This is a genomic window from Chryseobacterium mucoviscidosis (assembly GCF_002177115.1).
In the GTDB taxonomy this organism is placed as follows: domain Bacteria; phylum Bacteroidota; class Bacteroidia; order Flavobacteriales; family Weeksellaceae; genus Chryseobacterium; species Chryseobacterium mucoviscidosis.
This window is the reverse complement of record NZ_MVAG01000122.1, coordinates 403,700-461,370: the sequence shown is the minus strand read 5'-3', so window position 1 is coordinate 461,370 and position 57,671 is coordinate 403,700. Positions and strand designations below refer to the sequence as shown.

The following is a 57,671-nucleotide window of genomic DNA, read 5'->3' as shown; positions in this document are numbered from 1 at the left end:
ATTTATTTTAGAAGGAGAGGAAGAAGTAGGTTCGGTAAGTTTAGGAGATTGGGTAAATGAAAACAAAGAAAAACTTTCTTGTGACTGCATTCTGATTTCAGATACCCATATTTACAGCAACGAGCAGCCTACGGTAACAACAGGTTTAAGAGGGTTAAGCTATGTGGAAGTAGAGGTGGAAGGTCCGAACAGAGACCTGCATTCCGGGCTTTACGGAGGAGCAGTTCCAAATCCGATCCACGTCCTGTCAAGAATGATTGCAAAACTAATTGACGAAGACGGTCACATAACAATCGATGGATTCTACGATAATGTGGAAACCGTTTCAGATTCAGACAGAGCAGATATGAATAAGCTGAAAGATAATCCTGAAGAATTCAAAAAATCCATCGGCTTAAATGGTGTGGAAGGAGAAAAAGGATATACAACACTCGAAAGAACATCTATCCGTCCAACATTAGACTGCAACGGAATTTGGGGAGGTTATACAGGAGAAGGAGCAAAAACCGTAATTCCTTCAAAAGCTTTTGCCAAGATCTCAATGCGTCTGGTTCCTTATCAGACTCCGGAAGAAATCACCGAAAAATTCACAAAATATTTTGAAAAAATCGCTCCGGAAAATGTAAAAGTAAAAGTTACTCCGCATCATGGAGGAATGCCTTATGTTTTACCAACTGATACCAAAGAGTTTTTGGCGGCAAAACAGGCAATGGAATCAGCCTTCGGAAAAGAGGTTCTTCCTTACAGAGGAGGAGGAAGCATCCCGATTACCGCTATGTTTGAGCAGGTTTTGGGAGCAAAATCCGTTTTAATGGGCTTCGGATTAGACTCTGATGCCATCCATTCTCCAAACGAACATTACGGATTATTCAATTTTTATAAAGGAATTGAAAGTATTCCGTTATTTTTCGAGAATTATTCCAAGTAAATTTTAACAATCAATAAATGAGTCCCTTAGATTTTTTTCTAAGGGATTTTTTTATATATTTAACATGCTAATAAATTAATTGAAATCTAATGAAAAAAATTCTACTTTTTATTTCCGGAATACTTTCTATAGGCAGTATTTACGGACAGGTTATTGACAGCCAGAATTTTAACAGCCTAACACCCGGAAATGTCGGGACAAACTTTACAGGAGCTTCTGCAGGGCAGGGAGGCTATTATCTGTTAAACGGTGTTGCTTCAGATTACCAGATCGCTACTATTGATGCTGCTCATGCAAATTCATTAAAAATTACAGCGGGTTCAGGATATGTAGCGACAAGCGATCCCAATAACCATTCTGTGGTTAAACTGGTAGGAGTTAATGCTACAGCAGGAAATGATATTATCAAAGCGACCTGTAATTTTTATACAGGATCTGCAAACGGTACAGGATCTGTGTACATTACCCTTTTTGATGACGCAACAACTCCCGGAGTAATCGTAAGTCTTATTTACAATGTAGCTACCAAAACTATAACAGCAGGAGGTACATTAACCAATGCCGGAACAAGAGGTTTCTTTGGTATTAAAACTTTAGGAGGAACCTACCCTGCGAACACGTGGGTTAATGTAGGAATGGCGTATAATATGACAACCGGAGTAATGAATTGGTATACTCCACAGGAAAGCTACACTTTCTCTACTCCTCCTTCAGGATATGCCTTAATTCCCGCTTTGGATGTGGGGCAATACCGTACTTATAATATTAATGCTTCAGGAAATTCTGTAGCTTATAACTGGGCAATTGATAATTTTAATTTATCTTATTCCAACAATACAATTCTTGCTACTAAAGAAGAAGTTTCGAATACAAAAGAAATTATTGATATTTATCCTAATCCTGCAAAAGATATTGTAACGATTGAAGGTAAAAATAAAATACTTTCAGTATACGTTTATGATCTTTCCGGAAAAAGAATCGATCTTCCTTTAAGCGGAAATAAAGTGAATGTTTCTGGCTTGGCAATGGGAAATTATGTATTGGGAATTAAAACAGATCAAGGTTTAATTACTAAAAAACTGATTAAAGAATAGAAAAGAAATTGTTTATATTAAAAACGGTTGCATTATCATAAATGCAGCCGTTTTAGTTAAAATAATACATTAAAAATGTGGTATCAATGTTATATTTTAAATATAATTGTTTTATTTTCAAAATATTATTAATATATTTATAAAACTAAATTTTAATGATATGAGAAAAATTTTACTACTCGGCTCAATTCTGAGCCTAGTCTCGATGAATGCGCAGACCAACGTTTACAGCTATGGTTTTGATACCGCTTTCACAAACTGGACAACCTCTAATCAGAGCAGTCCGGTAACCACTTCGGTCTGGACAAAAGCAACCTACGCGACCCCTCTTACAAATCCTCTGTTCGGGAGCGGCAATACCACCACTGTTCCTGTAGGACAGGCAGGAGGTGCAAATTCTTTTGCGTTGGTAAATTACACAAGTACATCAGGAGCGGGGACAATCAGCAACTGGTTATTTACAAATGCCATAGACGTAAAAGATGGAGATATTGTGAGCTTTTATTCCAGAAAGGGAACAGACGGGACGATAGATTATCCCGATCGTCTGGAGCTGAGATACGCATTGGCAGCCGGTGCGGTTCTTCCTACAACAGGAGCTTCCGCTGTCGGATCTTTTACCAACTTAGGTGTATCTGTGAATCCAAATCTGGCTTCAGGTTTTGTTTATCCTAAAACATGGACAAAATACAGCTTTACCGTTACGGGAGTAGGTGCAAATCCGGTTCCGGTAAGATTTGCTTTTAGATATTACGTTACAGACGGAGGACCAAGCGGAAGCAATTCGGATCTTATAGGAATCGATACTTTTTCTATTGACAGACCTACATTATCTACCAATGATGTTGCCTTAAATGAAAAAAGCATATCTGTATATCCAAACCCTACAACAGATTACATATCCATCAAATCAGCAGATAAATTCAGCAATATTGAAGTTTTTGACATTGCAGGTAAAAAAGTTGAGGTAAAAGTGGAAGGAGATAAGATAAATGTAAAACATCTTAATTCCGGATCATATATAATAAACATGGAGTCGAAAGGAAATAAAATTTCCCAGAAATTCATCAAAAAATAAATTAATTCTATATTGTTTTCAAAGCGCTTCTACTCGGAGCGCTTTTTTATTTGATTTAATAAACTGACAAATGTTAGGCAATAAAAATTACTTTATTTAAAGCATTTTTGCTATTTTTAAGAACTTAAATTCGCAATAATATGATCAAAGATAAAGTAGCATACATCACAGGTGGAACAAAGGGAATTGGTTTCGGAATTGCCAGAATTTTACTTGAAAACGGAGTTTCAGTTGCATTTTCGGGAAGAAAAAAAGAAGATGTAGAAAAAGCTGAACAGGAATTAAAGCTGATTTCTGAAAATGTTCTGGGAATTGTATCGGATGTAAAAGTTCTTGAAAACGAAGAAAAAGCGGTACAACAGACAAAAGAAAAATTTGGCAGACTCGATTTTGTGATTGCAAATGCCGGTTTGGGAATTTTTAAGCCTGTTGATGAACTTTCTGCTGAAGAGTGGAATGATATGATTGAAACAAATCTGACAGGTGTTTTCTACACATTAAAAGCTTCCGTGGAAGAACTGAAAAAAACAGAAGGATATTACATCACCGTTTCAAGTCTGGCGGGAGCAAATTTCTTCGAAAACGGTACGGGCTACAATGCCTCAAAATTTGGCGTAGTAGGTTTCACGCAGGCTGCAATGATTGATTTGAGAAAGTATAACATCAAATCTACGGTAATTATGCCGGGTTCTGTAGCCACGCATTTCAACGGAAATATTCCTTCGGAAAAAGACGCATGGAAGATCCAGCCCGAAGATATGGGGAATCTGGTTTTGGATATTTTAAAAATGAACCCGAGAGTTTTACCGAGTAAGATCGAATTTCGGGCAACAAAACCCACTAAATAATGACTTTAATGCATTGAATAGTAAAATAATAAGTACTATGCATGCATAATATATTTTTTATTTATATTAGCGAAACATAATTTAACTGAAATTTAAAGTTTCTTTAAATTTTATTGAAGCATAAAAATAGTACACATGGAACCGAAAAGTTTCATCTGACCATTAAAACAATAAGAACAACATATGAAAATATTAGTTTGTATAAGTAGTGTTCCGGATACTACTTCCAAAATTAACTTTACAGCGGATAAATCTGCATTCGACAAAAATGGAATTCAGTGGGTAATTAATCCTCTTGACGAATTTGCGTTAACAAAAGCAATAAAATTACAGGAATCTCAAGGTGCTACAGTTACAGTAATTAATGTAGGAGATGTTTCTACAGAGCCTGTTGTAAGAAAAGCTTTGGCAATTGGGGCAAACGATGCCGTAAGAGTAAATCTTGATCCTAAAGACAGTTTCTCTACAGCTAAAGAAATTGCAGCAGTTGCACAAAACGGCGGATACGACTTAATCCTTTGCGGTAAAGAATCGATCGATTATAACGGAGGTTCTGTTCCGGGAATGGTTGCTCAGTTATTGAACCAGCCTTTTGTAAATGCTTCTGTAGGTTTAGAAGTAAACGGAAGCGAAGCTACTGCAGTAAGAGAAATTGAAGGAGGTAAAGAAACCATTTCTGTAAAATTACCGGCTGTAATCGCGGGTCAGAAAGGATTGGTAGACGAAAAAGATCTTATCATTCCTAACATGAGAGGAATTATGTCTGCAAGAACAAAACCTTTGCAGGTAGTGGAACCTACTTCTTCTGAGGTGAAAGTTCAGGGAGTTTCTTATGACAGCGTTCCGCCAAGAGCTGCTGTAAAACTGGTTTCTCCGGATAATTTGGATGAATTGGTAAGATTACTTCACGAAGAAGCGAAAGTTATCTAATATTGAGGCTAAGACTGAGTTTTAAATTTAAATTCTAAATCTTAGCCTAAACCTAAACCTTTAATTTTTTAAAATTCAAAAAATGGCAGTATTCGTATACGCAGAAAATATAAACGGAGTTTACAAAAAAGCGGCTTTTGAAGCAGTTTCTTATGCTAAAACTGTTGCAGATCAGGCAGGAGATACCGTAACGGCAATCTCTGTAAACCCTACAGATTCTTCAGATCTATTATATAAATATGGAGCATCAAACGTAATCAACATTAAAGACGAAGGTCTTAAAAGTTTCTCCGCTAAAGCTTACGCTCAGGCGGTAAGTGAAGTGGCAAACGGAAACATCATCGTTTTCCCTCATACAACAGATGCTTCTTCCATTGCTCCGATGTTGGCAGTAATGAACGGACATTCTTTAGTTACGAATGTACTGGAAGCTCCTGAAAGCCTTTCTCCGTTTCAGGTGAAAAGAAGAGCTTTTTCAGGAAAAGGATTTATGCATGCAAAAGCAGAAGGGAACGGAGTTATTGTAACAGTATCCCAAAACGCTTTCGGAGTGAAGGAAAATGCAGTTTCAGGTTCAGAAGAAGTAAAAAATCTGTCTGTTGCAAATGAAGATACTAAAGTAATCTCTCACGAGCAGAGTTCAGGAAAATTAGACCTAAAAGAAGCGGAAGTAGTTGTTTCAGCAGGAAGAGGAATGAAAGGTCCTGAAAACTGGGGAATGGTAGAAGATCTTGCAAACGTTTTGGGTGCAGCTACAGCTTGTTCCAAGCCGGTTTCAGACATCGGATGGAGACCTCACTCAGAACACGTAGGACAGACCGGTAAAGCAATCTCTCCCAATCTTTATATTGCCATCGGTATTTCCGGAGCAATTCAGCATTTGGCGGGAGTGAACTCTTCTAAAACAATCGTTGCAATCAACAGTGATCCTGAAGCACCGTTCTTCAAATCAGCAGATTATGGAGTAGTAGGAGACGCTTTCCAGATTATCCCTGCATTAACAGAAAAAATTAAAGCTCTTAAAGGATAAAAAAAAGTGAATTGATAATCGTCAATTATTTCAGATATAAATTTTTAATGGATATCTCGAAAAATTCACTTACGAAGTAAAATTGGCAATGTCGTTAATTCACAATTCGCATATAAAAGCCCATTTCGGGCTTTTATTTTTGTCTAAAAAGTAAAAAAAACTTTGAAAAATTAATCTATATTTGTAGCTATGGATTATAAACAGTTAATTATACGCGGGATATCGTACAGCCAGACACAATCCGGGGCGTACGCACTACTATTGGAACATGAAGAAACACATATTAAATTACCTGTTGTTATAGGGAATTTTGAGGCACAATCCATTTCTTTGGGGCTTGAGAAAGACATTCATCCCCCTCGTCCTCTTACACACGATTTATTTACAAAATTTATACATTCTGCAAATTACGAACTTGTATCCGTTATCATCTATCAGATTGTAGACGGCGTTTTCTTCTCAAATATCAACTTTAAAAATAAGGCTACTGACGAAGAACTTATCTTAGATGCAAGAACTTCTGATGCGGTAGCGATGGCAGTGCGGTTTGATGCGCCTATTTTTACCACACAACAGGTGCTGAACGAAGCCGGAATTCTACTGGAACTGGAAGATGTATCCAAAGAAGAACAGTCATTTTCCGAAACCGTTCAGGCAGAAGATAACCTGAAATCCATTTCAATGGAAGAATTGCAGAAGTTATTGGATGAAGCAGTGAAAGAAGAAGATTACGATACTGCTCTTGAAATTCAGGAAGAAATCAGGAGGAGAAAGAAAAAAATTGACTAAAAGAGATTATTTATACTGACTTATGAACTTAAAATTACGACTGACCATCTTAAGTTTTCTGCAGTTCTTCGTTTGGGGAGCATGGCTGATTACGATGGCTAATTTTTGGTTCGGTACAAAACATTGGGACGGAGCGCAGTTTGGTGCTGTTTTCGGAACCATGGGGATTGCTTCCATTTTTATGCCGACCATCACCGGAATTATTGCCGACCGTTGGGTAAACGCAGAAAGAATTTTTTCAGCGTTACATATTTTATACGGTATTGTGCTTTTCATTCTGCCTCACTCGGCGGATCCCGGTTCTTTCTTCACGGTAATGCTTGTTGCCATGTGTTTTTATATGCCTACAATTGCATTAGCCAATTCAATATCTTATACTATTCTTAAAAATAGTGAGTTGGATGTGGTAAAAGATTTTCCTCCTATCCGTGTTTGGGGAACTATTGGTTTTATTGTAGCCATGTGGATTACCAATCTTACAGGAAACAAAGCTACGGAAGGACAGTTTTATATTGCAGGAGCGGTTGCTGTTTTCTTAGGAATTTACGCTTTAACGTTACCAAAATGTCCTCCACAAAAATTAATAGACAAAGAAGCACCATTGTCGGAGCAATTAGGCTTAAATGCTTTTAAACTGTTCAAAGATTACAAGACAGCTTTGTTTTTCTTATTTTCCATGCTTTTAGGAGCGGCTTTACAGCTTACTAATGCTTACGGAGACGTATTCCTGAGTGAATTTGAACATTTTCCGAAATATGCAGACTCTTTCGTAGTGAAAAGATCTACCATTATTATGTCCATTTCTCAGGTTTCTGAAACTTTGTTTATTTTGGCGATTCCTTTCTTTTTAAAACGATACGGAATTAAAAAAGTAATGTTGATTTCAATGTTTGCCTGGGTTTTAAGATTCGGTTTCTTTGCTTATGGTATTCCGGAAGGATTTGGCTTAAGTTTAATCATTCTTTCATGCGTGGTTTACGGGATGGCTTTCGATTTCTTCAATATTTCGGGATCGCTTTTTGTGGAAACCACTACCGATAAAAAAATACGTTCCTCGGCTCAGGGATTATTCATGATGATGACGAATGGTTTTGGAGCGGTTTTCGGAAGTTATGCAGCAGGCTGGGCAATTGATAAATTCTTCACCCACAAATTTACTACCGCTTCTTCACTGGCAAATTATCTTGAAACAACGCCTGATAATCAGACTTTTTTAGGAATTCTGCAAAAGAGTTTCAATTCTGCGGTAAATCCGGACGGGACGCTGTCTTCTATTGTAATGGTAAAAGACTGGCATAATATCTGGCTTTCTTTCGCAGCCTATGCGTTGGTTTTAGCTCTTTTATTTGCTGTTCTGTTCAGGCACAAACATACCCCTATTCAGACATCAGATATCAAACATTAATTTTATCGTATTGATAACGAATATATTAAATTGCACTTTCAGAAAAAGTGCAATTTTTTTTGATATTCAGGCAACCCTTTCAAAAATATCTCGTCTTATAAACAGAAACTAATTAATGAAGAATTTAGAAGAGAATTTTAAACTGGCAAAAAAGCAGGATCGGAGAAATAAGAAAACTTTTAAATTAAAATTCTTAAAAGGAACATAGTAGTCATATAAAATATAGCAAGATATTCCAGATAGGTTAAATATTTTCTTTTTTTGGGAGAAAATTTTCTTTCAACCGGATCCGCTTAATATTTTCGTGAAAAAAGATTTCACACCCATATTTAATGATCAGGCAAAAATTAATAACAAATATGGCATTCAGATAGGACTGGAGCTGTTATATATCAATTTTTAATATGAATCTTCATCATAGAAAAACACACTTTTTGAAGTGTGTTTTTTTTTGTATTTTGGCACTTTAAGAAATATGAAAAATATTCAGTTATTAGGATTGATATTGGTGGTTGCAGGAAGTTTTCTGCCACTTGTTCACGTTCCCATCATCGGAAACTGGAACTATTGGAAGCTCGATCATTCTCTGGCAATAATCTGTTGGATTTTGTCGGCAGGAGCCCTGTTTGGTATTGCAAACAATAACGCAAAAGTTTCGAAGATTTTTGGAGTTCTTTTAGTCGTCCTGTTTATTTTTACACTCATCGCTGTAAAACTTCAGGCTTCAGATTACTTCAGCTTTATGCCGTTTAAATCCTGGCAGGATAAACTGGCAGGAATTGTAAAGTTAAAATGGGGCTGGATCTTAGAATTTTTAGGAGCATTCATCATCATTTTAGTTAAAAATAATAAAGTAAAAGCATAATTCACGTATGAATTTTTTTAAAATATTTTCGATCGGAGTATTTTTTCTTGGTGCATCATACGCAAATGCACAGACGAAGGTGGCAGCAAAAAATAAACCTGTTGACAATCCTGCAAAATGCGCCAACATCAAAGAAGGGAAATTCTTTAGAATGAATTATCCTCCCAATCTTTGGTACATGACCGTAAAAGATAATATACAGACCGAATATTATAACGACGGTAAAGATTTTATAAAATTATCCATGGTTTTTGTAGGCGACTGCGATTATAAATTAGTCGTTGTTGAAAAAAGCGAAAAAGAACATCCCATAAAAGTAGGCGATGTTTTAAGCAATAAAGTTCTTGCCACGCAGGATAATTATGTAAAAATCCAGTCAAAATTCGAGAACGATACCTACGATTTTGTATTGGTAAAAGTAAAAGAAAATAAAAAATAAACAGCCGGATCATATAATTCGGCTTCAACTAAACGTAAAAAATAGAATTATAAAAAATGAAAGAAGTATTCATCGTTTCCGCAGTAAGAACTCCGATGGGAAGTTTTTTGGGAAGTTTATCAGCAGTTCCTGCAACTAAACTGGGAGCAGTTGCTGTAAAAGGAGCATTAGACAAAATCGGTCTGGATCCTAAACAGGTTCAGGAAATCTATATGGGGAACGTTTTACAGGCGGGAGAAGGACAGGCTCCGGCGCGTCAGGTTGCTTTGGGAGCGGGACTTTCTAACGAAACGCCTTCTACTACGGTAAATAAAGTTTGTGCATCCGGAATGAAAGCAGTTTCTATGGCTGCACAGGCAATTAAAGCAGGAGATGCAGACGTAATTGTTGCAGGAGGGATGGAAAATATGTCCTCAGTTCCACATTACTATAACGCAAGAAATGCGGCAAAGTTGGGCGATGTAAAAATGCAGGACGGAATGGTTCTGGACGGTCTTACAGATGTTTACAACAAAGTTCACATGGGAGTTTGTGCAGAAAAATGTGCAACAGATTACAGCATTTCAAGAGAAGAGCAGGATAATTTCGCCATAGAATCTTACAAAAGAGCAGCAAAAGCCTGGTCTGAAGGTAAATTCGCTGATGAGGTTGTCCCTGTGGAAATCCCTCAGAGAAAAGGAGATCCAATCGTTTTTGCAGAAGATGAAGAATATAAAACCGTAAATTTCGACAGAATTCCTTCACTTCCTACAGTATTCAAAAAAGAAGAAGGAACAGTAACGGCAGCAAACGCTTCTACATTAAACGACGGAGCTTCTGCTTTAATTCTTGTTTCTAAAGAAAAAATGGAAGAATTGGGACTTAAACCTTTGGCAAAAATCGTTTCTTACGCAGATGCAGCGCAGGCTCCTGAAGACTTCACTACAGCACCTGCAAAAGCTTTACCGATTGCTCTTAAAAAAGCAGGGTTAGAGGTTTCAGATATCGATTTCTTCGAATTCAACGAAGCTTTCTCTGTTGTAGGTTTGGCAAACAACAAAATCTTAGGGCTGGATGCTTCTAAAGTAAATGTGAACGGTGGAGCCGTGGCAATTGGTCACCCTCTTGGAAGTTCAGGATCAAGAATTATCGTGACTCTTATCAACGTTTTAAAGCAGAATAACGGTAAATACGGCGCAGCAGCAATCTGTAACGGAGGTGGCGGTGCTTCTGCAATCGTTATCGAAAATATGCAATAATCATTTATATTGATATATTCAGAATCCGGAAGTTTTACTTTCGGATTTTTTTTTGGAGCTTTTTCCCGCTTTCCGCACTCGCTATTTTGGGATTCGGCGGCGGCAAAAGCCGCCGCCGAATCCCAAAATGAGCTCAGACAAAGCTGCAATCGGGGCTACAACTACACCCATCCATAGAAATTATCGGTAAAAATCATTTGAAAGGTTAAAAAACTTTTAAAAATCAAACTCAATTAAAAAAATACAATGCCTAATTGATGTAGAACGTTTTTTCGTCCGAAAAATAGTCAGACACAATAGGAACCATTTTCAGATAACTTACGCATCCTGAAAAACCATTTTACGTACAGCAACTTTAACCCAATAATAAAATTTCCTTCAAACAAAATAAAAAACTACGAATATTCAGCGGTTTTGCTATTTTTGTGTTTATTAATATTTATTTGAAATGTCTGAAATTGAGAACCTGCAAACTCAAAACATAAAGAATAATCCAAAGATCATGAAAGCTTGGGCGGTTTATGACTGGGCAAACTCCGTTTATTCTTTGGTAATTACTTCTACTATTTTCCCTATTTACTATTCTATTCTTACCACAGCGTACGAAAAGAAAGAATATGTAGCGGAAACAAAATCCTGGATTGATGTCCCTGTAAGACACATGATTAAGATCTTCGGAAAAGAATATCAACCCGATGCCGTGTACGGATATTCCTTAACAATTTCCTTCTTTGTAGTGGTTTTATTATCTCCGTTTTTATCTTCTTTGGCAGATACAATAGGAAACAAAAAATCTTTCCTTCAGTTTTTCTGCTATTTAGGCGCTACCTCCTGCATGGGATTGGCAATGTTTACCGGAATGCACAACGTATTCTTAGGGTTACTCTTCAGCATTACCGCAAGTGTCGGATTTTGGGGAAGTCTGGTATTTTACAACTCCTTTTTACCGGACATTGCAACCAGAGACAAGCAGGATGCACTTTCCGCAAAAGGATACGTTTACGGATACATCGGATCGGTAGTTTTGGTAATAATCTGTTTACTTTTAATCCAGGTTTTTGCAAAAGGCGCTGCACAACAGTTGCTTTTCACAAGAATCAGCTTTTTATTAACCGGAGCTTGGTGGTTCGGTTTTTCTCAGTATACCTTCAAACATTTGCCTCAGTTCGGTGATGTGAAAGAAAAACTTCCGAAAGACTTGGTGCTTTTAAACTATAAAAACATCTTCAAAAGGCACAAAGAACAGGGTGGATTCTTCGAAGTTTTAAAAGACAATTTAAGCTTCTATAAAGATATCGCTAAAGAAAGCTTTCATGAATTGTTTAAAGTAGGAAAAGGTCTTTTCAAAGATAGAAACTTGAAATTTTTCCTTTCCAGCTTCTTTTTTTACAGCGTAGGAATGCAGACCATTTTCCTGATGGCAACCCTGTTTGGGAAAAGTGAGATCAATCTTCCACAGGATAAACTCATCGGAACACTTTTGGTCATTCAGATTGAAGCCATCATCGGAGCCGTAATTTTCTCAAGATTATCAAGAAAAATCGGAAACAAAAACGTAATTACCATTGCAATTATTCTTTGGATCGTTGCCTGCATCTGGGCATATTTCCTAAACAAAGAAAACCCTACAGTAGAATATCAGTTTTATGGTGTAGCTGCTGTTGTAGGTTTGGTAATGGGAGGACTTCAGGCAATGTCCAGATCTACCTATTCCAAACTTTTACCCGAAAACTCAATGGAAAACACAACGTTTTTCAGTTTTTACGATGTTCTGGAAAAAATTGCCATCATTGTCGGAACATTTGTTTTTGCTTTATTTATCGACAAATACGATTCTTTAAGAGCCATTTTTGCTAAAATTGATGTTACGCTGCCTTCTGCTTCAGGAATGAGGTTCGCAGCATTTTCAATGGCATTGTTTTTCTTTGTAGGATTAATTTTAATACGATTTTTGAAGCTCAATACCCAGAAAAAATAATTCAAATTATATTTTTAAAAACTTAAGGCGCTGATAAAGCGTCTTTTTTATTTTATCATCATGAGAAATTATATATTTTATGGTATAATTAAATTTTTCATTACTTTTAACAATTAAAAAATGTGAAAATATTATTATTTATTCACTGTGTTTTGATTTTTTTTGTTTATTTGCAAATCTAATAAGTCGTTAAAATGATTAAGAAATTTCTAACTCTCTGTATTTTGCAGTCTGCGGTTTTTGGCTTCTCCCAAAACATGAGACCTGTAGCCCAAAAAGTCTCGGAATACCATACCCAAAAGAAGAACTTTGAAAAGTTCGATTTATTCACCATCAACAAAAATTCAGAAAAACTTGCCGAATACAAAAGAGTGGCAACCGATATTTCTGTGCTGAATATCGATTCTAAGCAGCTCAAAAAGTTAGTACACGAAAAACCTGAATATCTTGAAATTTCTTTTCCTTTCAATGAGAAGCTAATTACTTTGGAATTGTATAAAAATCAGATATTTACAAACGATTTTAAAGTAACTACCAACAAAGGCGAAATCGTAGATTATACACCCGGAGCGTATTATCAGGGAATTGTAAAAGGAGACAATCAATCCGTGGTCGCGTTCAGCTTTTTTGAAGATGATGTGGTAGGAGTGGCTTCCACCCCCGAACTGGGAAATGTAATTCTCGGAAAAGTTAAAAATTCTACAGACTTTGTAAGCTATTCAGATTCAAAACTTACAGGATTAAATCCTTTTGTCTGCGGTGTGGATGAATTAACGGATAATCATAATCAAAAGATATCTTTCGATCCGGATGCCAAGAAAACAACAGGAAAGGTCATGACGCAAAACTGCGTAAGAATTTATTACGAAGTTTGCTACACACCTTACACAAACAACGGATCAAATACAACCACCACAGCGAATTGGTTAACCGCAATTCATAACAATATCTCAACGCTTTACAGCAATGATGATATCAAAATCGCTTTAAACGAAATTTATGTGTGGACAACGGCAGATCCTTACACCGGAACACCAAATGCAAATCTGGCAAGTTTCAGAACCAACCGACAGACTTTTAACGGTGATCTTGCTCATTTGGTTAATCAGCCCTCTACAACAAGTGTTGCTTACATCAATTCTCTTTGTACAACAAACAGACATGCCTATTCCGGAGCTTCACAAACATATAATAATGTTCCTGTCTATTCCTGGACCATCGAAGCGATGACTCACGAAATGGGGCACAGTTTAGGTTCGCCTCACACTCATGCGTGTGCGTGGAACGGAAATTCAACAGCAATCGACGGATGCGGAACACAGGCTGGTTACCCTGAAGGAACCTGTGCAACAGGACCTATTCCTTCTTCTACAGTGAAAGGAACCATCATGAGTTACTGTCACTTAGTTTCAGGAGTAGGAATTAATTTCGCAAACGGTTTCGGTCCTCAACCGGCAGCTTTGATCAGAAATACAGTGGAATCCAAACCTTGTTTAGGAATGAATTGTACAACGGCATGTTCTACAACGGTGACTTCACTTTCTGTTTCCAACATTACACAGATTTCAGCAAACGCAACATTTACAGATGCCACATCGGCTTCATGGAAATACAGACTGGCGAAATATGACGGAACGGTTGTTTCCAGCGGAACGACTTCCACACAATCCTTAAGCATGGCAAATCTTCAGCCCGCAACCTATTATCTTTTATCAGTAGGAACAGACTGTTCTGCGGGTTACCAGAGAACGCAGATGTTTTTAACAGATGGAGACTGGTGCGACGGAGCGCAGTTTACAGACACAGGAGGAACAACTTCCAACTACGGAGACAGCCAGACTATTGTGAAAACTTTTTACCCAAGTTCAGGAGCTTTAACGATGAATTTTACAGAATTCGGTCTTGAGCAGGATTATGATTTTATGTATATTTATAACGGTCCTTCTACAAGTTCTCCTCTGTTTGCGAATGGAAATGGTTTAACAGGAACTGCTTTACCGGGAACATTTACATCTACCCATCCTTCCGGTGCAATTACGGTAAGATTTGTGTCCGATCCTGCAGTAAATGATATTGGCTGGAAAGCGAATTTCTCCTGTGCGGTTTTGGCGGTGGAAGATGTTAATACAAAAGACAATACGGTTAATATTTATCCGAATCCGGCAAGAAACACCATTACAATTTCTTCGAAAGATGCTTTAAAATCATTCAAGATTTATGATGAAGCAGGAAGATTAATTAAATCTGAATCTTCATTAAAAGGCAATAAACATGATGTGACTATTTCTTCTATGCAGACAGGAAATTACGTAGTGACGGTAGAAACAGAAAAACAGAAAATTACCAAAAAACTGATTAAGCAGTAATTTTAAGCTCCTTCATTTTTTAATAATAAACTGCAGACAGACAGTTTTATACATAATGTAAAAAAGCCTGATTTTTTCAGGCTTTTTTTGTATATTTATAGTAATAGGAATCCTGATTTTAGATTTAATTAAAATTTAAGAATATTTTGCTGTTAAAATTTGTTAGAATTCGGCGCGGGATTTGCTTATATTCACTAGAATAGTATTAAATTTGCAAAAAAATTTATTTAAATAAATGACAAACCCATTATTTTACGCAAAAATTCTTTTGTTCGGAGAATACGGAATCATAGAAGATTCCCAAGGTTTGACATTACCTTATAGTTTCTATAAAGGTACCCTCAAGTTCTCTTCACTGGATTCCGAATTTGAAAAAAAATCCAATGATCATCTTAAAAAATACGCAGATTATCTGCAGAATTTAGAACTTCCTGAAACTTTTGAGCTTAATGTTTCAAAGTTTAAAGAAGAAATTTCTGAAGGATTATTCTTCGACAGCAATATTCCTCAGGGATATGGAGTAGGAAGTTCCGGTGCTTTGGTTGCTGCAATTTTCGAAAGATATTCTGTTTCCAAGCATGAGCCTGAAAATATTTCAAAAGACGAACTGAAAAGTCTTCGAACAGTTTTTGGCTTAATGGAAAGCTATTTCCACGGAAAAAGCTCAGGAATCGATCCTCTTATCTGCTATATGAATCTTCCGATTCTTATTGAAAGCAAAGAAAGTGTAGATAAAGTTGCCATTCCGGAAAGCGAAGCCGGAAAAGGGGCAATATTTTTAATCGACTCCGGAATGACTGGCGAAACAGGACCGATGGTTCAGATTTTCTTTGAAAAAATGAAGACCGAAGGTTTCAGAAAAACCCTGAAAGAAGAATTTATCCGTTACAACAATGCTTGTATCGATGCATTCCTTAAAAAAGACATGAATCCGTTTTTCAGAAATCTGAAAAAGCTTTCTCATTGGGCGTATGAACATTTTCGTCCCATGATTCCGGAAAGTTTATTCAACGTCTGGAAAAAAGGCTTAGATTCCAATGCATATTATTTAAAACTCTGCGGAAGCGGCGGCGGAGGTTATATTTTAGGTTTCACCAAAGATTACGAAAAAGCAGAAAAAATGCTTGATGGCTTCCATAAAGAAGTGATTTACAGATTCTAAAAATTGTTGTGAATGAATTCTGAAAAAGAAACTTTCCAACAGAGAAATTATATTCAAAAATCTTTTTTTTACAGATTTTCACAATTTGTGGGCTTTCTTTTGGGAGCTCGCTTTTTTGTTGCCGTTCTGCTGATTTTTGCCCTCTATGTTTCCACATTTTTCCTCTTTAATCAGGATGAAAATTTCAGAAAATTCGTATTCGATTTTAAAGTTCACGGGATTATTTTCTGTACGGTTCTTACGATTCTTGCCGGAGGAATCATCAATCAGTTTTACGATTTCGAAAAAGATCATGTTGTAAAGCCTTTCAGAACGAGGATTCAGAGCTTCATTAAGCAGAAATATTTTCTTTATGCTTACCTCGTTTTAAGTGTGATTTCTTTAGGAGTCGCATGGATGATTTCGCATAATGTTTTTGCATTTTTTGTAGTTTATCAGTTCTTTATGTGGTTTTACAGCCATAAACTCAGCAGGATTTTAATATTAAACAATCTTACCTTTGTAAGCCTTACATTGTATCCTTTTTTCGGAATGATGGTGTATTATGAAACCTTTTCTAAGAAAGTTTTACTCATGGCGGTTTTTCTTTTTCTGATTCTTTTATGCATTGATATTGTAAAAGATACGTTAACAAAAAGCGTTGATAAAGCATTTGGATACACAACAATTCCCAATTATTTTAAAAGCAGGAACACCAAAACAATTATCGTTTCTCTGCTCATCATTACCATGGCAGTATCCATGAAGCTGATCATGAAAACAGGAATTGCAGGATTCATGGCGTATTATTTTACTGCCGGATTATTTATTTTCATCCTTTGTGTTTACCTTATTTTAAATCATACAAGAAAAAGCAATTTCGTTACGCTTAATATTCTCAGAATTTGGGTTTTTATTGGGATAATCGCAATGCTTCTCAACGGGCTGGAAGGTAAATTATAAAAAATTTTCTTTATAAAACCTGATCCTTTTCTTACCTTTGCAGAACCTTAAATTTATAAAAAGTAATGCCCATTTTTAACGATACTAAAGTCGCATTTGCGGATAAATCCGATGCACAGTTAAGAAAAGCGTATTGGATGTTCAAAATGATTGAGCAGCCTTCTCTTACAAAAATTGGAACTTCTGTTCTTAATTTCACCGTTCATAATAGTTTTCCTTTCGTTACCGGAATTGTAAAAAACACTTTGTTTGAGCAGTTTTGCGGAGGAGAAACCCGTGAAGAAAGTATAAAGGTAGTGAAACAGCTTTTCAGAAGAGGAGTCGGAAGTATTTTCGATTATTCTATTGAAGGTAAGGAAGACGAAGAAACTTTTGATGCGGTTTGCAAAGAGATCAAAGATATCGTAAGATTTTCTGTAGGAAATCCGGCAATTCCGTTTATCGTTTTTAAACCTACAGCTTTCGGAAGAATTGATTTGTACGAGGCTGTCGGAAAAAATGCTGAACTCACAACAAGCCAGAAAGAAGAATGGGATAGAGTGGTAAAAAGGTTTGATGAAGTCTGTAAACTTTGCCACGAACACGACAAAAAAGTAATGGTGGATGCCGAAGAAACCTGGATGCAGGATGCAGCAGACCATCTTTGCGAAGAGATGATGGAGAAATACAATCAGGAAAAGCCGATTGTATGGAATACCATTCAGATGTACAGAACCGGAAGACTGGAGTATATGGAAGCGCATTTTCAGCGAGCGAGAGAAAAAGGCTATTTTATCGGGTATAAGATCGTTCGTGGAGCCTATATGGAAAAAGAAAGAGCAAGAGCCGCAGAAAAAGGCTATGCAGATCCTATTCAGCCGACAAAAGATGCTTCCGATAAAAATTACAATGCAGGAATTGATTTCGTTATGAATCATTTAGACAAAGTTTCGGCATTTTTCGGAACCCACAATGAAATTTCTTCAGAGCTTGTCATGGATAAAATGAAAGCGAAAGGACTGGAAAACGGAAATCCTCATATCTATTTCGGACAGCTTTACGGGATGAGCGACAATATTACGTTCTATCTGTCAGATAAAGGCTATAATGCGGCAAAATACCTTCCTTACGGACCTGTAAAAGACGTTGTGCCTTATCTTACCAGAAGAGCGCAGGAAAATACTTCCGTTGCAGGACAAACCGGTCGTGAACTGGGTCTGATTAAAAAAGAACTCGAAAGAAGAAAAGCAAGCAGATAAATTTTAAAAATAAATGCTAAGCCTCACAAAAATATTGTGAGGCTTTTTTATGATCTAAATATAAGTTGATTGAAATTTTGAAAATTGAACGGTTTTAAAGATCATTTAAGGTTCAAAACTTTCAAATTTTCCGTTTTCGTAGAAGATGACAATTCTTTTAATCTTATTTTGCTGATTTTCAATAGCTTGAGCAATAATTTCATCATTACTTTTTTCTAATCGCTGAGAATCCGATATTTTCTCGTGAGCTTTACTTTGATCCGATATAAACGATTCCTGACGATCCATTTTTGGCGGTTCTATTTCTGTTTCTTCACTGCCAAAACTTTCATCATTATTCACCATCGTAAAAAGATCGGGGAGAGAAGTTGTTCTTGGTTTCTCTTCTTCATAGCTTTCTTCTTCCAGTTCAGGAATGTCCGAGTCGGGAAGCTCAGATTTCAGCATTTCACCTTCACCCGTAATCAGCCAGTCCCAAAGAATTTCAGGAAAGCGGGATTTTATTTTAATGATAAACTCAAGCGACGGTTTGTTTCTTCCGGACGTAATGTGGGAAATAGAAGATCGCTGTACTTCAATTTCATCTGCAAACTCCGAAGAAGAAAGATTAGAATACTCGATAACTTTTGAAATTCTCTCGTTTAAACTCATAAAATCATTCTTAAAACGTGTTACAAATGTAAATAAATAAATTTACAAATGCAAATCAATATAATAAACAAATGTAAATTACGATAAAATACATTTGTAAACTTAGCAAACATCTAAAAATCAGCATTATAATCAATTGATAAAAATCCAATTCTAAATTTTACAAAAGTTTATCCACAGTTAAATCATTAAAATCAATAAAATTTTGCTGAAAACGTCGATAACTTATTGATAAGTTATGTTCATATAAACACCATTATTGATGTAATAAACATAATTTTGTTGCGGTTTAATACACTGTATTATCAAATACAGATAATGTACTTAAAATAACAGATAAACGCGTTATAATAGGGTAAAATGAACGTTTTACTTTTGTAAAATACAGCTTTCAAACGCATTTGGACTGGGTTTTGTATTATTTTAATGTAAAATATGGTTATTGATATTTTTTAAGATTTACCAGATTAAATTTCTGAAATTAAAAACAGAAATAATTTAGTAGGAGACTGTATTTTTCGATGATTTACATTTGTATACAGTGTTTTATTCAAAGTTTTCGACAATTGTTTTGTTTAACAAATTTCCTCATATTTCTTTAAAACAAATACTTTTACTACTTAAAGTAATATTCAAATACTCATTTAATTAAACTTTATAAATTACTGAAATTGAGTTATTTAAAATATAAGTATTAAATTATTATCAATCCACAATTTTATCAACAGACATTTTGTCATAGCCAATTGTTTAACTATTTCACAAATGTAAAATTTAATTTTTCCATAAAAAAGCCTTAAATTTGACTATTGTAAACTATTTATATGAACTTCGAACAGATCTATTTACAAAATCCAAATTTTCCAAATCGCTATATTTCCCCTGAAAAATTATTTTCTTACCTACAGACGAATCTCAGTGATCATATAAAACAGATCGGAACGTCTTATTTAGAAAAACCTATTTATAAGTTAACAGTCGGAACAGGAAACATTAATATTCTTGCCTGGTCACAAATGCACGGCAATGAATCCAACGCAACGCATGCAATGCTCGATTTGCTTTTTTCTTTGGATAAGGCTCCGGAATTAAAACAAGAATTGTTCAGCAAAATTCAGCTTGATTTTATATTTATGCTAAATCCCGACGGATCCGAAAAATGGACAAGATTAAATGCAGCCGATATCGATCTGAACAGGGACTTCCATAACGAAGCCAGTAAAGAGATCAAATTTTTAAAAAATGCGGTGGCTTCAAAAAAATATGATTATGCGCTGAATCTTCATGAGCAGAGAACAATTTTTACAACAGACGGAATTCATCCGGCAACGTTGTCTTTTTTGGCTCCCTCAGAAAATGTAGAAAGAACCGTAACCGAAAACCGGAAAAAATGCATGGCGGTAATTGCAGAAGTTTATCAGCATCTGAAAGAATTAATCCCGAATCAGATCGGAAGATATTCTGATGAATTTTATCCGACTTCCACAGGCGATAATTTTATAAAAGCAGGAATGCCTACGATTTTATTTGAAGGCGGACATTTTGTAGACGACTACACCAGAAAGGGAACCCGAAAATATTACACGGTTGCTTTATATTATGCATTAAAAGCCATTTCAGAATTAAATTCCGAAACAACAGGTTGGGAAACGTATCTCGAAATTCCGGAGAACAGAGAAACACACTATGATATCATTTACAGAAATGTAAAGCTGAATACAGACCATGAATGTATTTTAGACGTAGCGGTTCAATACCGTGAAATAAAAGAAGAAGGAAAAGATGAAATCTCTTTTATTCCTTTTGTCATGGAAGTGGGAGATGTGAAAAAGAAAAAAGGCTGGCTCGAAATCGACTGTACCGGAAAGAAATTTGTCTCAGAAACAAAATATCCGAAGCTAGATGCAGAAGTGAATTTTACAATAGAAGACTGAAAATAAAAAAAGCGGAATCAATATTCCGCTTTTGTTTTATATAAATAGACTGTTCATTCAGAAAGGAAGTCTGTACAATTACAGATCCTTTATTTCATTAAAAACAGAAATTAGTTTATGACTTTAATTCCGTTGGCTACAAATCTGATCTCTTCTTTCGGAGTTTTGATCGCATCGATTTCAGACTGAGGCTTTTTAGCATCTTCCGCATAATGTTTCTGCTCGTCTACAGAAGTAATTTTTCTTTCCGCAGTTCCGTCCAGAACAACAGTTTTACCTTTTAAAGCAGTAGGAACAAAGAATGCATAATCCTTCATTTTTACAAAAAACTGAGAGTTATCTTCTGTCTGGATCGTTAACCAACATCCTTTTTTATCGCAAACGTCTGTTACTTTTCCTTTTACGGCAACGTTTTCTACTTTTTTATCTTTTTTAAGCTTTTTGCTCAGCTTATCTACGGAGATTGCTTTAGATTCTACATTTGAAGCAACTCCGCCACCGTAAACATCACCTACAAGAGCATTTCCTGCAGGAGGTCCGAATTTTTTTGTTTCCTGTGCAAAAGCTAAAGACGAAGCACTCACGGCTACAGCAAATAATATCGCTTTGAATTTCATTTGAATTATTTTTCTCAAAAGTAATAATAAAATTCTGAACGGCAAACATTAAAAATTTGATAAAAAACAGGTTCAATCTTTCGGAATTTGAATGCATTTTCTTAAGACTAGCTTTGTTATACATTTTTAACGCGGGGTTCGCAAAAGATAATAGGATTAGCTTTGAAAAAATTCCGTTCGCAAGGGTGCTTCGACAGGCTCAGCATAAACTATTCACTTAAAAAGTGATAACAGAATTATATTTTGAAAAATTTTTAATTCATTAGACAATCATCAAAAAAATTGAAATGATCATTGTTATTTTTAATAAAAACCTTGTGAGCATTGCGTTAAATTATTACAATAAAATTTATTTTAACGCAAGGTTCACAAAGAAAGTGAGGATAAACTTTGAAAAAATTCCGTTCGCAAAGGCGTTTCACTCAGCGAATGATAGCAGAATTTTATATTGAAAATAATATTGGCCTCGATTTTATAAACTATCGGCACGCAAAAAATTGAAAAACTCTTTTATGCATTTTTATCATTCGCTGAGTGAATAGTTTATGCTGAGCTTGTCGAAGCACCCTTGCGAACGGAAAATAATCATTGTTGTTTTTAATAAAAACCTTGTGGTCATTGCGTTGAATATCATTTCATAGAAAAATCCGGCGAATATTAAATAAAACAGAAAATAATCCTATAAATATTTATATTTGGAATCTACAATCAATTATGCAGAAAAAACTAAAACTTTGGGATGCCATTATGCTGGTAATGGGATCCATGATCGGAAGCGGAATTTTTATTGTTGCCGCAGATATGATGCGGAACCTTGGCTCAGGATTCTGGGTAATCGTGGTTTGGATTATTACGGGAGTAATGACTGTCGCAGCGGCTATCAGTTACGGAGAGCTTTCGGCGATGTTTCCAAAAGCAGGAGGACAATACACCTATCTTAAAGAAATTTTCGGGAGAAAAATGGGCTTTTTGTACGGTTGGGGATTGTTTACAGTGATTCAGACCGGAACAATTGCTGCCGTTGCCATGGCTTTCGGAAAATTTACCGCCTATCTCGTTCCGGCTCTAAATGATGCAGCTCCGATTTTTCAGAGTGGCGAATTTAAAATTACATGGATCCAGATTTTAGCAATAGCAACCATCCTTTTATTAACCCAGCTCAATACAAGAGGCGTTGAAAGCGGAAAATTATTACAGAATATCTTTACAGGCTCCAAAATCATAGCATTACTGGGACTTATTGCTACAGGATTTATTCTGGTGAATATTTCACATTTAGCGGATAACTTTAGCTTTGGATATGATGCTTTCAGCAATCTTAAAAAAGACATTTCAGGAAATTTTCTGGAAGAGGGATGGGAACCCATCGGCGGAATGACTTTACTGGGCGGAATTGCTGCCGCAATGGTAGGCTCCGTTTTCAGTTCGGTAGCGTGGGAAAGTGTAACGTTTGTATCAGGAGAAATTGAAAATCCAAAGAAAAATGTGGTAAAATCCATGATCTACGGAACATCTGCCGTTATGATTTTGTACATCGCCGTCAATTACGTTTACCTGAACGCTTTAGACAGAGATTCCATTGCTTTTGCGGAAAACGACAGGGTAGCGGTGGCTGCTTCACACTTCATTTTCGGAAATGCAGGAACGGCAATTATTGCGGTTTTGGTGATGATTTCTACTTTCGGATGCAATAACGGACTGATCTTAGCCGGAGCAAGAGTGTTTCAGACGATGGCAAAAGACGGAATGTTTTTCAGACAGGCAGAGCAGAACAACAAAAACAATGTGCCCGCAAATGCACTCTGGATGCAGGGAATCTGGGCTTCCATTTTATGTCTGAGCGGACAGTACGGAAATTTGCTGGATATGATCTCTTTCGTCATTGTTTTATTTTACATGATTACCGTTTTCGGCGTTATTTACCTGAGAATAAAACAGCCGGATCTGGAAAGACCTTACAAAACATGGCTGTATCCGGTAACTCCGATTATTTATTTATTGATCGGGACTGGTTTCTGCATCTTATTGCTCATCTACAAACAACAGTATACATGGCCCGGTTTTCTCATGGTTTTACTCGGACTTCCCGTGTATTATCTCATTAATATGAATAAAAAAACTGAAAAATAAATTCAAAAGCTGTTCGTCAATCTGGGCAGCTTTTATTTTTTGTCAACCCCAAATCAAAAATAACCCCTAAAGTCAAAAATTCCCCTCTCTTGGAGGGGTGGCAAAAATTTAATTAAATTTTTGACGGGGTGATTTTAAAGTTCGAATAATTCAAAAGTATTCAAATCCAAAGAACTCCTCCTTTCTAATATATCCGTCTTGCCAAAAAGAAATAATCATATAAAGCTGTTCGCAAAGTCGGGCAGCTTTTTTTTGGAGCTTTTTCCAGCTTTCCATTACAATCTTTTTTTCAAAAAGGATTTTCATTGCAATCTGGGCTAGGATTTTTCTGTATAATTTCAATTTTTGTCCACTACATCCATCAAAAACAGAAAAGATTAAATCAGAAGTCCCGAAAAATTCCCCTCCTCTGGAGGGGTGGCAAAAATTTTATTAAAATTTTTGACGGGGTGGTTTAGAAAAACCAAATCATTTAAAAACATTCAAAATCACAGAACTTCTCCGTTAATTACAAACAACTCTGTTTTAAATCTCAGGAGTTCTCCGGAAGTCTCCCACAGCTTGCAGGAAACCACAGAACTTCTCCGTTGATTACAAACAACCCTGTTTTAAATCTCTGGAGTTCTCCGGAATTCTCCCGCAGTTTGCAGAAAATCACAGAACTTCTCCGTTGATTACAAACAACCCTGTTTTAAATCTCCTGAGTTCTCAGGAAGTCGTACATGAATATTGTAGACAACTGATCCTTAAATTCTAAGGCTCTAAAAATTCCCCTCTTCGGAGGGGTGGCAAAAATTTCAACGAAATTTTTGACGGGGTGGTTTAAAATCAAAAATCTGTTTAAACTTTAGAGTTTTATGATTATTTACAATAAACTTTTATTAATTCATGTAATTTCAAGTAAATGCTGCATTAAAAAAGAAAAATTTAAACAACAATCAATACTATTATTTCCTTTTTTTCCTTAAAAATGATTAATTTGGTAGTATCTTTCAAAGAATTAAGTTCTATGAAGTAAAAAATTAAGAAGGAGAAATCATGGACACACCAAATTACAGAATGCCTTTTGTTCCGTCGACCTTAATGACGGAAGGAGGAAGCATAGAAACCTGCGATATGGGAGAAAGCATAGCGCACAACATTATGCTGCTCATCACCACCAAAAAAGGCGAAAACAGATACGATGAAAATTACGGAAACGACGTCTGGAACCTTGAATTCGATAACGGCATTACAAGCGCAGTCTGGGAAGCCGTTTTCATTAAAAGCCTCAAAAGACAGATTCAGGAATACGAACCCAGAATTGTTCAGCCGCAAATCGATGCACACATCCAGATTGTAGAACACAGCTACGACACAAAAGAACATACCGAAATCAAAAAAAAGGTAAAAATCGCCATCAATGCCAAAATGGAGCATTCCGGAGAACGTTTCAGCTTTTCTACAGAGCTTTTCCTGAGCCCGATGTCGATTGATTAAATTCTATAACCACCACCAAATCCTATGAATTTAGAACAGAATATTTATTCCAAAGAATCCGTAAAAGCGAGGATGCTTCAGAATGCCACAAAAGTATGGGGTCTGAAAAGTCCGCAGTCTCTTGATCCGTTCGTTAAATTATTAATTGACGCATTCAGCACGGAAGTTTTCAAAGCGAACAACGAAATACAGACCGTTAACGCCAGAATTTTAGAAAAACTGGCAAAATTATTAACGCCTTCCATTTATACACATCCGATTCCGTCTCATGCGATTGCGTTTACGCAACCTTATGAACCGTCTGAAATTTTATTGGAGCATACTGAGTTTTTCTTTAAAAAACAGATGACTTCCACCATAAAATCAGAATCGGACAAACAGATCAATATTCCTTTTACGCCAATCGGAAATATCAGAATCAACAAAATACAGACCGCCATCATGTTTGTAGGAAACACCTGCTACGGAATCGATGACCGGCTGAATAAAATTCCCATCGCAAGATTTCAGGGAAGACCAGAAGATTATCGTAAAGTGACGATCGGAATTGATGTTTCAAAATACTCAAACGAAACTTTTCCTAAAAATGTGAGCATTTACTGCTCAAATCCGGCTTTCGAACATCTTGATTTTACCTATAAACTATTGCCTTACATTACGGTTTCGTCCAACGGAAATCCGTTATTTGTAAAAGAAGGTTTAACCTATTATAAAAACAATCAGGCAGAAGGATATGAACAGATGTTCCGCGAACAGTCTATTCAAAATAAAATTATTGAAGACATTAAAAGTGTGTATCATCATAAATTCATTGAGATTTCCGGACTTTCAACCTCATTATTTTCAGAACCGGGACAGCTTCCCGAAAATCTCAGTTATGTAGATTATAAAGAAGAAATTACAAAATACATCGACGGAAAACGATATCTGTGGCTTACTTTCGAGTTTCCGCCGCAATTTTCCGCTGAAATTCTGGATAATTTTTCCTTTGTTTTAAATGCTTTCCCGATCTATAACCGAGGCTGGAAAAAAACGGAATACAGCTTAGACATTATGGGAAACAATATTCCTCTCGTAACGGATGAAGGCGAACATTTTCTGTATGTAGATGAGGTTCAGGACGGTGACGGAAGAAAATACACCGAAATTCCTTTCACCCCGAATGACGATCTCCGAAAAGGATTATACACGGTAAGAAAGGGCGGAATGGAGCGTTTTACAAACAGAAATGCAGTTGATATGATTGCCAATGTTCTTGAACTGACGCGAGACGAAATTGCAGCCTTCTCTTTACTGAACCGGGATAACGTGAAAGGCGTTCTCAGTGAAATGTCCGACAAAATGAAATCCATGGTTCAGAAAGTAAACAATGCCAAACGAAGCATTAAACAGGAGCTGAACTATGTGATTATGGAACCGGTTGATAAAACAGATCATACCTATGCTTCATTCTGGATCACGCATTCTACATTAGCCAATCATATGCGTCCCGGAACGGAACTTTCCAATCAGTTGAAATCACAGACGCTGGTCCTTTTAACGGAAACAATCGGCGGAGCAGAAGAGCAGAAGGGAACCGACAGTATTCAGGCTTATAAATATGCTTTAACCACAAGAGATAAGATCATTTCTCTGGAAGACGTTAAAAACTATTGCCGAATGGTTCTTAAAGACGAGCTGAAAGAGGTAAAGGTAACCCGCGGAACCATGATCAGCAATAAACCGAAAGAAGGTTTCATCCGAACGGTTGAGGTAGAGATCATTCCGCAGAATTATTCTTTCTACGGAAGAGCTTATTGGGAAAATATGGCGAATGTTTTAAGAAACCAGATTATTTCCAAAGCCATCGACGGAATTGAATATCTGGTAAAAGTAACGAATGAAGATTCGGATTTTTAGTGATTGTTTAGGATATTCTCAATAAAATGGATGAATTCTCAGACAATCTTAGGATGACTTAGCGAAATCTTCAGCATATTTATTTGAAGGAATATAAAAGCAGTTAGTATTAGAATCCTGTCATCCTGAGCTTGTCGAAGGATCTCCAGCTAAATAACCTCAGTTCGGGATAAGAAATAAATTTAAATAATTGATTTATAATGTTGTATTATTTTATCGCAAAGAAAAACAAAAGATTTTTTTTTTACTTATTGAAAGTTGGTAAGCTAAACAAAGGCACTTCGTTTATTTAAAAAAGACAAAAATGGTATTACTTTGAGAAGTTTTACGCCTTTGTATATCTTAAAAGGTGAATTCCTGATAATTGAATCTTTTTGTTTATTGCGTTTAAGAAGACTTATCCCGAACTCAGGTTAAATATTAAAAATTTCGGGCAAACCAAAGGTTTGCCCGAAACTTATTAAAAAAAACTACTATTTAAAATAACTGATCCATAAGAATCACTTCTCTGTTTTCCAATAAAGGAACAATCTGTTCGGCTACAACTTTCTGGTAATGTTCAGAATTTTTATGAAATTCCACTGCATCGGCATTTTTATACCCTTCAAACAATACCAAAGTATGATCGTCAGATTTGCTTTGATGTACTTTGTAGAAAAGATTTCCTTCTTCCTGCGAACTTTTTTCCGCAGCCTGTTTCAGTAAATCCAAAACGACATCCAGTTTTCCTTCTTTTACCTGCCATTTGGCACATACATATACTGCTTTCTGATCCATTTTCTTATATTTTTTTAATTATTTATTTGAATCCCTGTATTTCTAAAATAAGTGGAATGCTGTTGTTGATCTTATTTTCAAATTGTTACAATTATTTGTGTCTCTCTTTGCGATTCATTTATCGCGAAATTACATTAAGAGCCAGCCTGAATATTAAATCTGTTTACACTTTTATTTAACCGTAAAAGCTACAAAAGATGAACTAAACTATTATTTAAAGTTGATCATTATCAATGAAAAAGATCACCATAGTTTTTAAAAATCTTTGATTTTTATTCTTTTGAGCGCTTTAATTATTCTGAAACTTAGCTTTATGATTATCTTTTGAGCCTTTTGTGGATAATTCTGAAATCAGTTTAAACTTTTTAATAAAGATATTCTTGTTGGAAGACGCAGGATTTTTATTAATCTCAAATCTTTAAGGCGCAGGAAAATCAAAGATTTTCAATAAGGATTGATGCTTAATTTTATCGCAGATAAAATCTTTGCGCCTTAAGAAAAGACCGTATTTAATGAATATTTTGCGCCTTTGCGATATTTATAACTATTAAGTTTTTTAAGATAATAAGCTTAATTCCTTAATGGTAAAAATGCACAACAAGTTGCCTAAGCTTTTTTCGCTTCCAAAAGAGCCACTATTTTTTCTCCTACACCTTTTGCAGAAGCCGGATTTTGTCCGGTCACGATATTTCCGTCGGCAATGCTGTTGGCAGACCATGGTTCTGCTGCATGGAAAATCGCACCCTGCTCCGTTAAGGCAGTCTGAAGATCAAAAGCAACATCCGCTTTTGCATAGCTGTCTTCTTCCGCAGTGCTAAATGCAGCAATATTCTTACCATTTACCAGATAACTTCCGTCGCTTAATTTTACATTCAGAAGCGAAACGGGACCATGACAAACCGCTGCTACAACACGGTTGCTTTCATAAAAATCGGCAAGCACTTTCTTAAGTTCCGGTGCTTCTGCCATATCGACCATCGGAGCCAGACCTCCCGGAACAAAAACGGCATCGTAATTAGAAGTATTTACCTCAGACAGTTTTTTTGCACGGTGCATATCTTCCCAGCCTTTTCCGGTTAAAAATTTTAAGTTCTCCGGATCATCCGCTAAATTTAATCCGTCCAGAAACGGAGATTCACCAGTTAAACTGGCAAAATCGATCTGGTAACCTGCGTTTTCAAACTCTGCATAAGGATGCGCTACTTCAGGCAGGAAAGTTCCTGTTCTTTTATTGTTCGGACCGATAGAATTGGCGTTGGATACAACGATTAATACTTTTGGATTCATGACATTCAATTTTGTTTGTTAAAAATATTTGTTTGATCTTTTTGAAATTACCTGAATTTCTACAGCAAATATATGCCGATCCAATGCTTCGTTCGAAGGACTGAAGTCACAAAAAAAGTGTGATCCAAATCACACTTCTGCATTTTATTCTATTGTTTTTTATATTTTATTGGGAGCTTTTTCCCGCTTTCCGTTACAATTCCTCATTGCGCGGCTCCGCTTCGCTCCGCCGCTCCATTGCGGGATTTTCTCTGCAATCGGGGCTATGGCGGAAGTTATTCTTTTCAATATCTGAAACAATATGCATAAAATCTGTCTTTAATATCGTATTTAATTTATTTGTGCTCTTTGTGCAAAAAAATTAGTGTCATTGGTGTTTAAAAAGATTCTTCATTTGTCTTTCATTTCGTATTCGCGGTGTCACTCTGAGCCTGTCGAAGAGTCTCTTATTATCTTTATTGCTAAGATACTTTTCAGGATGACAAAAATACTGTAAATGCATTTGAGAAAGGATAAAAAATTTTAGATTGAAAAAAAATCTGCGTAATCTGTACAATCTGCGGGAGATTATCAAAAAGATTCTTCCTTTCATAATGCTTCGCAAAATTTCAATCAGAATGACATGACTCGTTAAAAATTTTGCTGATTGAAAAGAATTGTTAACAATTATTTATTGTTTTATCTTTCGTTTAGTATTCGCGATTTCACTCTGAGCCTGTCGAAGAGTCTCTTATTATCTTTATTGCTAAGATCCTTTCAGGATGACAAAAATGCTGGAAATGCATTTCATTAAGATTTTCTGAATAAAAAATTTAAAACTACTTATTGGTATTAGAGTACAGTCTGCTTAAAGTTTCCCTGCTTACGCCGAGATATTCTGCGACATATTTTTTAGGAACTTCCGAAATCAGATCGGGATACAATCTTACAAATTCTTCATAACGCTGTTGTGGTGTTCCCGACAAAAGCATCATAATTCTCTGTTGAAGCGCAATATAACCGTTCGTTAATTTAATCCTGAAAAAATGATCCATCTTGTGAAGATCGGCTGCGAGTTTATTTCTTCCTTCAAGGGTAAGACTTACCACTTCACCTTCTTTCAGGCATTCGATAAACATTTTGGAATTTTGCTGTTTAAAAAATCCGATATAATCGGACATCCACCAGTTTTTTTTGGCAAACTGAAGAATATGTTCTTTGCCGTTTTCATCAATATAATAGACTTTATAAATTCCGTCAAGAACAAGAAATTCATATTTAACTTCGTCTCCGTCGTGGATCAGGAACTGGTTTTTACGGACTTTTCTTAAGGTGAAAAAAGTTTTGACATATTCAAACTCTTCGTCTGTAAGCGGTGTAATGGCTTCGATATGTTCTCGCAGTCGGTTCATGATAATGCTTTATCCGGTGTAAAAGTAATTAAAATTCTGAAGAATCTGAATACAGAAATTGTAAGTCTGTTTACACTTTTATTTAACCGCAAAATTCACAAAAGATCTACTAAATTTTTTATTTAAAGTTGATCATTATCAATGAGAAAGCTCACCATAGTTTTTTAAAATCTTTGATTTTTATTCTTTTGAGCGCTTTGATTATTACAGAAATTCGCTTTAACATGATCTTTTGTCCCTTTTGCGGTTAATTCTGAAATTAATTTAAACAAGTTTTGCTTTAAAAAGACTGATTTTTTATTGTGAAAATTACAATAAGTAATCAGAGATTCATGAAGAAAGAGTAAATTTTTTGTGGTACAGTTGTTATAATAATTTTCTAAGACCATTAAAAAAACAAATGGCTTCGGAATAATTTCGCATCATTTTTGTAAGGATAAACTAACACTTTTTAACACTGAAAATTGCCAAAATTTCCGTAATTTTGCACATCGTGATTTTCAGGTAAAATCACCCCAAATTATGAGTAAATCAACAGAATATATAGAAGTTTACGGCGCACGCGAACATAATCTTAAAAACATCAATGTAAAAATTCCACGCAACGAACTGGTCGTGATTACAGGACTTTCGGGAAGCGGAAAATCTTCATTGGCTTTTGATACGATTTTTGCGGAAGGACAGCGCCGTTATATCGAAACGTTTTCTGCGTACGCAAGACAGTTTTTGGGAGGTCTGGAGCGTCCCGATGTTGATAAAATTGAAGGATTGTCTCCTGTAATTGCCATCGAACAGAAAACTACCAACAAAAACCCGCGTTCTACGGTAGGAACTGTGACGGAACTGTACGATTTCCTTCGTCTTTTATTTGCCAGAGTTTCCGATGCGTATTCTCAAACGACAGGAAAAAAACTGGTAAGTTATACCGAAGAACAAATCTTAGAAACCATCAAAGAAAATTATAAAGGGGAAAAAATCATGCTGATGGCGCCTGTGGTAAGATCCAGAAAAGGACATTACCACGAACTTTTTGTGCAGATGGCAAAAAAAGGATACGGACAGGCAAGAATTGACGGTGAACTGCAGGATATTGAATATGATTTAAAACTCGACCGTTATAAAACCCACGATATCGATATCGTCATCGACCGCTGGATCATCGGGGAATCTGCTTCCGAAGCGAGAATGGAAAAATCTCTGCGCACAGCGATGGAAATGGGAGAAGGACTGATCGGAATTCAGAAACTGGGAACGAAGGACATCGAATATTTTTCTAAAAATTTAATGGATGCCGAAACCGGTCATTCACTGGCTCTGCCGGAACCGAATACGTTTTCTTTCAACTCTCCGAAAGGAAGCTGCCCGAGCTGTAAAGGTTTGGGAACCATCAAGAAAATCAATACAGATTATTTTGTTGAAAATCCGAAGTTATCCATCAATCAGGGAGGTTTATTGCCTTTGGAAGACTTAAAGTCTAATAAATGGGTACTTTCTCAGATCAAAAATATCTTGGAAATTTTCGGATTGGGAATGGCAACTCCGATTCAGGACATTCCGGAAGAAGCGTTAGACTATATTTATAACGGCTGTCATAAAGAATTCAACAAAGATTTAAAATACGCCGGAATTACCAAGAAAATCAAGATCAGCTTTGATGGTTTAATTCCTTTCATGGAAGAAATTATCGAAGAAAGGGAATCCTACGAAGCAATTCTGCTGGAAAGGCATTTTACCACGGAAGAAACCTGTCCGGAATGTAAAGGAACCCGTCTTCAGCCTTCGAGTTTAAGCTTTAAAATCGATGGAAAGAATATTGCGGAAGTTAATGCTTTAAGTTTAATTGATTTAAAGGACTGGCTTGCTGATGTTAAAGATAAATTTTCTGAGAAAAATGCTATCATTGCGCATGAAATTTTAAAGGAAATTGAAACAAGGCTGCAATTCTTATTAGACGTTGGTTTAGATTATTTAAGCCTGAGCAGAAGTTCAAAAACGCTTTCGGGTGGAGAATCTCAGAGAATTCGTCTGGCTACACAGATCGGCTCTCAATTGGTGAATGTTCTCTATATTTTAGATGAGCCTTCCATTGGGTTGCACCAGAGAGACAATGAAAGATTGATTAATTCTTTAAAGAATCTTCGGGATATCGGAAATTCTGTTTTGGTGGTAGAGCATGATAAAGACATGATTCTGGAAGCCGATGAGGTTTTGGATATCGGTCCGAGAGCCGGAAAATTCGGTGGAGAAATTCTGTGGCAGGGAAAACCAAAAGATCTGGTAAAAACAGATACAATTACGGCGCAGTATATTAACGGAAAAAGAAAAATTGAAGTTCCTGCGGAAAGACGTAAAGGAAACGGAAAAAATATCGTTTTAAAAGGAGCAAGCGGAAATAACCTGAAAAACGTTACACTGGATATTCCTCTGGGAAAACTGGTCGTAGTTTCGGGGATTTCGGGAAGCGGAAAATCGTCGCTTATCAACGGAACATTGTATCCGATTTTAAATAAACACTTTTACAGGGCGGTTCAGGAACCTTTGCCGTACAAAAAAATTGAAGGTCTTGAACACATTGATAAAATTGTAGATGTAGACCAGACTCCGATCGGAAGAACGCCGCGCTCGAATCCTGCAACCTACACCGGAATGTTTACCGACATCCGAAACCTGTTTGCGGAATTGCCGGAAAGTAAAATCCGTGGTTATAAACCGGGAAGATTTTCTTTCAATGTAAAAGGCGGAAGATGCGAAACTTGTCAGGGAGGCGGTTTAAAAGTAATTGAAATGAATTTTTTACCGGATGTGTATGTTCACTGCGAAACCTGCAATGGAAAACGTTTTAACAGGGAAACTCTTGAAGTGCGTTACAAAGGAAAATCGATTTCTGATGTGCTGGATATGACTATTGATGAAGCAGTAGAATTTTTCCAGCCGATTCCGAAAATTTTTGCGAAGGTGAAAACTCTGCAGGATGTCGGTTTGGGGTATATTACGTTGGGACAGCAATCGACCACCCTTTCTGGAGGAGAAGCGCAGCGCATCAAGTTAGCTACAGAACTGGCAAAAAGACAAACCGGAAACACCTTATACATTCTCGACGAACCCACAACAGGACTGCATTTTGAAGATGTAAAGATTTTGATGGATGCGATTAACCAGTTGGTGGAATTAGGAAATTCTTTCATCATCATCGAACATAATATGGATGTGATCAAGTTAGCCGATCATATCATCGATGTTGGTCCGGAAGGCGGAAAACACGGAGGGCAAATCGTTGCGCAGGGAACGCCTGAGGAAATTGTGAAGTCGAAGAAAAGTTTGACGGGGAAGTTTTTGAAAAGGGAGCTGGAATAAAATTATATAAATTTCTTATGGAAAACCGCAATTTATGTTGCGGTTTTTTTATTTACTTTTGGGGAAACGAATAACTATGAGACTTGCAGCTATTTATATAAAAAAACACTTTCTATTTTCTGAGCCACAAACCATTAATCTGGGTGGGAAATATTTCTATACAATTACTGCAAGAGAAAGTATAGATAATGAATATGACGTTACAAGAGAAGAAAATCCAAATTTCATAGAGGGATTTTGGGGAGAAAATATTTCTTTGGTTTCTGCGCTTGTTGGGGAAAATGGAGCAGGAAAAACGAGTGTTTTGAAAGATTTTGATATTTATAATTTTGGAATTTATAAAAATAATATACATATTTGGGAAAAGGAGGATGATTCTTTAATTATTTGTTTTTATCAATTTCAGCCAAAAGTTTCTAATCCTAAAATGTTTTTAGAAAATAAACAATGTAAATATATTTTTCATGAAGATTCTAATATTATACAAATACATTATAGTCCTATATTTGAATATGATCTAACTTTATTGAAAGATGAAAATAGATTGGGGCATATCTACAGCAAGAATAAAAAAATTGTAAATCTTAGATTTACTAATAGATTAAGCACTAGCGATATAAGAAGTTATATTTATAATAATTATTTTTATGAACTTGAATTTTGTGAAAAATTTAATCAATTTTCAGAGCAATTTAGTTTTTTAAACTATAATTTACGATTTGATTTTGTTGAGAATTTTTGGGGTGAGAAAAAATTATGGTTTGATTATAAAACGAAAAGAAATTTTAATCAAAAGCATTTTAATATCCTTGAAAAGCAATATTCTTATGATGAAAAAAAAGAAATTGAAATTTATTGGAAACTTTATTATCAAATTCTAAATTCTTCTTTGTTACTACATGATCTTCTTGTAATGTATATTTTGTATATAAATAAATACATTAAAAATTTTGCTAGAGTAATAATTAAAGAATTAAGGGATGAGCAAGTTGAAGCTATGTCTATTGTTAATTTAGTAAAAGAAAAATTAAATTTAATCAATGATGAAAAAAAAGATTTAGCTAATAAACTAATAAAGTTGTTTAATTTATTAATAGAGAATAATAAAGGTTATTTACCATTCACTTCACTTTATGATAGAAATATTGCAATTGAAATAATTAAACTTCAAAATGAAATTTCATTATCAATAGAAGATGGCAGATATTTATGGGGAACTTATTTATTTAATGTAAGACCTAATAGAGTTTTATCTTCAGGAGAAAAATCAATGATTAATCTTTTTTCAACGATTTATAAAAGTTTTTCTGATAGAACTATTGATGTGCTTCGAAAACAAGATCCAGAAGAAAAGTATATAAACACAACCAAAAGCATCAAAAACATTATCCTTCTTTTAGATTAAGCAGATCTTGGTTTTCATCCGCAATGGAAGAAAAAATATGTTAAAATTCTAACAGATTTTTTACCAATAATGTTTTCAGAAATCTCAGGTTTCGAAAGCGTGCAAATTATCTTTACCACACACGATACTTTAACATTATCAGATATTCCCAATAGCAACGTTATTTATTTAAAAAAAGATGGAGATAAAACAAAAGTTCTCAGTCAAAACGAAAAACCTAAAAAATCTTTTGGAGCAAACATAACCGATTTATTAGCAGATAGTTTCTTTATTAAAGATGGTTTTATAGGAGATTTTGCGAAAGGAAAGATTGAGGAAACAATAAAATGGATAAACCTTGAAAAGTTTAAAAAAGATAGTAAATCTCAGCAACCGTATGAACTTAATGAAGACGAATACAAACACCATAAAAAAATCATTGAGCTAATTGATGAAAATGTAGTAAGAATGAAACTTGCCGAAATGCCTGGATGAACTAAAGCCTGAAAAAGAATTTCAAAAAGAACTGGCTGAAAAGGAAATAGAATATTTGAGAAATAAATTTAATTTGAAATGATAAGACTAAAAGAAATTTCAAATGATGCTTTAGAATGGTATTATATAGCAATGAAGGATAAAATTGATTGCTCAGGTTTATCTGACTTTTCTAAAAATTTTTTAACAGAAGATATTATCAAACAAATTTTAATAGAAAAACCTCTAGTAATATTAGGTATTCATAATGCTGCTCCGTGTGAATTAAAGAATAAAAATATTGTAGAGAAGGTTTTTAATTACAAGTATTTTATTTCCAACGATAAGGAAATTTCTTATGAAATTTCTCAAAATATAGGAATTAATACTTGTACCTACTGTAATAGAAATTATACACTTACAATTAACGATGAAAATGGTGGAATTTCCAGACCACAATTTGATCATTATTTTTCACAGAAAGATTATCCGCTTTTGGCTTTGTCAATTTATAATTTAATTCCATGTTGTAATATTTGTAACAGTACAATTAAAAGTTCAAAACCTTTGGAATTAAAAAAACATTTGCATCCATACATTGAAGAAGAAAACAATAAGGAAAAAGATTTTATATTTTCTTTTGATTTTGATGAAACTCTTTCTAAATTTAATGTTAAAATTAATTATGAAGAAAAATCAAAAATTAAGGAAACATTAGATTTTTTCAAAATTAAGGAAGTTTACAATGCTCATTCAAATTTTGAACTAAAGGATCTTTACCATTTACGCTACAAATACTCCAAAAACTATTTAGACATTCTTTGTAATAAAACTTTTGAAGGTTTAAATTTATCACAAGAAGAAGCTTATCGCATGATTTTCGGTATTGAAATCAACGAAGATGATTACCATAGACGACCTTTTTCAAAATTCAAGCATGACATTATTGAAGAGCTCAAAAAGAGTTTTTAAACTAAATTTTCCATCCCAATATTAAATTTTCAAAAAATTTTCAAATTTTATTCACCTGAAAATCAATAATTTAAATTCTAATGTTAACTCAATGTTAACTAAATGTGAAATTATTGTAAATTATTTTATATATCTTTGGTAAAGAAATAGTAAATAAGTTTAATATAACATTTAAAACCAAAGAGTTATGAAAAATAAAATTCAGATATTAATCGCTTCAGTTTTCGTTTGTGGATTTGCAACAGTAATGAATATGGCAAAAGCACAGACTGCAAACAATAATACCATTCAGGAAGTACAGTTGAATAAGAATGATGCGTTCAATGAAATAAGAAATCTTTTGATGGCGAATTTTGACTTTACCAATCAGGATTATAAGCAGGGAGTTGTAAACTCGGAAGTGAAATTTGATATTGCAGAAAACGGAAAAATCGTAAATGTTCATTCCAAAGGAGACTGCAAGAACGTAAGCAAAGAAATTGAAAACGTTTTAAGCAAGCTTCATTACAGAGTAGACAGCAAAAAATTAAACGAAAATATGATTGCTTCTACCTACGTTATGCCTGTAAGAGTGGATATTAACAACAGATAACATTCATAAAATCTTTTATACTGAGCCATACAACTTCTGTATGGCTTTTTTATTTTAGGTGTAAATAATGAAAATTTTAAATGTAAAGTTGTAATAACTAAGGAAAATATTCGTTATATATTTGAATCAGACAAAATTAAAACAATATGAAAAATTTGAAGAAGCTAAGCAAGACAGATCTGAAATCGGTAAACGGCGGACAGCCAAAACAATACTGCGTTTTCTGCGAAAGAATCAACAAGCTTGTTTGCAGTGAAGCTCAGATTTCACAATGTCCTTAACAATTCAGACCGCTTTTTAGAAGGCGGTTTTTTTTATGCTTCAAAAATTTTTCTTTCATAATTGTATTTTAACAGCTTCAGCAAATGCCCTTTGAATAAATCTAAACTTTTTATTTCCTACTTCTCAAACAGACGGTAAAAATTTATACATTTGATTGTATAATAAAAACTTTTGTGAATCCTATTTTAGATGTCGTTCTGCGTTCGCTCTGTTTTTATCTTTTCATGGTGATCGGAATCCGTGTTTTCGGGAAGAATCAGCTTTCGCAGCTTAACGCGGGAGATGTTGTTCTGCTGCTTCTGATTTCCAACGCTGTCCAGAACGCTATGGTAGGACAGGATACCTCGCTTCAGGGTGGTTTAATTGCTGCTCTGGTTCTTTTTGCGGCTAATTTTACCTTAAAAAGATTCATGTTCAGAAGTCCTGCTTTTAAAAGTTTTATGGAAGAAGATCCCGTTATCCTTATTAAAGATGGAGTAGTAGACGAAAAAGCGCTAAACAAAGTAAAAATAACTTCCGATGAACTGGAAGAAGCCGTGAGAGAACATGGTGTGGGAGGAATTGATGAGGTAAGACTTGCGGTATTGGAAGTGGATGGAAATATCAGTGTGGTTTCCGAGGATAACAAAAGCAAACAGACCCATTATTCCAGAATTAAAAGAAAAAACAAACGAAAATATCATTAGCCATGAATTACGAGCTTAGAGAAATGCTTCCGAAAGATGAAGCCAGAGTTTTAGAAATTTTCAGACAGGGAATCGAAGGCGGAAAATCGACCTTCGAAACGACCGTTCCCACTGCCGAAGCATGGAATATGGATTATTATAATGACTGTCGCTGGGTTTTGGAAAATGAAAACAACGAAGTTGTTGGCTGGTGCGCCCTGAAACCCGTAAGCAAAAGAGAAAGCTACAAAGGCGTTGCTGAAGTAAGTGTGTATTTCGATAATGAATATCAGGGAAAAGGGTTAGGTTCTGTTTTGCTAAAAAAGATGATTCTCGACAGCGAAGATCACGGCTTCTGGACATTGCAGGTGAACATATTTCCGGAAAACGAAGGCGCTCTGAAAGCACATCAGAATAACGGCTTCAGGATTGTGGGAACAAGAAGGAAAATAGGAAAACTTAATGGTGAGTGGAAAGATGTTATTATGCTTGAAAGAAGAAGTAAAACTGTTTTTTAACATAAAAAATACTAAAGTTTCTTAAATGTTCACATAAAAACAACGAAAAATAATTATTGGCATTCAGATTGTAATTTTTCATGATGTAATTTGAAAAATATATATTTATGAAGATGCTGACTAAAATTTTGGGACTATTCCTGATTGTTTTTTCCTTTGCCCTGTACAATGCTGCTCCTTTACAGAGAGGTCATGGTCACGGAAGAGGACATGGTTATGGACACGGTCCAAAAAAACATTATTATCACGGACCAAAAAGAACTTACTACAGAACGGTAGTATATCACAAACCACCGAGACGTTATTATAAAAAACATTATTACAGACCTGCAAGAAGGGTATATTATGCTCCAAGACCACAAAGAGTGTATCCGGCAAGACCTGTAGTTATTGTTAATTTATAAATAGAATATAAGCATTGAAGAAATTCAGTGCTTTTTTTGTTAGTTACCATACAGATTTGGTTTCTGAATATCGATTTATAAATAAGGAATTTTAATAATTTATTTATATACAAAAGGCTGTATCACTATTGGTACAGCCTTTTCTTTTATTAAATCTCAATCTCAACCTTAATCTTTACAACCTCGATTTCTTAGGATTCAGAAAAGTATTGAAAATCATAACTTCCTGTCCGAATTTTGCTTCAATTCTTTCAGCAATATTTTCCATTTCGCTTTTGATGAAATCTTCTCTCAGCTCGTCATTATCAAAAATAAGAAGAAGATTATAGTTTTTGCCTTCTTCAATATAATCGCTGTGCACTTCAGAAAGGATATATTGATTAACGTCCATCAGATTTTCCGTCATTAAAACCAGGGTTTCGTCCATATAATTTTCCCAGGCTTCAAGATTATTTTTTGTGCAGTGGAACGTTATGCTTAATATGCTCATATTTTATGAATTTTTAAGATTCTGTAGATAAATTTTACCGCAAAAATCGGCAAATTTTTCGTAAATTAGCCCGTTAATAAAAATACAAAAAAAATAATTTTCAGACGTATAGCTAAGGGTCTGACTATCATTATAATAAAATTGTTTATGCAAAAAGAAGGAGAAAGACTGATTCCTATCAACATTGTTGATGAAATGAAGTCATCTTATATCGATTATTCGATGTCGGTTATCGTTTCGAGAGCGTTGCCGGATGTAAGAGATGGCTTGAAACCCGTTCATAGAAGAGTACTTTACGGTATGTATGGATTAGGGGTTTTTTCTAATCGAAAGTATTTAAAATCTGCGAGAATTGTTGGAGACGTTTTAGGTAAATATCACCCGCACGGAGACTCCTCTGTATATGATGCAATGGTAAGAATGGCCCAGGACTGGAGCTTGCGTTATCCGCAGGTAGACGGACAGGGTAACTTCGGTTCCATGGACGGAGATCCGCCTGCAGCAATGCGTTATACAGAAGCAAGACTGAAAAAAATCTCTGATGAGGTGCTTTCGGATCTGGACAAGGAAACGGTAGATTTTCAGAACAACTTCGACGACAGTTTACAGGAACCGACAGTTTTACCTTCAAAAATTCCGAATCTTTTAGTTAACGGAACTTCCGGTATCGCGGTAGGGATGGCAACCAATATGGCTCCGCACAATTTGTCTGAGTCTGTAGATGCGATCTGCGCTTATATTGACAACAGAGAAATTACGATCGATGAATTAATGCAGCACATCATAGCTCCGGATTTTCCTACAGGTGGAATTATCTATGGGTACGACGGCGTAAGAGATGCGTTTCATACTGGTCGCGGAAGAGTAGTTCTGAGAGCAAAAGTAGCTTTTGAAGAAATCGGAAACAGAAATGCAATCATCGTAAACGAAGTGCCTTATCAGGTAAACAAAGCGGAAATGATTGCAAGAACTGCGGAACTCGTAAAAGAAGAGAAAATTCCGGGAATCTACGAAATCAGAGACGAATCGGATAGAAGAGGTCTTCGTATTGTTTATGAACTTAAAAATGATGCGATCCCGAATGTTGTCCTGAACTTACTTTATAAATATACAGCACTTCAGACCTCTTTCAGTGTAAACAATATTGCATTGGTTCACGGAAGACCCGAGCAGCTTAACTTAAAAGACATCATTCATCATTTCGTAGAGCACAGACATGAAGTTATCGTAAGAAGAACTCAGTTTGAGCTTAGAAAAGCTAAAGAAAGAGCGCACATTCTTGAAGGTTTCATGAAAGTGATCGGTTCTCAGGATTCTTTAGATAAAGCGATTTCAATCATCCGTCACTCTGCCAATCCGCAGGCTGCGAAAGAAGGATTGATCGAAGCTTTCGAGCTTTCTGAAATTCAGGCTCAGGCAATTCTTGATTTACGTCTTGCCCGTTTAACAGGAATGGAGCTTGACAAGATCCGTGATGAATATGATGCAATCATGAAAGAAATTGCAGATTTGGAAGATATTCTGGCAAACGAACCAAGAAGATTCCAGATCATCAAGGATGAATTAATTGAAGTTAAAGAAAAATACGGAGACGAAAGAAGAACCGAAATCGATTATTCAGGAGGGGAAATGTCTATTGAAGATATTATTCCGAACGAATCTGTTGTTCTTACCATTTCCCACGCAGGATATATTAAGAGAACTTCATTATCAGAATACAAAATCCAGAGCAGAGGCGGTGTAGGAAACAAAGCCGCAACTACAAGAGATGCAGATTTCCTTGAATATATTGTTTCGGCAACCAACCACCAATATATGCTCTTCTTTACAGAAAAAGGAAGATGTTACTGGTTAAGAGTATTTGAAATTCCGGAAGGCTCCAAAACAGCAAAAGGAAGAGCGGTACAGAACTTAATTAACATTGAACCGGACGATAAGATCAAAGCTTACATCAGAACCAATAACTTAAAAGATTCTGAATATGTAAACCAGATGAGCGTTGTGATGGTAACGAAAAACGGAACCATTAAGAAAACTTCGCTGGAAGCATATTCAAGACCTAGAGTAAACGGGGTGAATGCAATTGAGATCAGAGATAATGACCAGTTGTTAGGTGCTTATTTAACGAATGGCACATCGCAGATCATGATTGCTACGAAAAACGGTAAATGTATCCGTTTCCCTGAAGAAAAAGTAAGAGAAGTAGGAAGAGGATCGATCGGAGTTCGTGGTATTGCCATGGAAGAAGACGATGAAGCAATCGGTATGATTGTTGTAAATGATGTGGAGAAAGAAACAGTGCTTGTGGTATCCGAAAAAGGATACGGTAAGAGAACAGCCGTAGAAGATTACAGAATTACCAACAGAGGAGGAAAAGGAGTTATCACGCTGAATATCACTGAAAAGACAGGAAATCTTATTGCCATTCAGAATGTAACAGATGAAGACGGATTGATGATCATTAACAAATCCGGTGTTGCCATCAGAATGGGAATGGACGAAATGAGAGTGATGGGTAGAAATACACAGGGCGTAAGACTGATCAATCTTAAAAAGAATGACGAAATTGCTGCGATTGCAAAAGTAGAAATGGATAAAGAAGTAGAAGAATCTGAAGAAAATGAGGAAGGGGTTGTAGGAACGCTATTTGATAACCAGGAAGACAATACAGATGCTCCTCAAGCTGAAAATGAAAATCCGGAAGAGGAAACTGAGAATTCTGATTCGGAAGAATAATTAATATTGTACAATTAATATAAAATAGTGATTATGAAAAAGCTAATTTTAGGGATAGCTATCGTGGCATCTGCTTTTGTTTTTGGACAAAAAGAAGATACTAACGCTAAACTTCAGGAAGCTAATAAAGTTGCAATGGATGCTTATAATGCAAAAAACTATGCAGCGGCAGCGCCTAAGTTTATGGAAGTTTACAACTTGTTGAAAGCTAACGGACAGGACAATAAAGTATATATGTATTACTCAGGATTGAATTATGCGTTAGCAAACGATATTCCTCAGGCTACAAAAATATATACAGATTTGATCAGTTCCGGTTATACAGGTGTTGAAACCACTTATACGGCAAAAGACAACAAAACAGGTCAGGTTGCCAGTTATGATAAAAATACCTGGGAATTATTAAAGAAAACATCATCAAAAGACTATTCAGATTTTAAAACGGAACAGTCTCCAAGTGTTGAGCAGGATTTATATGAAACTTTAGCGACTTTATTAATCAATGCAAAGAAAAACGATGAAGCTTTAGCATTAATTGAAAAAGGACTGGCTAAATTTCCAAACAGCTCTAAACTGAAAGAATATCAGGGAAGTGCACTGTATGCATCAGGAAATACAGAAAAATTCATGGCAAATTTAAAGGAACAATTGGCTAAAAATCCTAATGATGCAACCAACTGGTACAATTTAGGAGTTCTTCAGGCAAAAGATCCTGCAATGTCAACAGAAGCCATCGCATCTTTCCAGAAGGCAATTGAATTGAAACCTGATTTTGCTAATGCTTATCAGAATTTAGTATACACAGTAATCGGAGACGATGAAAAAGCTGTATCTGAAATCAATGCATTAAGAAAAACAAAACCGGACGATGCTACAAAATTAATTGAAGCAAGAAAAGAAAGGTTTACAAAAGCAATTCCTTATGGGGAAAAATGGCTTCAGGCATTACCAAACGATATTACAGCGGTTCAGGTAATGAAGGATGTGTATAATACATCTAAAAATACAGCCAAGTATAATGAAATGAAAGCTAAAGAAGCTGAATTGGCAGCAAAACAGCCTGCAAAATAATTTCAGATCTTTCATTAAATATAAACCGGAACATTTTTGTTTCGGTTTTTTTATTCAGTAGAAACAAATATTTTCTTGCTTTAGTAATATTCTGTCATTCTGAAAGAAGCGAAGCGTATTGAAGAATCTTATTCTATTGACCAAATTTAATCCTCAAAAAAAATTGGGTTTTGTACTGAAATAAAGTTAGTTTTCCAATATTTAGCATTATTCAATTTTTTCAGCCAAAAAGTATATAATATTAACCTTAGTTCAGATAAGAAATAAATTTAAATAGTCGATTTATCGCATTATACTAATTTATCGCAAAGAAAAACAAAAGATTTTTTAATTATTGAAAGTTGGTAAGCTAAACAAAAGCACTTCGTTTATTTAAAAAAGACAAAAATAGTATTACTTTGATAAGTTTTACGCCTTTGTATATCTTAAAAGCTTAATTCCTGATAATTGAATCTCTTTGTTTAACGTTGCGCTTAATAAGACTTATCCCGAACTCAGGTTAAAATAATTTCAAGCATTAAAAACAACTAATATTAGAACTAAAATTCCAACGATTATCATCAAAAATCAATGTTAAAATTCTATGCAATTCCGTATCTTTGAGAAAAATTTTTACAAAAATGATTGAGTGGAAAACCGCCAAAGAATACGAAGATATTACGTACAAAAAATGTAATGGGGTAGCGAGAATTGCTTTCAACAGACCGGAAGTTCGTAACGCTTTCAGACCAAAAACAACTTCAGAATTATACGATGCTTTTTATGACGCTTATGAAGATCCGAAAATTGGAGTAGTCCTGCTTTCAGGAGAAGGGCCAAGTCCGAAAGACGGAGGTTGGGCATTTTGCAGTGGTGGAGATCAGAAAGCGAGAGGACATCAAGGGTATGTAGGAGAAGACGGAAGACACCGTTTAAATATTCTTGAAGTTCAGCGTCTCATCCGTTTTATGCCAAAAGTCGTAATCGCGGTAGTTCCGGGTTGGGCTGTTGGTGGAGGACACTCTCTTCATGTGGTTTGCGATTTAACTTTAGCAAGTGAAGAACACGCAATTTTCAAACAAACTGATGCCGATGTTACCAGTTTCGACGGTGGTTACGGATCTGCTTATCTTGCAAAAATGGTAGGACAGAAAAAAGCCCGTGAAATTTTCTTTTTAGGAAGAAATTATTCCGCTCAGGAAGCTTTCGAAATGGGAATGGTAAATAAAGTGGTTCCTCATGCAGAACTGGAAGATACAGCCTATGAATGGGCACAGGAAATTCTTGCAAAATCTCCGACTTCCATCAGAATGCTGAAATTTGCCATGAACCTTACAGACGACGGAATGGTTGGGCAGCAGGTTTTCGCAGGTGAAGCAACACGTTTGGCGTACATGACGGAGGAAGCAAAAGAAGGAAGAAATGCATTCCTTGAAAAAAGAAAACCAAATTTCGGAGACGATCAGTGGATATCTTAACATAAGTAATTGGCAATGAGTAATGAGCAATAAGAACATTACTTATTACCAATTACTCATTACCTATACATATGAAAGATTGGATAAAAGCCGCAAGGCTTAGAACGTTGCCGCTGTCGCTCAGCGGAATTATTATGGGAGCTTTCATTGCAAAATGGAGGCTTTATGGTGAAGGTGGAATCTGGGACTGGAGAATTTTTGCTTTGGCATTAGTCGTGACTTTATTATACCAGATTCTTTCTAATTACGCCAATGATTACGGAGACGGAATTAAAGGAACCGATGCCAAAAGAGCGACAGAAGCAGAAGCAAGAGCAGTAGCCTCAGGAAAAATTACGGCAAAACAGATGAGAAATGCAGTTATTCTTTTCTCCGTTTTATCTTTTATAGCAACAGTAGCCCTTTTATATGTGGCGTTTATTCCCGATTATATGAATGAATTTTACATATTCATCGGTTTGGGAATCTTGAGCATTTTAGCCGCAATTGGTTATACGGTGGGTAAAAAACCTTACGGATACATGGGATTGGGAGATATTTTTGTATTTATTTTCTTCGGTCTGGTTTCTGTCTGCGGAAGTTATTTCCTGTTTACCAAATCGTTCAGTTGGGATATGTTGTTGCCCGGAACCGCAATCGGAATGATGAGCATGGCTGTTCTGAACCTGAACAATATGAGAGATATTGAAAGCGATAAACAATCAGGGAAAAACAGTTTTGCACTGAGAATCGGCTTCAAAAATGCAATGATTTATGAAATGATTCTTTTACAGCTTCCTCTGATTTTAATTTTGTTGTTCTTAGGAGTCAATGGTTTTTTCCAGACGCAGAATTACAAAGTGTTTATTGTGATGATCTTAATGATTCCTTTAATGAAAATCAGAAGAAAGATTATGACCGTAAAAAATCCGAGAGAACTGGATCCTTTCCTGAAACAGGTAGGAATCATGACCTTTATGATTGCGGCTCTTACCGCAGCAGGACTTAATCTGTTTGGTTAAAATAATAATATGACAGCTTTAAAAATTACCTCCTGTTTATCCGTAGCAGCAGCATTCATTATAATTTACAGTTTAATTAATGAAATGCAGGATGGGGCGTCTTTCTCAGAGATTGCCTTTCTGCCATTTTTAATCCTGATTGCTGTTTTGGCAAACGCGGTTATGGCGGTGCTTTTTTTAGCAGGAAAAATAAAGCTGATAAAGGAATTCCTTATTATCCAGATTTTTATCTTGATGCTTACCGGCTTCATGATATTTCAGATTTTATTTAATTCAACAATTTCAGACTAAATCAAAATATAATTTTTAAATAAATTAAAATGAAAATACAATACTTAGGACAAAATTGCTTTTTGTTCACCTACAAAGACAAAACAATATTATCAGATCCATTCTACAACTATAAAAAGGCGGAGTCAGGATTCGATATTTCTGCACAGAAAATCGATTATATTTTATTGACTCACGCTCATGGAGATCACATTGCGGATGTAGAGGAAGTTTTACAGCATCATCCTGAAGCAACACTTATTGCAGTTCCCGAAATCTGCGGATACTTTAAAAATGCAAAAAATACAGACGATGTCAACTTAGGAGGATCAGCAAAAATCGATGATCTTAAAATTTCTATGGTTCCGGCTCATCATACAAGTTCGTTTCCGGACGGAAGCTATGGCGGCGTTCCTGTAGGCTATATTTTCAGACTTCCTGAAGGTAAAAACCTGTATATGGCAGGAGATACCGGAGTAATGGCAGATATGGAGCTGTTTCCAAGGTTATACGGTAATTTAGACCTTTCCATCCTTCCGATCGGAAGTCACTACACAATGTGCCCGAGAAAGGCAGCATTTGCAGCAGCAGAATTATTAAAAACTCCAAAAGTAATCGGATGTCATTTTGATACTTTCCCTGCTATTGAAATTAATCATGAAAGTGCATTAAAGCATTTTGAAGATAAAAATGTAGAACTTGTTTTACCAAAACTGGGAGAGACGTTCGAATTTTAAATAAATGTTGAGAGGTAATTTGAAAACAGGAATCAAAATGTTGAAGTATATAAAAACAAAAAAAGATAATTATCCAATTACCTCTCTTCAACTTAAACCAATAAAAAATGGCAAGCTACCTAAATCACACCGCTACGACCGATTACCTTTGCTGCGTTCCCACCCTGGAGGATTCTCAGGAGCTGGTTGTTTAGGACTTGCCGTTGCAAAGGTAGGAATATTTTGCAAAACTCAAAACTTTATTAAAGAAAATTAATGGAAAAAATTGGCTTGCAGAGGTAGTTTGCTGAAATTCAGACCAATAATTTTTCAAAAATTTTCAAAAAAATTAGATATGACGAAGAGCCCTTCCACATTAGGAATTTTACTGTTTGGCGCTACGATGATTGTTTTTTTCGTGGTGTATTACTTCTTTTCAGGAGTTAATTATTTTGATATTTCATTGAAAGCCAATGCTTTCGTTTTACCGATTCTGTATGCGGGAGCCGCATTCTGGTCGGTGAAATCGTACTGGAGCAGCCACAAAACGGTGAACTTCAAACAAGCATTCAATAGAGCTTTCGTTCCCATGTTTATCGGGGGAATTTTATCCATTTTCAGCATTTATGCTTTCTTAAATTTTGTGGATACAGACGCAAAAAAGCTGTTGAATTATCAGTATGTAACAAGACAGAAAGCGGAAATGGATAAAGAATATTATTCCGCAAGAAAAGTTTTAAAGCACCAGAAAGACATTGATGAACTGGATAAAAAGTACAAAGAAAGGCTTCCAAGCTTCTCTCCGGAGGCGGTGAAAGGAAAAGATATGCTTACTGCAAGTCATTTTTCAGGATATTTTGCGGCAATTCTTATATTTTACGTAGTTTTGTCAGTGTTTTTCGGAGCGTTTTTCAGAACAAAAACAATCTATCAGGAAGAACAAAATCAAGAATAATTTTTTATTAAAATTAAATGAATTTATCTATAGTTATTCCGTTACTGAATGAGGAAGCTTCTCTGGAAGAGCTTTTTTCAAGGATTGATAGCGTTTGTAAATCAAACAGTTTATCTTATGAAATCTGGTTTGTAGACGATGGAAGTACGGATCTTTCGTGGAGCATTATCGAGAATCTGAAAGTACAACATCCTCAGATCCACGGAATTAAATTTTCTAAAAATTACGGAAAATCTCAGGCGCTTCATGCTGCCTTTGAAAGAACAAACGGCGATGTTATCATCACCATGGATGCTGATTTACAGGATTTTCCGGAAGAAATCCCTGAACTGTACAACATGGTTGTTCAGGATAATTACGACATTGTTTCCGGCTGGAAAAAGAAACGTTTTGATAACGTAATGACGAAAAATGTACCGTCGAAATTATTCAATGCCGCAGCAAGAAAAGTGTCCGGTGTTTATCTTCACGATTTCAACTGCGGACTGAAAGCTTACAAAAAGCAGGTCGTAAAATCAATTGATGTTTACGGAGATATGCACCGTTACATTCCGGTTTTGGCAGCAAATGCAGGATTCAGAAGAATTACAGAAAAAGAAGTACAGCATCAGGCGAGACCTTACGGAACTTCAAAATTCGGAACCGAAAGGTTTATCAGAGGATTTCTGGATCTGGTAACGCTTTGGTTTGTAAGTCGTTTCGGGGGAAGACCGATGCATTTCTTCGGAGCGGTAGGAACTTTAATGTTTATTGTAGGTTTTCTTTCTGCACTTTGGCTGGGTGTTTCAAAGCTGATTGATGTGGCAAGAGGAATTTATGGTCATTTAATTACCAATAATCCGTGGTTTTTTATCGCTTTAACCATGATGATTATGGGAACCCTGCTTTTCGTTGCAGGATTTTTAGGTGAAATGATTATCAGAACCAACAGAGAACATAAAAATTATAATATTGACGAAGTAATTTAACGGAAAAAACAATATATTTAATCATTAAATATGAATAAAAAACGTTGTTTGAACTGTGGTCATTCGGTTTCCGATGAGTATTGTGCTCATTGCGGACAGAAGTCTGACACGGCAAGAATAACCCCGGTTTTATTCATTAAAAATGATGTTTTAGGCTCTATATGGCATGTAGAAGCAAGATTTTTGAATACATTGAAAGAGGTTTTAATAAGACCCGGAATAACCGCAACCAATTACATCAGCGGAAAAAGAATAAGGTATTATAATTTTATTTCGCTGTTGCTTATTCTTTTTGGGTTTAACGTTATAGCCTTTCATCTGTATGTTGATACTGCTAAAATAGATCTAAAAGCAGAAGATTCTAAAACCATAGATTTTTTCACAAAATATTCAAAAGCAACATTATTGCTTCTGATTCCTATTCTTGCCTGTAATGGGTGGATTGTCTTCAGAAAAATAAAGTTTAATCTTGCAGAGCATTTTGTAATTGCTACTATAAGTTTAATCGGGATTCTTGTTTTTTTTCTCACGGATGATCTCATTAGTATCATGGGAACTTACAAACCTCTTTCAGGAATTTCTGATGGTATTGACAGGGTTTTGGAAACTGCATTTATTTTCTTTCCTGCATTCGTTTATATAAATGCATTCAGGAAAAAATACTCTTGGGCAGGGTTGGCTTGGAGACTTCTCGTATTTTACATATTAGTTCTTTCAGAAGTTCTTTTTTTAATGTTGTTTATTGAAAAATTCCTATAATTTAAAATGAAAAAAATACTTTTAATCATCATAATAGCTTCTGCGGTTTCCTGCGGAAAAGTTTCTCCGAAAGGGAATATTGAAAGGAAGGACGTAGATGTTTCAGAATTTGTAAACCTCGATCTGGAAGGAAAATTCCGTGTGTTTTATGCAAGAGGAAACAAAAATTTTATAGAAATCGAAACCTATCCTAATGTCGCCGATAATCTTGAGGTGGATGTAAAAGATAAAACCTTAACCATCAGAGAAAAACGAGGAACAAAAGGAGTTGATTTTTATAATGTAACGATCTATTCAAAATACAATCTGGAAAAAGTAACCGCTTCAGATTCTGTAGAAATGAACATTTCGAGCGAAATTAAGACCGATAATTTTAAGCTTAATTTAAAAAATTATGCTACATTTATGGGTTCGGTAAATACAAGAAGGGCAGAAGTAGAAATGATGAACCGAAGCAGAGCTAATTTTCTGGGGCAAACCAAAGATGCTGTGATTAAAGTTTCTGATACCGCAAGTCTTATCGCTCCCTATTGGAAAATCGAACATCTGAATATCGATTCTAAAAATGGGAATTACGCCGAAGTGAATGTAAAAGATTCATTGAAAGGACATATTCAGAATACGGCTAAATTTGTGTATTATAATGATCCGATTAGGGCTTTTAAAATTGATAAAACGACAAGGGTAGAAAATAAGAAATTAGATTAAGCAGGAAGTTGGAAGAAAAAAATTATACAGCAAGTAGCATTCAGACTTTAGAAGGAATGGAGCATGTAAGGCTTCGTCCTAAAATGTATTTTGAAGATTGTTTTAAAGAAAACAATTTAAATGCTCTGGTATTTGGATCTCTTTGCCATGCTATTGATGAATATTTTGATGAAAATTGTAGTGAAATTATAATTAATGCTGTAGGAAACTCATTAAAAATTGAATATAATGCAGGAATGTCTTTAGAAAAATCTCACGATTTAACTATAGCGGAATGCATTATGACCAAAATCGGCGCATGTAGCAATGAGAAGAAGCATTTGGAAGTAGGTGATGAATTTTGTCGGGTTGGAATGGCAATAATTAATGCTGTCTCTGAAATATGTGAACTTAAGACAATTTTCAGCAGACAAAAAGGTCATTTTATTTTTGAAAAAGGAAAAACAGTATCGAAGGAAATTATTAAAACGGATAATTCTGAGGATTTTACAACAATAAGCTTTGAGATCAGCAAAGAGATTTTTGGAAATTTTGTTTTTGAATTAAATGAGTTGCAATTGAAATTAAATGCTTTGAAAGAAAGACTGCCAAATTTAAAAATTGAGACAAATAATTTATAAATAAGTGCTTGTCATTTTGCATCCAGATAAAGAATCTTTTATAAACAGATTTCTCCTTCGTCGAAATGACAAATGCTGAAACGATAAAACAAATAAATTAAAACCGGAACTTTATAAAAATTAGAAAATACAAATATGACAACATTAGAAAAAGCAAAACTTTGGTTGGGCGAAACATTTGATGAGGAAACAAGAAAGGCTGTTCAGGAATTAATTGACAGCAATTCGCCTGATCTGGAAGACTCTTTTTACAGAGAACTGGAATTCGGAACAGGAGGAATGAGGGGAATTATGGGTGTCGGAACCAACCGTTTAAATAAATATACTTTAGGTCAGGCAACACAGGGACTTGCCAATTATATGTTAAAGCAGTTTCAGGGAGAAGAAATTAAAGTGGCAATTGCTTATGACGTAAGAAATAACTCGAAAGAATTCGGAAAACTGGTGGCTGATGTTTTAACGGCGAACGGAATTAAAGTATTGCTTTTCAAAGATCACAGACCGACTCCTGAATTGTCATTTACCGTGAGAAATAAAAAATGTCACGGAGGAATTGTTTTAACGGCTTCTCACAATCCGCCGGAATACAACGGTTACAAAGTATACTGGAATGACGGAGCGCAGATTGTTCCGCCACACGATGAAGCAATCATCAATGAAGTTTATTCTGTGAAATTTGAGGAAATTAAATTCAACGGAAATGATGATTTAATCGAATGGATCGGGGAAGAGCAGGATGATGTGTACATTGATGCATGTATCGAAAATTCTACCTATCAGAATGTTGGAAAAGAAAATTTAAACATCGTTTTCACATCCATCCACGGAACAACTTATACAACCGTTCCGAAGGCATTGGAAAAAGCAGGATTCAAAAAAATTGATCTTGTGAAAGAGCAAATGATCCCAAGTGGAAATTTCCCGACGGTAGATTCTCCGAATCCGGAAGAACCGGCCGCTTTGGAAATGGCAATGGATCTGGCGAAAATTACCAATGCAGATATCGTAATCGGAACAGATCCGGATGGTGACAGACTGGGGATTGCAGTAAGAAATCTTGACGGTGAAATTGAATTATTGAATGGAAACCAGACCAATACGATCCTTACGTACTATATTTTAAACGAATGGAGAAAGCAGGACAGAATCACAGGAAAAGAATTCATCGGTTCTACGATCGTAACTTCAGATATTTTCTTTGATATTGCACAGAGATTTGGTGTAGACTGTAAAGTCGGATTAACCGGATTTAAATGGATCGGAAAAATGATCCGTGATTTCGAAGGAAAAGAAAAATTCGTTTGCGGGGGCGAAGAAAGTTTCGGTTTCATGACCGGAGATTTCGTACGTGATAAAGATTCTTGCGGAAGTATTGTTTTAGCCTGCGAAATTGCAGCGTGGTGTAAAGCCAACGGAAGAACGATGTACCAATACATGATTGAAATTTATCAGGAATTGGGAATGTATTATGAAGGATTGGTAAATCTGGTAAGAAAAGGAAGAGACGGAGCAGAAGAAATCCAGAATATGATGAAAAACTTCCGTGAAAATCCTCCAAAAGAATTGGCTGGTTCATTGGTTGAAGAGGTAAAAGACTTTAAAGAACAGACTAATTTCATTGTTTCAAAAGGTGAGAAGCAAGTAATGAACGATATTCCGAAATCGAATGTATTGATTTATTACACTCAGGACGGAACCAAAGTGTGCGTAAGACCTTCAGGAACAGAACCGAAGATTAAATTCTATATTTCTGTAAAAGATTCCATTACTTCTGAAGCAGATTTCAGAGATAAATTGAAGTCTTTAGAAGCAAAAATAGAAGAAGTAAGAAAGGATTTGAAATTAGATTAATTTCATTCGATCTTCATGATAAAGAGAAGTTTAGCGGCTTTTATTCTGTTGATTTTTATTTTTTCCTGCAAAAAAGAAGCCCCAAAAACTTCTGTAGGAAAGATTAAAAAAGACACCGTTTCAAAAGCAGAAACAAAAGAGGATTTGTTTAAGCCTATTGATACTGCCTGTTCTTCAAGGAATAAGACGGAAGATTACATTGCAGCTTTTCAGTGGTATCAGCAGAAAGCAGAAAAAGAAATTACTCAGAATTCACCTGAACAGAATGATAAATTATACGAAGATTATATCAGGATTCGTGAAAAATATACAGACTGTTTAAGCGAAAGTCTGAATAAGATCCTTGAAGAATATGTGAATTATTATGATTCCGAAAGCAACAGTTACAAGTTTCCTGAAAATATAAAGAAACTGATTGCCGAACTGAAGAAAGCTGATCTTGAATTTATAGAAGTAGGAGAAGGATATACCGAAATACATTCGGTTCCGGATCATTATTTTTCTGTATTTAAAGATAAAGTAACCCCGGATTATAATACGTATATCGAACAGTTAGCGAAAGAAAGCGAAGGTCTTTATTCGGCGGATGCAGGATTGGTAATTTCATGGAAAGAGTTAGGAGAAAGGACTGTTTTTTGGGAAAATTTTATAAAAAAATATCCTAAAAGTTCATTGATTTCCAGAGTAAAAGAAATATACAATAATTATTTGTATGATTACTTATTCGGTATGGAGAATACACCAACTTACGAGTTTTTGGATGGAACCATATATGACGAAAACAGGAAAGAATTCAATAGGATCATAAAGAAATATCCGAATTCTGCTGTAGCTAAAAAGGCAAAAGAATTAATCAGCCTTCTGGATGCAAAAGTTCCTGAAGAAGAAGTTGTAAGAAAAATAAATATTAGAAGAGAATATTAAATAAATTTAAATAAAATAAAGTGAAAGTTTCAAAATTAGCGGCGAACCTGATTGGTTCTGAAATTGTAAAAATTGGTAATGAAGTAAATGATTTAAAGGCAAAAGGAGCAGAAATCGCGAATCTTACGATTGGTGATTTAAATTCTAATATTTATCCGATTCCGGCAAAATTGAAGGAAGAAATTCAGAAAGCTTATCAGAATAACCTGACAAATTATCCGCCTGCAAACGGACTTTTATCTTTAAGAAAAGAAGTTTCCAAAGATTTAAAAACAAGATGGAATTTAGACTATTCACCCAATGATATTTTAATTACGGCAGGTTCAAGACCTTTGATCTATGCGGTGTACAAAACAATCGTGGACGAAGGTGATAAAGTAGTGTATCCGATTCCGTCTTGGAACAATAATCATTACGCTTACCTTACTTCTGCCAATGCCGTAGAAGTAAAAACCACTCCTGAAAACAATTTCCTTCCGACTGCGGATGATCTTAGACCACATCTGGAAGGAGCCGTTTTACTGGCACTTTGTTCTCCGTTAAATCCTACCGGAACCATGTTTACAAAAGATCAGCTTTCTGAAATCTGCGAACTGGTTTTAGCGGAAAATAAGAAAAGAGGTGAAGACGAAAAGCCTTTGTATTTAATGTACGACCAGATTTATTCTAACCTTACTTTTGGTGCAGAACACGTAGATCCGGTTTCTCTTTTCCCTGAAATGAAAGAATTTACGGTCTATATCGACGGTATTTCAAAATGTCTTGCCGCAACAGGAGTTCGTGTAGGATGGGGATTTGGTCCGGTTCATATCATGGACAAAATGAAAGCTCTTTTAACGCACGTTGGAGCTTGGGCGCCAAAACCAGAACAGGAAGCAACAGCAAAATATTACGAAAATCCTGAAGACGTAAATGAATTTGTTGAAGATTTTAAAGGTAAACTGGAAGCCAGCCTGAAAGTTCTTCACGGCGGAATTCAGGATTTGAAAGGAAAAGGACTTTCTGTAGACAGCATCGAGCCTATGGGAGCACTTTATCTTACGATTAAATTAGATTATATCGGAAAAATAAAACCGGACGGAGCGGTGATTGAAAACTCTTCTGATCTCGTATTCTATTTAATCAATGAAGCAGGTGTTGCTTTGGTTCCTTTCTCTGCTTTCGGGGAAGAAAAATCAGAACCTTGGTTCAGAGCTTCTGTAGGAGGTTTGGCAATCGAAGAAATTGAAGTCATGATGCCAAAACTGGAAAATGCTTTAAATGCTTTAAAATAAAATATTGAAAAAATATACCAATCTAACAGTGTAACAGTTTAATAATTGTTACACTGTTAGATTTTTAAATTATTATATTGATAGTATGAAAATTATCGCAGTTATTCCCGCACGTTACGAAGCAAGCCGTTTTCCGGCGAAACTGATGCAGTTGCTTGGAGATAAAACCGTTATCACAACCACTTATCAGAATGTCGTGGAAACAGGTCTGTTTGATGAAGTTTTTGTGGCAACAGATTCTGAAATTATTTTTGATGAAATCATTCAGAATGGTGGAAAAGCCGTAATGACCGGTCAACATGAAACCGGAAGCGACCGTATTGCAGAAGCGGTGCAGAATATCGACTGTGATATCGTGATCAATGTTCAGGGAGATGAACCTTTTTTAAAATTAGAACCTTTACAACAATTAATTGAAGTTTTTCATCAGGATGACAATCAGGAGATTTCTTTGGCTTCGTTGAAAATAAAACTCACTGAAAAAGAAGAGATTGAGAATCCGAATAACGTGAAAGTAATTACCGACAACAATGGTTTCGCATTGTATTTCAGCCGTTCTGTGATTCCATTCCATCGTGAAATTTCGTATAGTGTTGATTATTTCAAACATATTGGGGTCTATGCCTTCAGAAAACACGCTTTGATCCAGTTCTCAAAACTGGAAATGAAACCTTTGGAGATTTCAGAAAAGATAGAATGCATCCGCTATCTCGAATATGGTATGAAAATCAAGATGATAGAAACCAATTTCGTTGGCGTAGGAATAGATACGCCGGAAGATCTTGAAAAAGCAAGAAGATTAATTTAAAAACGTGATGTAATTCACATTTTCAAATTGTTTCATTTTCAATTTTTCAAATTAAAAAAGCCTTATATTTGAATTGATAAAATAAAATTAATGAAGAAGTTACTTTTAGTATTCGTCCTGATGATTTCACAATCCTTTTTTGCGCAGACCGCCAAAGAAATTATTGATAAAAACATTGAATTGTCCGGAGGATTAACCAATTGGAAACTATTAAATTCAGTATTGCTGCAGGGAAGAGTTATCCTAGGAATCAAGGATGAATATCCTATCAAAATTTATCAGCAGCGTCCGAATCTTACCAAAACCGTCATCACCATTAGCGGAAAAGATACAGCCATTGAAGGCTACGACGGATCAAAAGGATATGCCATGAATTATGCCACCAACAAAGTTCAGGAATATGCAGGATATGTAGCGGAAAGTTTCGACAATGATTTTATAGACTGGGAAAATAAAGGATTTGAAGCGAAATATTTAGGCAAAGAAGTGGTAGGAAATATTTACTGTCATAAAGTGGAATTAACTAAAAATGTTAACAAAAACATCTATTATTTCGACACAAAAAACTATATGTTGCTGAAAGAAGTGAAAAAAGATGAAACTTTAACATATTCAGATTACAAAAAAGTCGGAAATTTATCCATGCCTTTCAGGATAGAATCTTCCAGTGCAAAAAAAGACGGAGATTACGTAATGCTCATCAACAGGATTGATATTAATAAGGTATTTCCTGCCAATACATTTAAATTTTAAATCAGATAATAAAATTGAGTTATGAAAAAGTTATTTTTAATGTTCTTGTCAGTTGTTGCATTTTTCAACAGCTGCGCTCAGAAAAAAAGTGAAGAATCTAAAGCCAAAACAAAAGAACTTATGGGAAAATCAATATACGACTTCAAGGTTGATGCCTTGGAAGAAGGAAAGCAGATTAACTTTGCAGATTTTAAAGGAAAGAAAATCCTAATTGTAAATACTGCTTCAGAATGTGGATTCACTCCTCAATATGCTGATCTTGAAAAAGTTGCTGAAGAATATAAAGACAAATTGGTGGTAGTAGGATTTCCTGCCAACAATTTCGGAGGTCAGGAACCGGGAAGCAATAAAGAAATCGGAGCTTTCTGCCAGAAAAATTATGGAGTAACATTCCCGATGGCTGCCAAAGTTTCAGTAAAAGGAAGCGACACAGCTCCAATCTTCCAATATTTAACGGAAAAAGATTTAAATGGAGTAAAAAATACAACGATCCTTTGGAATTTCACCAAATTTTTGGTGGACGAAAACGGAAAACTGATCGATTCTTTCGTAAGTACAACAAAACCAACGGACGAAGCGATTACGAAATATTTGAAATAACTAAATTATTGAATGGATTTTCTGGATCGGTTTGAAGCCTGTATCATGAGCGGAGCCATTGGCGATGCGTGGGGAAGCAGTTATGAAAACGAAGTTAAAACCGAGAATTCGCAGATTTACTATTTAGGAAAAAGGAATACCAGGCGAAGAGTTTGGAGTATTACAGATGATACTCAGATGACTTTAGCAACTTGTGAAGTTTTAACTGAAGGTAAATTTAACCCTGAAAATCTTATCAATAAGTTTACAGAATATTACAGAAGCGGGAATTTAAAAGGAATTGGCGCTTCTACACTTAAGGCAATTTTAGATACCGAAGCCGGAATTCACTGGAGTCAGGCAGGACGAATCGGAGAATTTGCCGCAGGAAACGGAGGAGCGATGAGGATTGCTCCTTTCGCTTTTTTTCAGGATGTAACGAGATCAGATATCTACGAAGCCTGTAAGGTAACACATAGAAATGATGAAGCTTTTGCCGGAGCTTTTGCTGTTTTTCTTTCCATAAAAGCAATTCTGAATTCTGATTGGAATGGAAGAAATAATCTTTTTGAGATCATTATTCCTGAAATT

General features: G+C 35.5%; 54 protein-coding genes and 1 other RNA gene (2 of these 55 running past the window's edge). 47 read left to right on the top strand and 8 right to left on the bottom strand.

Annotation, left to right across the window (positions count from 1 at the left end; translation table 11 throughout):
* The 16 genes from B0E34_RS13945 to B0E34_RS13870 all read left to right on the top strand — a co-directional run.
* Positions 1-928, top strand: partial view of a dipeptidase gene (locus B0E34_RS13945; RefSeq protein WP_087710358.1) — the 3' portion only. The gene continues 452 nt to the left of window position 1, outside the view; only the last 928 of its 1,380 coding nucleotides appear in the window; its start codon lies off the left edge, out of view; the stop codon is at positions 926-928.
* Positions 929-1,017: 89 nt separating this feature from the next.
* Positions 1,018-2,022 carry a T9SS type A sorting domain-containing protein gene (locus tag B0E34_RS13940; RefSeq protein WP_087710356.1) on the top strand — a complete coding sequence of 335 codons (1,005 nt, stop codon included), beginning with the start codon at positions 1,018-1,020 and terminating at the stop codon, positions 2,020-2,022.
* Positions 2,023-2,182: 160 nt separating this feature from the next.
* Entirely contained in the window at positions 2,183-3,100 is a 918-nt protein-coding gene (locus tag B0E34_RS13935) for a T9SS-dependent choice-of-anchor J family protein (RefSeq protein ID WP_087710354.1), read from the top strand.
* Between the two features lie 140 nt (positions 3,101-3,240).
* Positions 3,241-3,948: an SDR family oxidoreductase gene (locus B0E34_RS13930; RefSeq protein ID WP_087710352.1), complete on the top strand. Its 708-nt coding sequence runs from the start codon at positions 3,241-3,243 to the stop codon at positions 3,946-3,948.
* A gap of 183 nt (positions 3,949-4,131) precedes the next feature.
* On the top strand, positions 4,132-4,878 hold the full coding sequence (locus B0E34_RS13925; RefSeq protein WP_087710350.1) for an electron transfer flavoprotein subunit beta/FixA family protein: 747 nt from the start codon (positions 4,132-4,134) through the stop codon (positions 4,876-4,878).
* A gap of 82 nt (positions 4,879-4,960) precedes the next feature.
* Positions 4,961-5,908 (top strand): electron transfer flavoprotein subunit alpha/FixB family protein, encoded by a 948-nt coding sequence (locus B0E34_RS13920; RefSeq protein WP_087710348.1) that lies wholly within the window; start codon positions 4,961-4,963, stop codon positions 5,906-5,908.
* 189 nt (positions 5,909-6,097) lie between these two features.
* Positions 6,098-6,697, top strand: a complete 600-nt coding sequence (locus B0E34_RS13915; RefSeq protein WP_087710346.1) for a bifunctional nuclease family protein — start codon at positions 6,098-6,100, stop codon at positions 6,695-6,697.
* Positions 6,698-6,719: 22 nt separating this feature from the next.
* Positions 6,720-8,102, top strand: coding sequence for a nucleoside permease (locus B0E34_RS13910; RefSeq protein ID WP_087710344.1), 1,383 nt, complete (start codon positions 6,720-6,722; stop codon positions 8,100-8,102).
* A gap of 475 nt (positions 8,103-8,577) precedes the next feature.
* Positions 8,578-8,967, top strand: a complete 390-nt coding sequence (locus B0E34_RS13905) for a hypothetical protein (RefSeq protein WP_087710342.1) — start codon at positions 8,578-8,580, stop codon at positions 8,965-8,967.
* A 7-nt stretch (positions 8,968-8,974) separates the two neighbouring features.
* A complete protein-coding gene (locus B0E34_RS13900; RefSeq protein WP_087710340.1) occupies positions 8,975-9,406 on the top strand; it encodes a hypothetical protein in 432 nt (143 codons plus the stop codon).
* A 56-nt stretch (positions 9,407-9,462) separates the two neighbouring features.
* Positions 9,463-10,644, top strand: coding sequence for an acetyl-CoA C-acyltransferase (locus B0E34_RS13895; RefSeq protein ID WP_087710338.1), 1,182 nt, complete (start codon positions 9,463-9,465; stop codon positions 10,642-10,644).
* Positions 10,645-11,092: 448 nt separating this feature from the next.
* Positions 11,093-12,622 carry an MFS transporter gene (locus tag B0E34_RS13890; protein WP_087710336.1) on the top strand — a complete coding sequence of 510 codons (1,530 nt, stop codon included), beginning with the start codon at positions 11,093-11,095 and terminating at the stop codon, positions 12,620-12,622.
* Positions 12,623-12,816: 194 nt separating this feature from the next.
* Positions 12,817-14,988, top strand: coding sequence for a T9SS type A sorting domain-containing protein (locus B0E34_RS13885; protein WP_087710334.1), 2,172 nt, complete (start codon positions 12,817-12,819; stop codon positions 14,986-14,988).
* 235 nt (positions 14,989-15,223) lie between these two features.
* Complete coding sequence (locus B0E34_RS13880) at positions 15,224-16,150, top strand: mevalonate kinase family protein (RefSeq protein WP_087710332.1); 927 nt, start codon at positions 15,224-15,226, stop codon at positions 16,148-16,150.
* A gap of 12 nt (positions 16,151-16,162) precedes the next feature.
* Entirely contained in the window at positions 16,163-17,092 is a 930-nt protein-coding gene (locus B0E34_RS13875; RefSeq protein WP_076390125.1) for a UbiA family prenyltransferase, read from the top strand.
* 65 nt (positions 17,093-17,157) lie between these two features.
* On the top strand, positions 17,158-18,330 hold the full coding sequence (locus B0E34_RS13870) for a proline dehydrogenase family protein (RefSeq protein ID WP_087710330.1): 1,173 nt from the start codon (positions 17,158-17,160) through the stop codon (positions 18,328-18,330).
* 105 nt (positions 18,331-18,435) lie between these two features.
* On the opposite strand, the gene B0E34_RS13865 is transcribed toward B0E34_RS13870, so the two are convergent.
* Positions 18,436-18,981 carry a helix-turn-helix transcriptional regulator gene (locus B0E34_RS13865; RefSeq protein WP_087710328.1) on the bottom strand — a complete coding sequence of 182 codons (546 nt, stop codon included), beginning with the start codon at positions 18,979-18,981 and terminating at the stop codon, positions 18,436-18,438.
* 824 nt (positions 18,982-19,805) lie between these two features.
* Here B0E34_RS13865 and B0E34_RS13860 point away from each other — a divergent pair.
* Positions 19,806-20,915, top strand: coding sequence for a M14 family zinc carboxypeptidase (locus tag B0E34_RS13860; RefSeq protein WP_087710327.1), 1,110 nt, complete (start codon positions 19,806-19,808; stop codon positions 20,913-20,915).
* A 110-nt stretch (positions 20,916-21,025) separates the two neighbouring features.
* On the opposite strand, the gene B0E34_RS13855 is transcribed toward B0E34_RS13860, so the two are convergent.
* Positions 21,026-21,532, bottom strand: coding sequence for a DUF4920 domain-containing protein (locus B0E34_RS13855; RefSeq protein WP_087710325.1), 507 nt, complete (start codon positions 21,530-21,532; stop codon positions 21,026-21,028).
* Between the two features lie 714 nt (positions 21,533-22,246).
* On the opposite strand from B0E34_RS13855, the gene B0E34_RS13850 reads away from it, so the two are divergent.
* The gene (locus B0E34_RS13850; RefSeq protein WP_087710323.1) at positions 22,247-23,662 is read left to right on the top strand and encodes an APC family permease; all 1,416 of its coding nucleotides are present in this window, start codon (positions 22,247-22,249) and stop codon (positions 23,660-23,662) included.
* 150 nt (positions 23,663-23,812) lie between these two features.
* Here B0E34_RS13850 and B0E34_RS13845 read toward each other — a convergent pair whose 3' ends face one another.
* The gene (locus tag B0E34_RS13845) at positions 23,813-24,004 is read right to left on the bottom strand and encodes a hypothetical protein (protein WP_087710321.1); all 192 of its coding nucleotides are present in this window, start codon (positions 24,002-24,004) and stop codon (positions 23,813-23,815) included.
* Positions 24,005-24,700: 696 nt separating this feature from the next.
* On the opposite strand from B0E34_RS13845, the gene B0E34_RS13840 reads away from it, so the two are divergent.
* Together B0E34_RS13840 and B0E34_RS13835 are read left to right on the top strand one after the other, a co-directional pair.
* Positions 24,701-25,141: a GPW/gp25 family protein gene (locus tag B0E34_RS13840; protein WP_076390131.1), complete on the top strand. Its 441-nt coding sequence runs from the start codon at positions 24,701-24,703 to the stop codon at positions 25,139-25,141.
* 24 nt (positions 25,142-25,165) lie between these two features.
* The gene (locus B0E34_RS13835) at positions 25,166-27,040 is read left to right on the top strand and encodes a type VI secretion system baseplate subunit TssF (protein ID WP_087710319.1); all 1,875 of its coding nucleotides are present in this window, start codon (positions 25,166-25,168) and stop codon (positions 27,038-27,040) included.
* 477 nt (positions 27,041-27,517) lie between these two features.
* Here B0E34_RS13835 and B0E34_RS13830 read toward each other — a convergent pair whose 3' ends face one another.
* From B0E34_RS13830 to B0E34_RS13820, 3 genes are all read right to left on the bottom strand, one after another.
* Positions 27,518-27,817 (bottom strand): putative quinol monooxygenase, encoded by a 300-nt coding sequence (locus tag B0E34_RS13830; RefSeq protein ID WP_087710317.1) that lies wholly within the window; start codon positions 27,815-27,817, stop codon positions 27,518-27,520.
* Positions 27,818-28,423: 606 nt separating this feature from the next.
* Positions 28,424-29,104, bottom strand: a complete 681-nt coding sequence (locus tag B0E34_RS13825; protein WP_087710315.1) for a type 1 glutamine amidotransferase domain-containing protein — start codon at positions 29,102-29,104, stop codon at positions 28,424-28,426.
* A gap of 818 nt (positions 29,105-29,922) precedes the next feature.
* Complete coding sequence (locus tag B0E34_RS13820; RefSeq protein WP_087710313.1) at positions 29,923-30,495, bottom strand: Crp/Fnr family transcriptional regulator; 573 nt, start codon at positions 30,493-30,495, stop codon at positions 29,923-29,925.
* Positions 30,496-31,017: 522 nt separating this feature from the next.
* Between B0E34_RS13820 and uvrA the strand changes: the two genes are divergently transcribed.
* From uvrA to B0E34_RS13775, 9 genes are all read left to right on the top strand, one after another.
* On the top strand, positions 31,018-33,849 hold the full coding sequence (uvrA, locus tag B0E34_RS13815; protein WP_087710311.1) for an excinuclease ABC subunit UvrA: 2,832 nt from the start codon (positions 31,018-31,020) through the stop codon (positions 33,847-33,849).
* A gap of 76 nt (positions 33,850-33,925) precedes the next feature.
* Positions 33,926-35,254, top strand: coding sequence for a hypothetical protein (locus B0E34_RS13810; RefSeq protein WP_087710309.1), 1,329 nt, complete (start codon positions 33,926-33,928; stop codon positions 35,252-35,254).
* 69 nt (positions 35,255-35,323) lie between these two features.
* The gene (locus B0E34_RS13805) at positions 35,324-35,728 is read left to right on the top strand and encodes a hypothetical protein (protein ID WP_087710308.1); all 405 of its coding nucleotides are present in this window, start codon (positions 35,324-35,326) and stop codon (positions 35,726-35,728) included.
* A 78-nt stretch (positions 35,729-35,806) separates the two neighbouring features.
* Positions 35,807-36,679, top strand: a complete 873-nt coding sequence (locus B0E34_RS13800) for a hypothetical protein (RefSeq protein WP_087710306.1) — start codon at positions 35,807-35,809, stop codon at positions 36,677-36,679.
* Between the two features lie 187 nt (positions 36,680-36,866).
* The gene (locus B0E34_RS13795) at positions 36,867-37,271 is read left to right on the top strand and encodes a hypothetical protein (protein WP_087710304.1); all 405 of its coding nucleotides are present in this window, start codon (positions 36,867-36,869) and stop codon (positions 37,269-37,271) included.
* Between the two features lie 146 nt (positions 37,272-37,417).
* A complete protein-coding gene (locus tag B0E34_RS13790; RefSeq protein WP_087710302.1) occupies positions 37,418-37,552 on the top strand; it encodes a bacteriocin-like protein in 135 nt (44 codons plus the stop codon).
* Between the two features lie 174 nt (positions 37,553-37,726).
* Complete coding sequence (locus B0E34_RS13785) at positions 37,727-38,239, top strand: DUF421 domain-containing protein (protein WP_087710300.1); 513 nt, start codon at positions 37,727-37,729, stop codon at positions 38,237-38,239.
* A 2-nt stretch (positions 38,240-38,241) separates the two neighbouring features.
* Positions 38,242-38,736, top strand: a complete 495-nt coding sequence (locus B0E34_RS13780) for a GNAT family N-acetyltransferase (RefSeq protein WP_087710298.1) — start codon at positions 38,242-38,244, stop codon at positions 38,734-38,736.
* 107 nt (positions 38,737-38,843) lie between these two features.
* On the top strand, positions 38,844-39,140 hold the full coding sequence (locus B0E34_RS13775) for a hypothetical protein (protein WP_123956626.1): 297 nt from the start codon (positions 38,844-38,846) through the stop codon (positions 39,138-39,140).
* 175 nt (positions 39,141-39,315) lie between these two features.
* On the opposite strand, the gene B0E34_RS13770 is transcribed toward B0E34_RS13775, so the two are convergent.
* Positions 39,316-39,630, bottom strand: a complete 315-nt coding sequence (locus tag B0E34_RS13770; RefSeq protein WP_087710294.1) for a DUF4286 family protein — start codon at positions 39,628-39,630, stop codon at positions 39,316-39,318.
* Between the two features lie 147 nt (positions 39,631-39,777).
* Here B0E34_RS13770 and gyrA point away from each other — a divergent pair, with 147 nt between their 5' ends.
* From gyrA to B0E34_RS13740, 6 genes are all read left to right on the top strand, one after another.
* Positions 39,778-42,366: a DNA gyrase subunit A gene (gene gyrA / locus B0E34_RS13765; RefSeq protein ID WP_087710292.1), complete on the top strand. Its 2,589-nt coding sequence runs from the start codon at positions 39,778-39,780 to the stop codon at positions 42,364-42,366.
* A gap of 33 nt (positions 42,367-42,399) precedes the next feature.
* A complete protein-coding gene (locus B0E34_RS13760) occupies positions 42,400-43,437 on the top strand; it encodes a tetratricopeptide repeat protein (RefSeq protein WP_087710290.1) in 1,038 nt (345 codons plus the stop codon).
* Positions 43,438-44,057: 620 nt separating this feature from the next.
* The gene (locus B0E34_RS13755) at positions 44,058-44,894 is read left to right on the top strand and encodes a 1,4-dihydroxy-2-naphthoyl-CoA synthase (protein ID WP_076390536.1); all 837 of its coding nucleotides are present in this window, start codon (positions 44,058-44,060) and stop codon (positions 44,892-44,894) included.
* Between the two features lie 71 nt (positions 44,895-44,965).
* Entirely contained in the window at positions 44,966-45,895 is a 930-nt protein-coding gene (gene menA, locus B0E34_RS13750) for a 1,4-dihydroxy-2-naphthoate octaprenyltransferase (RefSeq protein WP_087710289.1), read from the top strand.
* A gap of 9 nt (positions 45,896-45,904) precedes the next feature.
* Positions 45,905-46,186: a hypothetical protein gene (locus B0E34_RS13745; protein WP_087710287.1), complete on the top strand. Its 282-nt coding sequence runs from the start codon at positions 45,905-45,907 to the stop codon at positions 46,184-46,186.
* 29 nt (positions 46,187-46,215) lie between these two features.
* Positions 46,216-46,902, top strand: coding sequence for a metal-dependent hydrolase (locus B0E34_RS13740; protein WP_087710285.1), 687 nt, complete (start codon positions 46,216-46,218; stop codon positions 46,900-46,902).
* A 105-nt stretch (positions 46,903-47,007) separates the two neighbouring features.
* Here B0E34_RS13740 and ffs read toward each other — a convergent pair.
* Positions 47,008-47,105: signal recognition particle sRNA small type (gene ffs / locus B0E34_RS13735), an RNA gene on the bottom strand.
* 131 nt (positions 47,106-47,236) lie between these two features.
* On the opposite strand from ffs, the gene B0E34_RS13730 reads away from it, so the two are divergent.
* The 12 genes from B0E34_RS13730 to B0E34_RS13675 form a co-directional block, all read left to right on the top strand.
* Positions 47,237-47,836 carry a DUF4199 domain-containing protein gene (locus tag B0E34_RS13730; protein ID WP_087710284.1) on the top strand — a complete coding sequence of 200 codons (600 nt, stop codon included), beginning with the start codon at positions 47,237-47,239 and terminating at the stop codon, positions 47,834-47,836.
* A gap of 17 nt (positions 47,837-47,853) precedes the next feature.
* The gene (locus B0E34_RS13725) at positions 47,854-48,804 is read left to right on the top strand and encodes a glycosyltransferase family 2 protein (protein ID WP_087710282.1); all 951 of its coding nucleotides are present in this window, start codon (positions 47,854-47,856) and stop codon (positions 48,802-48,804) included.
* 48 nt (positions 48,805-48,852) lie between these two features.
* Entirely contained in the window at positions 48,853-49,563 is a 711-nt protein-coding gene (locus tag B0E34_RS13720; protein ID WP_165762989.1) for a DUF3667 domain-containing protein, read from the top strand.
* A 6-nt stretch (positions 49,564-49,569) separates the two neighbouring features.
* Positions 49,570-50,271, top strand: a complete 702-nt coding sequence (locus tag B0E34_RS13715; RefSeq protein ID WP_087710278.1) for a GIN domain-containing protein — start codon at positions 49,570-49,572, stop codon at positions 50,269-50,271.
* Positions 50,272-50,279: 8 nt separating this feature from the next.
* Entirely contained in the window at positions 50,280-50,891 is a 612-nt protein-coding gene (locus B0E34_RS13710) for a DNA topoisomerase IV subunit B family protein (RefSeq protein WP_087710276.1), read from the top strand.
* A gap of 135 nt (positions 50,892-51,026) precedes the next feature.
* Positions 51,027-52,742, top strand: a complete 1,716-nt coding sequence (locus B0E34_RS13705) for a phospho-sugar mutase (RefSeq protein ID WP_087710274.1) — start codon at positions 51,027-51,029, stop codon at positions 52,740-52,742.
* A 15-nt stretch (positions 52,743-52,757) separates the two neighbouring features.
* The gene (locus B0E34_RS13700) at positions 52,758-53,666 is read left to right on the top strand and encodes a hypothetical protein (RefSeq protein WP_087710272.1); all 909 of its coding nucleotides are present in this window, start codon (positions 52,758-52,760) and stop codon (positions 53,664-53,666) included.
* A 20-nt stretch (positions 53,667-53,686) separates the two neighbouring features.
* Positions 53,687-54,940 (top strand): pyridoxal phosphate-dependent aminotransferase, encoded by a 1,254-nt coding sequence (locus tag B0E34_RS13695; protein WP_087710270.1) that lies wholly within the window; start codon positions 53,687-53,689, stop codon positions 54,938-54,940.
* An 85-nt stretch (positions 54,941-55,025) separates the two neighbouring features.
* Entirely contained in the window at positions 55,026-55,748 is a 723-nt protein-coding gene (gene kdsB / locus B0E34_RS13690; RefSeq protein ID WP_087710268.1) for a 3-deoxy-manno-octulosonate cytidylyltransferase, read from the top strand.
* Positions 55,749-55,838: 90 nt separating this feature from the next.
* Positions 55,839-56,501 carry a histidine kinase gene (locus B0E34_RS13685; protein WP_087710267.1) on the top strand — a complete coding sequence of 221 codons (663 nt, stop codon included), beginning with the start codon at positions 55,839-55,841 and terminating at the stop codon, positions 56,499-56,501.
* A gap of 21 nt (positions 56,502-56,522) precedes the next feature.
* Positions 56,523-57,101, top strand: coding sequence for a glutathione peroxidase (locus B0E34_RS13680; protein ID WP_076390161.1), 579 nt, complete (start codon positions 56,523-56,525; stop codon positions 57,099-57,101).
* Positions 57,102-57,113: 12 nt separating this feature from the next.
* On the top strand, positions 57,114-57,671 hold the 5' portion of the coding sequence (locus B0E34_RS13675; RefSeq protein ID WP_087710265.1) for an ADP-ribosylglycohydrolase family protein. Its footprint extends 357 nt past the window's final position; 558 of the gene's 915 nt are visible here — the first part of the coding sequence; the start codon lies at positions 57,114-57,116; the stop codon falls past the right edge of the window.

Bases quoted from the DNA above. Each gene is read 5' to 3' on its own strand.
- B0E34_RS13940 (WP_087710356.1), top strand. From the start codon at position 1,018: ATGAAAAAAATTCTACTTTTTATTTCCGGAATACTTTCTATAGGCAGT.
- B0E34_RS13935 (WP_087710354.1), top strand. From the start codon at position 2,183: ATGAGAAAAATTTTACTACTCGGCTCAATTCTGAGCCTAGTCTCGATG.
- B0E34_RS13930 (WP_087710352.1), top strand. From the start codon at position 3,241: ATGATCAAAGATAAAGTAGCATACATCACAGGTGGAACAAAGGGAATT.
- B0E34_RS13925 (WP_087710350.1), top strand. From the start codon at position 4,132: ATGAAAATATTAGTTTGTATAAGTAGTGTTCCGGATACTACTTCCAAA.
- B0E34_RS13920 (WP_087710348.1), top strand. From the start codon at position 4,961: ATGGCAGTATTCGTATACGCAGAAAATATAAACGGAGTTTACAAAAAA.
- B0E34_RS13915 (WP_087710346.1), top strand. From the start codon at position 6,098: ATGGATTATAAACAGTTAATTATACGCGGGATATCGTACAGCCAGACA.
- B0E34_RS13910 (WP_087710344.1), top strand. From the start codon at position 6,720: ATGAACTTAAAATTACGACTGACCATCTTAAGTTTTCTGCAGTTCTTC.
- B0E34_RS13905 (WP_087710342.1), top strand. From the start codon at position 8,578: ATGAAAAATATTCAGTTATTAGGATTGATATTGGTGGTTGCAGGAAGT.
- B0E34_RS13900 (WP_087710340.1), top strand. From the start codon at position 8,975: ATGAATTTTTTTAAAATATTTTCGATCGGAGTATTTTTTCTTGGTGCA.
- B0E34_RS13895 (WP_087710338.1), top strand. From the start codon at position 9,463: ATGAAAGAAGTATTCATCGTTTCCGCAGTAAGAACTCCGATGGGAAGT.
- B0E34_RS13890 (WP_087710336.1), top strand. From the start codon at position 11,093: ATGTCTGAAATTGAGAACCTGCAAACTCAAAACATAAAGAATAATCCA.
- B0E34_RS13885 (WP_087710334.1), top strand. From the start codon at position 12,817: ATGATTAAGAAATTTCTAACTCTCTGTATTTTGCAGTCTGCGGTTTTT.
- B0E34_RS13880 (WP_087710332.1), top strand. From the start codon at position 15,224: ATGACAAACCCATTATTTTACGCAAAAATTCTTTTGTTCGGAGAATAC.
- B0E34_RS13875 (WP_076390125.1), top strand. From the start codon at position 16,163: ATGAATTCTGAAAAAGAAACTTTCCAACAGAGAAATTATATTCAAAAA.
- B0E34_RS13870 (WP_087710330.1), top strand. From the start codon at position 17,158: ATGCCCATTTTTAACGATACTAAAGTCGCATTTGCGGATAAATCCGAT.
- B0E34_RS13865 (WP_087710328.1), bottom strand. From the start codon at position 18,981: ATGAGTTTAAACGAGAGAATTTCAAAAGTTATCGAGTATTCTAATCTT.
- B0E34_RS13860 (WP_087710327.1), top strand. From the start codon at position 19,806: ATGAACTTCGAACAGATCTATTTACAAAATCCAAATTTTCCAAATCGC.
- B0E34_RS13855 (WP_087710325.1), bottom strand. From the start codon at position 21,532: ATGAAATTCAAAGCGATATTATTTGCTGTAGCCGTGAGTGCTTCGTCT.
- B0E34_RS13850 (WP_087710323.1), top strand. From the start codon at position 22,247: ATGCAGAAAAAACTAAAACTTTGGGATGCCATTATGCTGGTAATGGGA.
- B0E34_RS13840 (WP_076390131.1), top strand. From the start codon at position 24,701: ATGGACACACCAAATTACAGAATGCCTTTTGTTCCGTCGACCTTAATG.
- B0E34_RS13835 (WP_087710319.1), top strand. From the start codon at position 25,166: ATGAATTTAGAACAGAATATTTATTCCAAAGAATCCGTAAAAGCGAGG.
- B0E34_RS13830 (WP_087710317.1), bottom strand. From the start codon at position 27,817: ATGGATCAGAAAGCAGTATATGTATGTGCCAAATGGCAGGTAAAAGAA.
- B0E34_RS13825 (WP_087710315.1), bottom strand. From the start codon at position 29,104: ATGAATCCAAAAGTATTAATCGTTGTATCCAACGCCAATTCTATCGGT.
- B0E34_RS13820 (WP_087710313.1), bottom strand. From the start codon at position 30,495: ATGAACCGACTGCGAGAACATATCGAAGCCATTACACCGCTTACAGAC.
- uvrA (WP_087710311.1), top strand. From the start codon at position 31,018: ATGAGTAAATCAACAGAATATATAGAAGTTTACGGCGCACGCGAACAT.
- B0E34_RS13810 (WP_087710309.1), top strand. From the start codon at position 33,926: ATGAGACTTGCAGCTATTTATATAAAAAAACACTTTCTATTTTCTGAG.
- B0E34_RS13805 (WP_087710308.1), top strand. From the start codon at position 35,324: ATGTTTTCAGAAATCTCAGGTTTCGAAAGCGTGCAAATTATCTTTACC.
- B0E34_RS13800 (WP_087710306.1), top strand. From the start codon at position 35,807: ATGATAAGACTAAAAGAAATTTCAAATGATGCTTTAGAATGGTATTAT.
- B0E34_RS13795 (WP_087710304.1), top strand. From the start codon at position 36,867: ATGAAAAATAAAATTCAGATATTAATCGCTTCAGTTTTCGTTTGTGGA.
- B0E34_RS13790 (WP_087710302.1), top strand. From the start codon at position 37,418: ATGAAAAATTTGAAGAAGCTAAGCAAGACAGATCTGAAATCGGTAAAC.
- B0E34_RS13780 (WP_087710298.1), top strand. From the start codon at position 38,242: ATGAATTACGAGCTTAGAGAAATGCTTCCGAAAGATGAAGCCAGAGTT.
- B0E34_RS13775 (WP_123956626.1), top strand. From the start codon at position 38,844: ATGAAGATGCTGACTAAAATTTTGGGACTATTCCTGATTGTTTTTTCC.
- B0E34_RS13770 (WP_087710294.1), bottom strand. From the start codon at position 39,630: ATGAGCATATTAAGCATAACGTTCCACTGCACAAAAAATAATCTTGAA.
- gyrA (WP_087710292.1), top strand. From the start codon at position 39,778: ATGCAAAAAGAAGGAGAAAGACTGATTCCTATCAACATTGTTGATGAA.
- B0E34_RS13760 (WP_087710290.1), top strand. From the start codon at position 42,400: ATGAAAAAGCTAATTTTAGGGATAGCTATCGTGGCATCTGCTTTTGTT.
- B0E34_RS13755 (WP_076390536.1), top strand. From the start codon at position 44,058: ATGATTGAGTGGAAAACCGCCAAAGAATACGAAGATATTACGTACAAA.
- menA (WP_087710289.1), top strand. From the start codon at position 44,966: ATGAAAGATTGGATAAAAGCCGCAAGGCTTAGAACGTTGCCGCTGTCG.
- B0E34_RS13745 (WP_087710287.1), top strand. From the start codon at position 45,905: ATGACAGCTTTAAAAATTACCTCCTGTTTATCCGTAGCAGCAGCATTC.
- B0E34_RS13740 (WP_087710285.1), top strand. From the start codon at position 46,216: ATGAAAATACAATACTTAGGACAAAATTGCTTTTTGTTCACCTACAAA.
- B0E34_RS13730 (WP_087710284.1), top strand. From the start codon at position 47,237: ATGACGAAGAGCCCTTCCACATTAGGAATTTTACTGTTTGGCGCTACG.
- B0E34_RS13725 (WP_087710282.1), top strand. From the start codon at position 47,854: ATGAATTTATCTATAGTTATTCCGTTACTGAATGAGGAAGCTTCTCTG.
- B0E34_RS13715 (WP_087710278.1), top strand. From the start codon at position 49,570: ATGAAAAAAATACTTTTAATCATCATAATAGCTTCTGCGGTTTCCTGC.
- B0E34_RS13705 (WP_087710274.1), top strand. From the start codon at position 51,027: ATGACAACATTAGAAAAAGCAAAACTTTGGTTGGGCGAAACATTTGAT.
- B0E34_RS13700 (WP_087710272.1), top strand. From the start codon at position 52,758: ATGATAAAGAGAAGTTTAGCGGCTTTTATTCTGTTGATTTTTATTTTT.
- kdsB (WP_087710268.1), top strand. From the start codon at position 55,026: ATGAAAATTATCGCAGTTATTCCCGCACGTTACGAAGCAAGCCGTTTT.
- B0E34_RS13685 (WP_087710267.1), top strand. From the start codon at position 55,839: ATGAAGAAGTTACTTTTAGTATTCGTCCTGATGATTTCACAATCCTTT.
- B0E34_RS13680 (WP_076390161.1), top strand. From the start codon at position 56,523: ATGAAAAAGTTATTTTTAATGTTCTTGTCAGTTGTTGCATTTTTCAAC.